Origin of the sequence: Mycobacterium sp. 852002-30065_SCH5024008, from assembly GCF_001665645.1 — a bacterium.
Classification (GTDB): Bacteria; Actinomycetota; Actinomycetes; order Mycobacteriales; family Mycobacteriaceae; genus Mycobacterium; species Mycobacterium paraffinicum.
The window spans coordinates 1-44117 of record NZ_LZSZ01000141.1 but is presented as its reverse complement, the minus strand read 5'-3'; the positions used below and the strand labels follow the sequence as shown (position 1 = coordinate 44117).

43 protein-coding genes and 1 tRNA gene are annotated in these 44117 nt (G+C 67.9%); 17 read left to right on the top strand and 27 right to left on the bottom strand.

Translation table 11 applies throughout. The annotated features are described in order from the left end of the window. The first annotated feature begins 615 nt into the window (after positions 1–615). Positions 616–2103: an NAD(P)/FAD-dependent oxidoreductase gene (locus A5781_RS18220; protein ID WP_067209395.1), complete on the top strand. Its 1488-nt coding sequence runs from the start codon at positions 616–618 to the stop codon at positions 2101–2103. Positions 2104–2590: 487 nt separating this feature from the next. On the opposite strand, the gene A5781_RS18215 is transcribed toward A5781_RS18220, so the two are convergent. From A5781_RS18215 to A5781_RS18185, 7 genes are all read right to left on the bottom strand, one after another. Beyond that, complete coding sequence (locus A5781_RS18215) at positions 2591–3175, bottom strand: fasciclin domain-containing protein (protein ID WP_067209410.1); 585 nt, start codon at positions 3173–3175, stop codon at positions 2591–2593. An 84-nt stretch (positions 3176–3259) separates the two neighbouring features. Further along, positions 3260–5011: a cytochrome c biogenesis protein CcdA gene (locus A5781_RS18210; RefSeq protein WP_067209391.1), complete on the bottom strand. Its 1752-nt coding sequence runs from the start codon at positions 5009–5011 to the stop codon at positions 3260–3262. Between the two features lie 98 nt (positions 5012–5109). Beyond that, complete coding sequence (locus tag A5781_RS18205) at positions 5110–5667, bottom strand: fasciclin domain-containing protein (RefSeq protein ID WP_369817753.1); 558 nt, start codon at positions 5665–5667, stop codon at positions 5110–5112. A gap of 219 nt (positions 5668–5886) precedes the next feature. Continuing rightward, on the bottom strand, positions 5887–6585 hold the full coding sequence (locus A5781_RS18200; RefSeq protein WP_067209384.1) for an anti-sigma factor: 699 nt from the start codon (positions 6583–6585) through the stop codon (positions 5887–5889). Further along, positions 6582–7145, bottom strand: coding sequence for a sigma-70 family RNA polymerase sigma factor (locus tag A5781_RS18195; protein WP_067209381.1), 564 nt, complete (start codon positions 7143–7145; stop codon positions 6582–6584). Before A5781_RS18195 ends, A5781_RS18200 begins: the two co-directional genes overlap by 4 nt. Before the next feature lie 96 nt (positions 7146–7241). After that, the gene (locus tag A5781_RS18190) at positions 7242–7562 is read right to left on the bottom strand and encodes a DUF202 domain-containing protein (protein WP_067209377.1); all 321 of its coding nucleotides are present in this window, start codon (positions 7560–7562) and stop codon (positions 7242–7244) included. Beyond that, positions 7559–7915 carry a YidH family protein gene (locus A5781_RS18185; RefSeq protein WP_231990747.1) on the bottom strand — a complete coding sequence of 119 codons (357 nt, stop codon included), beginning with the start codon at positions 7913–7915 and terminating at the stop codon, positions 7559–7561. The genes A5781_RS18190 and A5781_RS18185 overlap by 4 nt, the downstream gene beginning before the upstream one ends. A gap of 35 nt (positions 7916–7950) precedes the next feature. Between A5781_RS18185 and A5781_RS18180 the strand changes: the two genes are divergently transcribed. Then, the gene (locus A5781_RS18180; protein ID WP_067209371.1) at positions 7951–8649 is read left to right on the top strand and encodes a haloacid dehalogenase type II; all 699 of its coding nucleotides are present in this window, start codon (positions 7951–7953) and stop codon (positions 8647–8649) included. On the opposite strand, the gene A5781_RS18175 is transcribed toward A5781_RS18180, so the two are convergent. The 4 genes from A5781_RS18175 to A5781_RS18160 are packed head-to-tail and all read right to left on the bottom strand — an operon-like array spanning position 8650 to position 11323. Further along, positions 8650–9054, bottom strand: a complete 405-nt coding sequence (locus A5781_RS18175; RefSeq protein ID WP_231990748.1) for a hypothetical protein — start codon at positions 9052–9054, stop codon at positions 8650–8652. 52 nt (positions 9055–9106) lie between these two features. After that, complete coding sequence (locus A5781_RS18170; RefSeq protein ID WP_067209364.1) at positions 9107–9655, bottom strand: ester cyclase; 549 nt, start codon at positions 9653–9655, stop codon at positions 9107–9109. A gap of 6 nt (positions 9656–9661) precedes the next feature. After that, positions 9662–10960 (bottom strand): cytochrome P450, encoded by a 1299-nt coding sequence (locus A5781_RS18165; RefSeq protein ID WP_067209360.1) that lies wholly within the window; start codon positions 10958–10960, stop codon positions 9662–9664. Between the two features lie 21 nt (positions 10961–10981). Beyond that, positions 10982–11323: an MmpS family transport accessory protein gene (locus A5781_RS18160; protein WP_197503900.1), complete on the bottom strand. Its 342-nt coding sequence runs from the start codon at positions 11321–11323 to the stop codon at positions 10982–10984. Positions 11324–11424: 101 nt separating this feature from the next. On the opposite strand from A5781_RS18160, the gene A5781_RS18155 reads away from it, so the two are divergent. Then, positions 11425–12510 carry a dihydrodipicolinate reductase gene (locus A5781_RS18155; RefSeq protein WP_067209353.1) on the top strand — a complete coding sequence of 362 codons (1086 nt, stop codon included), beginning with the start codon at positions 11425–11427 and terminating at the stop codon, positions 12508–12510. A 106-nt stretch (positions 12511–12616) separates the two neighbouring features. Further along, complete coding sequence (locus A5781_RS18150) at positions 12617–14374, top strand: Hsp70 family protein (protein ID WP_067209348.1); 1758 nt, start codon at positions 12617–12619, stop codon at positions 14372–14374. Between the two features lies 1 nt (position 14375). Here the strand turns inward: A5781_RS18150 and A5781_RS18145 are convergent, their stop codons facing one another. The 3 genes from A5781_RS18145 to A5781_RS18135 all read right to left on the bottom strand — a co-directional run bounded on the left by A5781_RS18145 (position 14376) and on the right by A5781_RS18135 (position 16936). Further along, on the bottom strand, positions 14376–14795 hold the full coding sequence (locus A5781_RS18145) for a hypothetical protein (RefSeq protein ID WP_067209344.1): 420 nt from the start codon (positions 14793–14795) through the stop codon (positions 14376–14378). 70 nt (positions 14796–14865) lie between these two features. Next, positions 14866–15963 (bottom strand): SAM-dependent methyltransferase, encoded by a 1098-nt coding sequence (locus A5781_RS18140; RefSeq protein WP_067209340.1) that lies wholly within the window; start codon positions 15961–15963, stop codon positions 14866–14868. A gap of 16 nt (positions 15964–15979) precedes the next feature. After that, on the bottom strand, positions 15980–16936 hold the full coding sequence (locus A5781_RS18135; protein WP_067209336.1) for an SDR family oxidoreductase: 957 nt from the start codon (positions 16934–16936) through the stop codon (positions 15980–15982). Between the two features lie 86 nt (positions 16937–17022). Between A5781_RS18135 and lnt the strand changes: the two genes are divergently transcribed. Both lnt and A5781_RS18125 read left to right on the top strand, forming a co-directional pair. After that, positions 17023–18468, top strand: a complete 1446-nt coding sequence (gene lnt, locus A5781_RS18130) for an apolipoprotein N-acyltransferase (protein ID WP_067209405.1) — start codon at positions 17023–17025, stop codon at positions 18466–18468. Continuing rightward, complete coding sequence (locus tag A5781_RS18125) at positions 18465–19037, top strand: hypothetical protein (protein WP_067209333.1); 573 nt, start codon at positions 18465–18467, stop codon at positions 19035–19037. Before lnt ends, A5781_RS18125 begins: the two co-directional genes overlap by 4 nt. 100 nt (positions 19038–19137) lie before the next feature. Here A5781_RS18125 and A5781_RS18120 read toward each other — a convergent pair whose 3' ends face one another. Together A5781_RS18120 and A5781_RS18115 are read right to left on the bottom strand one after the other, a co-directional pair. Further along, on the bottom strand, positions 19138–19761 hold the full coding sequence (locus tag A5781_RS18120) for an MBL fold metallo-hydrolase (RefSeq protein ID WP_067209330.1): 624 nt from the start codon (positions 19759–19761) through the stop codon (positions 19138–19140). Then, a complete protein-coding gene (locus A5781_RS18115) occupies positions 19761–20846 on the bottom strand; it encodes an S-(hydroxymethyl)mycothiol dehydrogenase (RefSeq protein ID WP_067209326.1) in 1086 nt (361 codons plus the stop codon). Before A5781_RS18115 ends, A5781_RS18120 begins: the two co-directional genes overlap by 1 nt. 32 nt (positions 20847–20878) lie before the next feature. Between A5781_RS18115 and A5781_RS18110 the strand changes: the two genes are divergently transcribed. The 3 genes from A5781_RS18110 to A5781_RS18100 all read left to right on the top strand — a co-directional run bounded on the left by A5781_RS18110 (position 20879) and on the right by A5781_RS18100 (position 23420). Next, positions 20879–21949, top strand: coding sequence for a class I SAM-dependent methyltransferase (locus A5781_RS18110; RefSeq protein ID WP_067209321.1), 1071 nt, complete (start codon positions 20879–20881; stop codon positions 21947–21949). Next, positions 21949–22767, top strand: a complete 819-nt coding sequence (locus A5781_RS18105) for a serine hydrolase (protein ID WP_067209317.1) — start codon at positions 21949–21951, stop codon at positions 22765–22767. The genes A5781_RS18110 and A5781_RS18105 overlap by 1 nt, the downstream gene beginning before the upstream one ends. Before the next feature lie 140 nt (positions 22768–22907). Beyond that, positions 22908–23420: a DUF3145 domain-containing protein gene (locus tag A5781_RS18100; RefSeq protein ID WP_067209402.1), complete on the top strand. Its 513-nt coding sequence runs from the start codon at positions 22908–22910 to the stop codon at positions 23418–23420. Positions 23421–23423: 3 nt separating this feature from the next. Here A5781_RS18100 and A5781_RS18095 read toward each other — a convergent pair whose 3' ends face one another. Next, a complete protein-coding gene (locus A5781_RS18095) occupies positions 23424–24341 on the bottom strand; it encodes a diacylglycerol kinase (RefSeq protein ID WP_067209314.1) in 918 nt (305 codons plus the stop codon). Further along, positions 24338–25918: an FAD-binding oxidoreductase gene (locus A5781_RS18090; protein WP_369817754.1), complete on the bottom strand. Its 1581-nt coding sequence runs from the start codon at positions 25916–25918 to the stop codon at positions 24338–24340. The genes A5781_RS18095 and A5781_RS18090 overlap by 4 nt, the downstream gene beginning before the upstream one ends. Positions 25919–25965: 47 nt before the next feature. Between A5781_RS18090 and A5781_RS18085 the strand changes: the two genes are divergently transcribed. Together A5781_RS18085 and A5781_RS18080 are read left to right on the top strand one after the other, a co-directional pair. Continuing rightward, positions 25966–26541: a TetR/AcrR family transcriptional regulator gene (locus tag A5781_RS18085; protein ID WP_067209306.1), complete on the top strand. Its 576-nt coding sequence runs from the start codon at positions 25966–25968 to the stop codon at positions 26539–26541. Further along, positions 26541–28082: a glycerol-3-phosphate dehydrogenase/oxidase gene (locus A5781_RS18080; RefSeq protein WP_156624774.1), complete on the top strand. Its 1542-nt coding sequence runs from the start codon at positions 26541–26543 to the stop codon at positions 28080–28082. The genes A5781_RS18085 and A5781_RS18080 overlap by 1 nt, the downstream gene beginning before the upstream one ends. Here A5781_RS18080 and A5781_RS18075 read toward each other — a convergent pair. Continuing rightward, positions 28079–28510 carry a nucleoside deaminase gene (locus tag A5781_RS18075; protein ID WP_067209398.1) on the bottom strand — a complete coding sequence of 144 codons (432 nt, stop codon included), beginning with the start codon at positions 28508–28510 and terminating at the stop codon, positions 28079–28081. The two genes, A5781_RS18080 and A5781_RS18075, sit on opposite strands and share 4 nt — an antisense overlap. A gap of 95 nt (positions 28511–28605) precedes the next feature. On the opposite strand from A5781_RS18075, the gene A5781_RS18070 reads away from it, so the two are divergent. After that, complete coding sequence (locus tag A5781_RS18070; protein WP_067209299.1) at positions 28606–30162, top strand: FAD-dependent monooxygenase; 1557 nt, start codon at positions 28606–28608, stop codon at positions 30160–30162. Positions 30163–30240: 78 nt separating this feature from the next. On the opposite strand, the gene A5781_RS18065 is transcribed toward A5781_RS18070, so the two are convergent. From A5781_RS18065 to aceE, 7 genes are all read right to left on the bottom strand, one after another. Then, positions 30241–31662 carry an acyl-CoA carboxylase subunit beta gene (locus A5781_RS18065; protein WP_067209296.1) on the bottom strand — a complete coding sequence of 474 codons (1422 nt, stop codon included), beginning with the start codon at positions 31660–31662 and terminating at the stop codon, positions 30241–30243. A 47-nt stretch (positions 31663–31709) separates the two neighbouring features. Then, positions 31710–32963, bottom strand: a complete 1254-nt coding sequence (gene kasB / locus A5781_RS18060; RefSeq protein WP_067209293.1) for a 3-oxoacyl-ACP synthase KasB — start codon at positions 32961–32963, stop codon at positions 31710–31712. A gap of 81 nt (positions 32964–33044) precedes the next feature. Next, positions 33045–34295, bottom strand: coding sequence for a 3-oxoacyl-ACP synthase KasA (gene kasA / locus A5781_RS18055; protein ID WP_067209290.1), 1251 nt, complete (start codon positions 34293–34295; stop codon positions 33045–33047). Further along, entirely contained in the window at positions 34292–34636 is a 345-nt protein-coding gene (acpM, locus tag A5781_RS18050; protein WP_066949723.1) for a meromycolate extension acyl carrier protein AcpM, read from the bottom strand. Before acpM ends, kasA begins: the two co-directional genes overlap by 4 nt. A gap of 81 nt (positions 34637–34717) precedes the next feature. Then, a complete protein-coding gene (locus A5781_RS18045) occupies positions 34718–35638 on the bottom strand; it encodes an ACP S-malonyltransferase (protein ID WP_067209285.1) in 921 nt (306 codons plus the stop codon). Between the two features lie 140 nt (positions 35639–35778). Then, positions 35779–37104 carry a CdaR family transcriptional regulator gene (locus A5781_RS18040; protein ID WP_067209281.1) on the bottom strand — a complete coding sequence of 442 codons (1326 nt, stop codon included), beginning with the start codon at positions 37102–37104 and terminating at the stop codon, positions 35779–35781. 107 nt (positions 37105–37211) lie between these two features. Further along, positions 37212–40001, bottom strand: coding sequence for a pyruvate dehydrogenase (acetyl-transferring), homodimeric type (gene aceE, locus A5781_RS18035; RefSeq protein ID WP_067209276.1), 2790 nt, complete (start codon positions 39999–40001; stop codon positions 37212–37214). Between the two features lie 184 nt (positions 40002–40185). Between aceE and A5781_RS18030 the strand changes: the two genes are divergently transcribed. The 4 genes from A5781_RS18030 to A5781_RS18015 all read left to right on the top strand — a co-directional run bounded on the left by A5781_RS18030 (position 40186) and on the right by A5781_RS18015 (position 41864). After that, complete coding sequence (locus A5781_RS18030; RefSeq protein WP_067209273.1) at positions 40186–40767, top strand: hypothetical protein; 582 nt, start codon at positions 40186–40188, stop codon at positions 40765–40767. A gap of 92 nt (positions 40768–40859) precedes the next feature. After that, positions 40860–41282 carry a DUF3052 domain-containing protein gene (locus tag A5781_RS18025; protein WP_066951594.1) on the top strand — a complete coding sequence of 141 codons (423 nt, stop codon included), beginning with the start codon at positions 40860–40862 and terminating at the stop codon, positions 41280–41282. Continuing rightward, entirely contained in the window at positions 41282–41743 is a 462-nt protein-coding gene (locus A5781_RS18020; protein WP_067209269.1) for a peroxiredoxin, read from the top strand. The genes A5781_RS18025 and A5781_RS18020 overlap by 1 nt, the downstream gene beginning before the upstream one ends. 46 nt (positions 41744–41789) lie before the next feature. Further along, positions 41790–41864: transfer RNA gene (locus A5781_RS18015), tRNA-Val, on the top strand. Positions 41865–41889: 25 nt separating this feature from the next. On the opposite strand, the gene A5781_RS18010 is transcribed toward A5781_RS18015, so the two are convergent. After that, the gene (locus A5781_RS18010) at positions 41890–43170 is read right to left on the bottom strand and encodes an NRAMP family divalent metal transporter (RefSeq protein WP_197503898.1); all 1281 of its coding nucleotides are present in this window, start codon (positions 43168–43170) and stop codon (positions 41890–41892) included. A gap of 88 nt (positions 43171–43258) precedes the next feature. Between A5781_RS18010 and A5781_RS18005 the strand changes: the two genes are divergently transcribed. Next, the coding region (locus tag A5781_RS18005) for an epoxide hydrolase family protein (protein WP_067209257.1) at positions 43259–44117 on the top strand (859 nt) is incomplete at its 3' end.

The following is a 44117-nucleotide window of genomic DNA, read 5'->3' as shown; positions in this document are numbered from 1 at the left end:
GGCCGACGCGCCGAGGCCGGAAGCCGCAACCACTGCGGGAGCAAGGGAACGGATGAATTGACGTGCGATCATGCCGCGGCGACTGATGCCCATAGGAGTGCCTCCCCAACTGTCATTCGGTCAAAGACCCGCCATCGTTTCCTGTATAACGCGGCGCGTCGACAAGCGCCGGATGAGGGCCGCGTGTCGATGCACCGAAATGGCATCCATCCGAACGGCCGGGAGCCACGTAGCGGAAAAGCTTGAGCCGTCGTTTGGGTGCCGTTGACAAGGGTAACCGGACCGGCGACCGCTTGAAATCGCAACATCGCAGACGCGGGAAGGTGACGACATGGCCACGGGTGAAACAGGTTTCAAAGAGGTGACTTTCGCCCCGGCCGGTGCCCGGGCACGCCCAGCCCGGCAGCCGTCGGCGTGCACGTCAGCGATGGTTAACCGCATGCGTGTGACCAGCACTGGGGGGCAACCGCGAAGGAACGGGTCGTTTGCCAGTTGCGCGCGACGGTGTCAGTAAGGTCACACGGTGTGCGTGTCGCGCCACGCTTTATTAGAATTCCGTAAGATTAGTCAAAGTTCTTTGGGTATAAGCGGAGCTAGTAAGCACGGAGCAGGGTTGTGGACACGAACCGTTTCGACGCAGTCATCGTGGGCGCGGGCTTCGGCGGCATCGGTGCCGCGATCCAGCTCAAGCGCCTGGGCTATGACAACTTCGTCATCCTCGACCGAGAGGATGACCTCGGCGGCACCTGGCATGTCAACCATTACCCGGGCATCGCCGTAGACATCCCGTCGACCACGTACTCGTACTGGTTCGAGCCCAAGCCGGATTGGTCGCGGCTGTTCGCGCCGGGCCGCGAGGTCAAGCAGTACGCCGCGGACGTCGCCGACAAGTACGACGTGCGCCGCCACATGCGGTTCAACTCGACGGTGGAAGGCGCCCAGTGGGATGAGGACGCCGAAGTTTGGCGGGTAGCGCTGGCCGGTGGCGAAACGTTGGCGACCCGCTTCCTGATCACCGCGACGGGCTTCCTGTCGCAGCCGCGCATGCCGGACATCCCGGGGATCGCGAGCTTCGAGGGCAAGGTGGTCCACACGACCGCCTGGGACCACGACTTCCGGTACCGGGGCCGCCGGATCGCGGTCATCGGGACCGGGGCGTCCGCGGTACAGGTCATTCCGGAGTTGGCCGAACGGGCTGCGGAACTGACCGTGTACCAACGCACCGCGACCCATGTGATGCCCAAGTTCGACTTCGGGTTTCCCCCCGCGGTGCGGCGCCTGTTTGCGCGGGTGCCGGCGGCGCAGCGCGCGCTGCGGTGGGTGACCGACGTCATCCTCGAGATCATCATGGTGGTCTGCGCGCTGCACGTCCGGGAGTTCCGCGGGCGGGGGAACATCTCCGCCGCCGACCTGGCCAAGATCAACCGATTCCGGTGGATCCGGGACCAGGAACTGCGCGCCAGGTTGACGCCGGACTACGACCTCGGCTGCAAGCGGCCAACCTTTTCCAACGAGTTCTACCGCGCGTTCACCAAGCCGCACGTGCATCTGGAGACCAACTCGATCGCACGGATCGAGGCCGACGGCATCGTCACCGTCGACGGGCGTAAGACCGTCATCGACACCCTGGTGTTGGCGACCGGCTTTGACCTGTGGGAGGCCAACTTCCCGGCCATCGAGGTGGTCGGCCGCAAGGGCCGCAACCTCGGAAAGTGGTGGCGGGAGACCAGGTTCCAGGCTTATCAGGGCGTCACCATGCCGTACTTCCCCAATTACCTAAGCCTGGCCAGCCCGTTCGCCTTTTCCGGACTGTCCTTCTTCCACACCATCGAATACCAGATGCGGCACATGGGCCGCCTGCTCGGCGAGGTCAAGCGCCGCGGTGCGACCACCTTCGAGGTGACCGAAGAGGCCATGGACCAGTTCATGAAGCGGATGACCAAACGGCTGGACAGCTCGGTTTTCTACTCCGGCAACTGCGCCACGTCTCGCTCGTACTACTTCAGCCCCGGCGGTGAGGCATCACTGCTGCGGCCGACGTCGACCTTGAACTCGGTGCGGGAAGCCGAGAGGTTCCCGCTCAGCGATTACGTGATGGCCTAGCGTCACATCTGCCATAGCAGCCCCGGCCCGGGAAGCGGTCGGCTGTTTGCCCGCCTCTGAGCGACAACGCGGGCGCTTGTCATCTTGTCGCTGTGAGGCGGGCAAAGAGGGCATCGCCTGCTTCCAGCGACGGATGTGGCGGATGGGACTCGTGGCGATTCTTGCGAACTCACACCGTGCTGTTTACTCGCGCAGGAGCGGGGTAACCGGGTCGTTAGCAGAAAACGCGGACTGCGTCCGCAACCGATGCGAAAGGCGAAGTGGCCCAATGGAAACACTGTGCCGTGGATGCGCTTGCCTGGCGATCACATTTGCCTTCGTGCTGGGGGACCTCGGCGCCCCCGCGCGTTCGGTCGCCGACTTGGCCGCACACCAGTCGCTGCCCAGCGCTGTGCACAATCCGCCACACCAGCCTCGACCCGGGATCTGATCGGCATACGTCACTGCTCGGCGAGACTGGTGTGGCGAATGGTGAGCCATTACGTGCTCACGCCGGCGGCATCAGCACCGTGTCGATCATGTACACCGTCGCGTTGGCGGTGGGCACGCCACCACAGACCAGACCCGCGTTGTTGACCTTGAGGCCGTTGCCCTGTCCGGTGACGGTGACGTTCGCGCCCTGAACGGTCTTGTGAGAGCCGGCGACCCTGGCCGGACTCAGCTGGCCCGGCACCACGTGATAGGTCAGGATGCTGGTCAGCAACCTGGAATCCGTCTTCAGCTCGTCGATCGTCTGTGCCGGCAGCTTGCCGAATGCGGCGTCGGTCGGCGCGAAGACCGTGTACTGGCCGTTGTTCAGCGTGTCAACCAGATTGACATTCGGGTTCAGCTTGCCCGACAGCGCCGAGGTCAGGGTGCTCAGCGCCGGATTGTTGGACGCCGCTACGGTCACCGGAACCTGCGACATTCCGTCCACTGATGCCGGGCCGCTGGGGTTGGCCGCCGCGTAATCAGAGCAGCCGGGGCCCACCAGGTCGGCCGCCGCCGCCGTTGGAGCGGTCACCACACCCAGACCGAGCACCGCCGCTACCGCGAATCCTTTCGCTGCAACCGACGTCCTGTGTGATTTCATCGCCTTTGACTCCTTTGGTTTGTCGGACATTTGATGAGTCATTCGGAGCCCGGACGCCTTCGGATTGGTGCGGGGTTAAAAGTTTCAGCCGTACGTGAACGAATACACCTGCAGCCCTTGGACGGGGCGAACCTCAAGAGTCCCCGATTGCGGCTGCTCGCCGGAGACGATCTGGTGCGACGTCGGCGGCCCGCTGATCGGAATCGCGACGGATCGTCCGTCACGGGTGACCGTGAGGGATCCCGTGCCACCGACGACGATGTAGACGTTCTTGGCGTGGTAATTCAACCTGATGCTGGACTGGTTGCCGGCTGCGGTAGCGCCTTGGTAATCCAGCGACCACGGACCTTTCAGAGCGAAGCTATCGGCGGCCAGAGTGAGCGGATAATCGAAAGTGGTTGTGCCTTCGTCGTATACCCCGCCGCCGCCGTAGTTGACGACCTTCCCGACGCCAAAGTAGGTCTCGGGCGTGGTCTTGTCCTGTGGGGTCGAGCTGCTCGCATCTGAGGGGGGCGGCAGCTTGAGCCCGGGATGCGCCGCCACGAGCAGCTGCCTGATCAGATTCTCGGTGACGTTGTAGTCGCCTTCGCCGAACTTGATGTGGCGCACCTGGCCGGTGGCGTCGATCAGATACTCCGCGGGCCAGTAGCGGTTGCGGTAGTTCGTCCACGTGGAGTAGCCGTTGTCCAAGGCGATCGGGTACGTGACATTCAGGTCGGCGGCGCCTTTGGCCACGTTGCCGGGCACCTGTTCGAACGCGTACTCCGGGGTGTGGATCCCGATGACCTCGAAACGGTCGCCCTGGTAGGCGTTGTACCAGTTGACGACGTGCTGGATGGCGCGTTGGCAGTTGATGCAGGAGTACGCCCAGAAATCGATGAGCACGACCTTGCCGCGCAGGGACGCGAGGCTGATCGGTTGGTTGCCGGGCGTGTTCAGCCAACCGGCGATGCCCTTGAGATCGGGTGCCGGGCCGCAGCTTTCGAGCTCCCGACCGCCGTCGCTGCAATTGGACAACTGCGCGTTCTGGTCGTTGACGATGCCGCCAAGGTTGAGCTTCTCTTGGACCCCGCGGTCCGTGGCCAACTTTTGCTGCATCCCGCTGGTGTAGTCGGGAACGGCCCGTTGCAGAGCCGCGGGAACATTGAACACCAGTCCGACCGCGAGCGCGATCATCACGATCCCGGCCGCGACCCGGATCTGCCGCTGCCGGCGTCGAAACGCTCCCACCCGTTGAGCCACCCGATGGCCCGCCAACGCGAAGACCAACAACGGCAGCGCGGCGCCCAGCGCGAAGGTGCTAGTCAGCACCACGGTGCGCAGGCCGAGGGGAGCCGTGGCGCCGGCCACCACGATCGCGGCGAGAATGGGCCCGGCGCACGGGACATACAGCACGCCCAGCGCCAGACCGAGACTGAACCCGCCGCCACCAAACCCCAACTGCTTTTGCGGGATACGCGCAAACGGACGCTCCAACAATTGCTCGACCCGCGGGAAGATCAGGCCGAGACCGATGGCAACCAAGGCGACCAGGGCGACCCAGCGGATAGCGTCCTGCGGCAGGTGCACCAGCGACAGCAGTGTCGAGCCGGCCAACGTGACCGCGGTGAAGCTGAGCACCAGACCGCCGATGACGAGGTAGGGGCGCGCACTGCGCGACGTGCGCTCCGGCCTGACCGCGACATTTACGCCTGCGCCGGAAACCGGTTGTGGGGCAGGGTCATCGGCGCGACCCTGCGCGCCGGCGAAGAAGATCACCGGCAGTACCGGCAGGATGCACGGCGATACGCCGGTGATGAGACCTCCGACGAAGCCGATCAGCGCAATGGTGAGCATGAGAGTCATTCGCTGCCAGGGGCGCCGCGGATTGGTTCCGCCGCAGAGAAAAACAGCCCGGCCGAAGCCGGGCTGTTCATCCCTGATTCGCAGGCGAGCTACTGGCCTGGCGGCATCAGCACCGTGTCGATCATGTACACCGTCGCGTTGGCGGTGTGCACCCCGCCGCACACCAACTCGGCGTTGTTGACCTTGAGGTCGTTGCCCCGACCTGTCACGGTCAGCTTGGCGCCCTGCAGGGTCGTGTGGTCACCGTCGACCTTCATCGGGCTTGCCTGACCCTGCACCACGTGGTAAGTCAAGATGCTCTTGAGCAGCTGCGAGTCAGTCTTGAGCTTGTCGATGGTGGCCGCCGGCAGCTTGTCGAACGCGGCGTTGGTCGGCGCGAAAACCGTGTACTGGCCGTTGTTCAACGTGTCGACCAGGTTGACGTTCGGGTTCAGCTTGCCCGACAGCGCCGACGTCAGCGTGGTCAGCATGGGGTTGTTGGAAGCCGCCGTGGCGACCGGGTCCTGAGCCATCCCGGCGACCGACCCGGGGCCGCTGGGGTTCTGCTTGGCGTAGTCGCCGCAGCCCGCACCGATGAGGTCGGCCGCCGGATCGGCCGCGGCCGACGTCGTCGCCGGAGCCGCCATGCTGCTGGTGACTGTGGCCATGCTGCTGCCGGTCATCGGCTCAGACGCCGACTTGTTGTTCGAACACCCCGAGAAACCGACTACCGCAATCGTCGCGAGCCCTGCCGCGGCGATTGTCCTGCCCCGAACGCTGATCATCGCGTTTCTACTCCTTCTCCATAAGCGGCTCCTAGCGCCGCCTTTCGACCGGACAGGAGTGATTCGGAGACGACGAGGCCGCGGACGGGTCAGAGTTGAGATTCAGCCGAGGGGCAACGCGGCCAGTATCGTTCCGGTCGGCCGCGGCGACCCGGTACCGGGTTCGACGGTGAACGCCAGGGTGGTAGACGATCCGAGGTTGGTGAGCGTCGCGGTGGTCGACGGCGCCACCGCCGCGGTGCCCATCGTCCCGGCCGACGTCGGGCCCTTGTCGCTCAGCAACCACATCTGGTAGACGGTCCCCGGCTTCGGCGGTGGAACGTTGTTCATCACCAGCACACCGGCGTTGCGGTCGTGGGAAAAGACAACGGTGGCAGTGCCATTGCCGAGCGGGCCGGAGACGGTGCGCACGTCCGGGGCCGCAAAAACCTGCTCGGCGATGGTCGACGGCGGGTGCGGGCGCATCAGGATCCCGACGCCAAATGCGGCGGCACCGACCACCACCGCTGCCGCCGCGGACGCCAAAACTGCGGTGCGCCAACCGTACTTGCGCTCATCGCGTGCAGGTATCGCCGCCAGCGTCGCGGCCCGCAGGCGCGCCGGCGGTTCGACGGCCGTCGTCGCCGAGACGACCGCCATCGTCTCGCGGACGGCACGGACTTCATCGTCGAAGGCCGCCGCCACCGATCGTGGCGCGGCCGCCACCCGTCGCTCGATTTCGGCGCGTTCCTCATCCGACACGGCATCCAACGCGTATGGCGTTGCGAGCTCGAGCAATTCGAATTCGTTCGGTTCGGTCATGGCACTTCCAGGCAGTTACGCAAGGCGCGCAGCGCGTCGCGCATGCGTGACTTGATCGTCGACAGATTCGCGGCCAGGCGATCCGACACCTGGCTGTAGGTGAGCCCGTCGTAATAAGCCAACTGAATACACTCCCGCTGCGTGTCGGTCAACGCGCCCAGGCATTCGACGACGCGGCGGCGCTCGTCGCCGGCGATCGCCGAATCGGCGACGATGTCACTGGCGGGGTCGGCGCTAGCCGCGGCGTAGCGCGTATCCCGCCTTCCGGACGCCTCCTCGGTCCGCACCCGGTCGACCGCCCGTCGGTGCGCGATGGTCAGCAGCCACGACAGAGCCGAGCCTCTGCTGGCGTCGTAGCCTGGCGCCGTCCGCCACACCTCGCAGTAGACCTCCTGGGTGGTCTCCTCGCTGTAGCCGGAATCGCGCAGGACCCGCATGACCATTCCGTACACCCGACTCTTTGTGAGGTCGTAAACCGCGGCGAACGCGTCGCGGTCCCCGCGCGCGACCTTCTGCAGCAGCGCGTCCAGGTCCTTGCTGGGCGTGGGCGGTCCCGTCATCGATCGGTAGCCTAGCGCCAGGCAGCTGTTCACTCCCGTGATTCGTAGCCCAAGACCGCGCGGACGCTTCGGTCCGCTGTGCGGGCGAACACCCGGCTAGATGAGTTGCGCGAGCGTGGTCACCACGATGAGGGCCAGCACGGCCATTCCGATGACGTGCACCTGGCGCCGGGGTGTGAGTCGCTTCGGCAGGGGCTGCCGCTGCAGCGTGCGTTGCCGGCGCACGGCGATCACGAACGTCGCGAGGGCCACGGCGCCGGCCAAAGCGGCGGGGATGAATGCGTTTGGCCCGACCGAACCGTGCAGGTTCTTGATCATCAGCAGGGCGCCGTTACCCAGGAAGGCGAAGGACGTCCGTGTCCAGGCCAGCGTCGTCCGTTCGGCCTGGCTGCCGCGATCGGCCGTCGAGCCGCTCAACCCATGACCGCCTTGGCGATCACCAACGCGAGCGCGATCAGCCCCACCACGGTCAGACCCACGGCGAGGTAGGTCGGTGAGGGATGACGGGGCAAGGGGGCGCCGCGGCGCATGGCGCGATCCGCCTGCTGCCAGCGCAGCAGCCCCATCCCGCTGGTGAGAATGGCCAGCAGCGCAAGACCCGCGCCGAGCGCGCGGCGCGCGCCGGGCACCCCCAACTCCGGGACCAGCTGGACGACGGCGACGGCCGCGGCGAGCAGGCCCAGCGCGGTGCGCTGCCAGGCCAGGAACGTCCGCTCGTTGGCGAAGGTGAGCCGGTAGTCGGGCTCGTGCTCGTCGGCGGAGTCGGCCACCAGGACATCGTAGATTCATCAGCGCCCGAGGTTGCATGATTGCGCGTGTGGTCAAGGCGCTGCTGTTCGACGTGCAAGGCACGGCGACGGACTTTCACTCGACCGTCTGCGACGAGGCGCGGCGGATCAGCGCGGGCCGCCACCCCGACGTCGACTGGCCCGACGTGGTGCGGCGTTGGCGCGCAGGCTACTTCAACGCGCTGGAGGACGCCCACGGTCGGCAGACCGGATGGGTGTCGGTGCACTCGGTGTACCGGCGGGCGCTGGACGATTGCGGCGTCCCGTTTTCGGACGCCGAACGCGACGAACTCACCTTGGCCTGGCGGCGGCTGAAGCCCTGGCCGGACGTGATCCCTGGGCTGACACGGCTTCGAACCGCCTACACGCTGGCCACCCTGTCCAACGCCGACGTGTCGACGGTCATCGAGATCTCCAAGCGCGCCGGCCTGCCCTGGGACGCGGTCTTTGCCGCGGAGATGGCCGGGGTGTTCAAGCCCGACCCGGCGATCTACCGGATGGCCGCCACCTACCTGGGCCTGAGCCCCGACGAGATCATGATGGTCGCCAGCCACAAGTACGACATCCGCGCCGCGGGCCGGCTGGGCTTCCGGACCGCCTTCGTCGCGCGGCCGCTGGAGTTCGGTGTCGACGGCGAGGCCGACGTTGTCTATTCCGACGAGTTCGACATCAACGCGTCCGACTTCCTCGACCTCGCACGGCAACTCGGCTGCTGATCAGCGGTGCGCCGACCCCGTCAGCGGCTGCCCGTTGGCCGACTGCAGCAGGCAGATGACGGTGCTGGGCGTGGGATTGGCCCCGGTGCGATCCTGATTCGAGTCGATCAGGTAGGTGATCGAAAACGGACTGCCGTCAACGGGCCGGCCGGTATACGGGGCGAACCCGGCGGCGCAATCCCGGTTCGCGACGCTGGCGACCGCGGTGTCCACGGCCATCGGCGCGCGCAGGTAGATCTCGGCCAAATGTGCTGTCGCACAGTCGACTACGGTGACGGTCACACGGCTCAGGTCGGACGGTGGGAGGTCGGCCACGCACTGGCCGGTCTGCAGGTCGATCCACTTCTCGGTGTGCGAGCCCGGCGGCGACGGCGCGGCGGTGGCCGTCGCGCACAAACCCAACATCGCCGCGGCGGTCAGGCCGCAGGCCGGGTAAAGGGCCCGCATGCAGTGCAGTTTAGGCACTCACCAGCGCGGGGTCGGGCTTTTCCGAGGACATCGAGAGGAATCCGCGCGCGCAGCGCGCGGCCAGCAGCCAGTTCGCCGGCCTCTTCATGTCGAGGCCGCCGAGCAGCTGTTTGATCATGGTCAGTGTGTCGAAGTAAATGCGTTCGCAGACAAGCGTTTCGGTGTCTTGAAAGTTACTGAAGACGAAGTAGGCGGTCATGCGGACCCGGAACCGGCTGCCGGTGGGCGGAACCTTGCCCAGGTAACCCAGATGCGTGCCCATCAACCAGAACTCGACGATCACCGCGTCGGCGCTGTGCCGCAGCGCGATGATCTCGTGGTCCTGATCGGGAAACGCGGTCCGCGTGTAGGCGTAGTAGTCGCGCACCGCGGTGTCGCCGTCGTGCACGATCATCTGCGGGATCAGCTCGTAGCGCGGATGCGGGAAGGTCGACAACACGTCGTCCCACGCCTGGCGGACCTCGTCGTGAAAATGGTCGAGCACGAGCTTCTCGCGGGCGGCCAGCACCTCCGCGGGCGGGAACGCGGGAATGGTCATGAACGGCTAACCGCGCGGCGGGGTCCAGGCGACCGGCAGGGCCTTGATGCCGTGGATGAATTGCGACAGCAGGCGCGCGGGTTCGTCGATCGCGACGATGTCGGGAATCTCGCGGCGCAACTCGTCGAATATCACCCGAATCTCGCGGCGGGCGAGGTTGGCGCCCAGGCAGAAATGCGCCCCGCCGCCGCCGAAGCCGAAATGCGGGTTGGGTGTGCGCGCCACGTCGAACAGCCAGGGGTTGGGGAACGTCGACTCGTCGCGGTTGGCCGAGTTGTACCACAGCACGGCCTTGTCGCCCTCCGCCAGCTTGGTGCCGCTCAGCTTGAAGTCGCGGGTCAGGGTCCGTCGCATGTAGACCACCGGCGAGGCCCACCGCACGATCTCCTCGACCGCCGTCGGCGCCAGCCGGTCGAAGTTGGCCCACCACTTGTCGCGCTCGTCGGGGTAGCGGGACAGCGCCAGCACGCCGTGGCTGATCGCGTTGCGCGTCGTCTCGTTGCCGGCCACCACCAGCAGGATGAAGAACGACGCGATCTCCGCCGACGACAGCCGTTCGCCGTCCACCTCGGCTTCGACCAGGCTGGTGGTCAGGTCGTCGTGGTGGTTGACGCGGCGGTCCTCGGCGAGCGCGGTGGCGTACGCCCCGATGTCCATCGAGATCTTCAGGAATTCGTCGAAGTCGGTCGTCAGGTCGGGGTCGCCGAACCCGAGAATCACGTTGGTCCAGTGGAAGATTCGCTGATGGTCTTCCTCGGGGATCCCCATCATGTCGCAGATGATCTGCAGCGGCAGCGGCCCGGCGAGCTCGGTGACCAGATCGGCTTCCCCGTTGGGGTGGTTGGTGATCAGCGACGAAACCAGCCGGCGGGCCCGCTCGCGCACCGACGCCTCGATACGGGCCACCACCTTCGGGGTGAATGCCCGGCTGACGATCGAGCGCAGCCGCTGGTGCCGCGGATCGTCGAGCACGATCATCGAGCCGAAGTATTCGGCGATCTCCGGTGCGTTGTCGTTGACCGTGATGTTCGGCGTGCTGCTGAAGATCTCCGGATGACGGCTGGCGAAGTGAACGTCGTCGTGCTTGGTGAGCGACCAATAGCCCTCGCCCGCCTCGAATCCCTCCATCTCGATCGCGGGCCAGAACGACAGCGGGGCCTCCCGGCGCAGGGTCGCGAAGGCGCCGTCGCGGAAGTCGTCGTCGAGCCCCCAGAAGTCCAGCGAATCGAGGTGAATCTCGGAGAGGGGCACCTCGGGCGGTGGCGCCCCGTTGGTTCGCGTCGCGATACCCGTCTTGAGACTCACCGATTACCTCCTAGGAAACCGCTAGTGCGCACAGACGGTCCTGCCGCCGGCCGATTGCGCATCGGCGACCACGTTGCCGTCGAGCAGGATGCGGCAGCGGATGGGGCCCACCCCCTGCGCGCTGATCACGAACACCTGGCCCCCGAATGAAGTGAATTCGGTCGACCAGGGCAGCGGCGCGTTGACCTGGTGGAGTTGACCGGCGTCCGTTTGATACACGAGGTACTGCGCGACGCCGGCGCCGGTCACCTCGTAACGGGCGTGGGGCATCTCGGGGATCGCGTGGGCCACGCCGGGGACCGTCCCTGCGCAACCGACGCCCACGGCGAACAGGATCGAAAGCCCGCGCACATGCTTCGTCATGATTTGCATCGTGTCACCACGCGCGGTGCTACGGAAGCTTTCCGCCCTAACGAAAGCCGTTCTAGTGTGAGTCCCACGGGGGCTGCTACGGAAAGGTGAGTATGTCGGAACACGGCTCAAAGCGTGTGGTGGTCTGGGGCACCGGCTTCGTCGGCAAGATGGTGATCGCCGAAATCGTCAAGCATCCGCTGTTCGAGTTGGTGGGGGTCGGCGTCAGCAATCCCGACAAGGTCGGGCGCGACGTCGGCGACATCTGCGGGCTGCCCGGGCCGACGGGCATCATCGCCACCGACGACATCGACGCCCTGATCGCGCTTAAGCCCGACGCGCTGGTGCACTACGGCCCGACCGCGATGCACGCCAAGGAGAACATCGCGCTGATCACCCGCTTCCTGCGCGCGGGCATCGACGTGTGCTCGACGGCGATGACCCCGTGGGTGTGGCCGACCATGCACCTCAACCCGCCGCAGTGGATCGCGCCCATCACCGAGGCGTGCGAGCTGGGGGAGTCGTCCTGCTTCACCACCGGCATCGACCCCGGATTCGCCAACGACCTGTTCCCCATGACGCTGATGGGCCTGTGCTCGGAGGTGCGCCGGGTGCGGGCCTCCGAACTGCTGGACTACACCAATTACGAGGGCGATTACGAAGTCGAGATGGGCATCGGCCGCGAGCCCGAATACAGCCCGTTGCTCGAGGATTCCAACATGCTGATCTTCGCGTGGGGCGCGACGGTCCCGATGATCGCCCACGCGGCCGGCATCATGCTCGACGAGATCACCACCACGTGGGACAAATGGGTGACCCCCACCGAGCGCAACACCGTCAAGGGCGTCATCAAACCCGGGCACGTCGCGGCCGTTCGGTTCACGATCAACGGAATCTATAAGGGCGAGACCAGGATTCAGCTCGAACACGTCAACCGGATCGGCCTCGACGCCGCCCCCGACTGGCCCTCCGGCCACGACAACGACGTCTACCGGGTGGAGATCGAGGGCACGCCGAGCGTCTTCCAGGAAACGGCGTTCCGGTTCACCGACGGCTCGGGCCGCGACGCGGCCACGGCCGGCTGCCTGGCGACCGGGATGCGGGCCCTCAACGCCGTGCCGGCCGTCAACGAGCTGCGACCGGGCTGGATCACGCCGCTTGACCTGCCCCTGATCGCCGGGGCGGGCAACATCCGGTGACCGGCGCACAGCGTGCACATAGGTGCCGCAGAGACCCGGTACAGGTTTCGGCGGCACACTAACGGCTAGCCTGGTTTGCGAGTTGCTGAAGTTGGGGTTGGGACATATGGCCAATGGAGCTGGGACCGCGCTGGGCCTGTCGATCGGGACTACCAACCTGGCGGCGGTCGCCGCCGAGAAGGCCATCACCCGCAAGCCCGTCCTGACGCTCTATCCGGAACGCGCGCCGGAGGTCGGCATCCCCGCGGAAAACCCGCGGCTCAACCACCCCGGCCTGGTGATCACCGGGTTCGTCAATCGCATCTCCGACCCCCGCGGCGTGGTGGCGGCCGACGGGTCGGTACACCGCAGCGAGGAATTGATCGCCGACGCCATGCGGGCGCTGGCCTACAGCGTGACCGGCGGGCGCACCCTGCCCGAGAGCGTCGCCGTCACCTATCCCGCCCACTGGCCGTCGCCGGCGGTCGACGCGGTGGGCACCGCGCTGAGCTCGGTGGCCGAATGGTCCAACCGGGCGCGGCCGCTGATGCTGATTCCCGACGCCGCGGCGACGCTGCTGGCCGTGCGAACCGCCCCCGGCATACCGGCCCACGGGACGGTGGCGGTGTGCGACTTCGGCGGCAGCGGCACCAGCGTCACGTTCATGCGCGCCGACGGTGACTATCAGGCGCTGGCCCCGACCGTGCGGCTGCACGATTTCTCGGGCGACCTGATCGACCAGGCCCTGCTGAGCGCCGTCATCTCCAACATGCCGAGCACCGCCGCCTTCGACCCGGCGGGCACCGTGGCGATCGGCTCGCTGAGCCGGCTGCGCACCGCGTGCCGAAGCGCCAAGGAGGAGCTGTCCTCGACCACGGCGGCCACGCTGAGCGACGGGCTGACCGGCGAAGTCCGCGTCACCCGCGACGAGCTTGACGAGGCGATCCGCACCCCGCTGGACAGGTTCGTGGCCGTGTTGGAAAACGCGTTGGCGCGCAATGGGATTCAGGACCTGGTAGCGGTGGTGTCCACCGGCGGTGGAGCGAACATCCCCGCGATAACCACCACGCTGTCGCAGTACTTCCGCGTCCCAGTCATCACCACGCCGCGCCCGCAGCTGACGGCGGCCACCGGCGCCGCGTTGCGGGCGGCGCATGGGCCCGGTGAGAGCGCCGCGACGGCGTCGGCCCCGGCCGCGCCCGCCACGGCGACCGCGCGGGCGGTCCCTAGCACCCGGCCGCCCGAAGCGACCGCGACGACGCGGGGGACGCCCGCCTGGCCGACAGCCGGCGCCGCGCCCGTGCAAGCGTGGTCGCAGACCGGCAACCAACCCCAAGCGGCGACCGCCGCGCAGGTGAAACCCGCCGCCGATGAACCCGCTGCCGATTCCGCGAGCGAGAAGCGCAAGCGCCGCCTGTTTCGCCTGCCGGTGCTGGCGGCAATAGTGGGTGCGGCCGCGGGGGTGGCGCTCGTCGGGACCGCAGTCACGATCGGCCTGACCTCGGCGAACAAATCGGCGACGACCCCAGCGCCGGGCGTGACCAGCAGTCCGGTCCCCGCGCCGCCGGCCAACACCGCGACCGCTCAGGCGCCCCCGCCCAGCGAAGAGGCACCCGCGCCGTCGACGACGGATACCAATCCGCCCGCTCAGACCGAGACGCCGTCGACCAGCGTCCCGTCAGCGAAACCGCAGCATGCGCCGCCGCTCGCGGCCGCGCCCGTGCGTCCGGCTATTCCGCAGGTACCGCCCATCCCGGCGGTGCCCGGCCTGAACGAATCCATCCCGGGGCTAGACCGGATCAATCAACTCATTCAAGGGATCGGGGGCGACTTGGGCATCAGCGGCATCCCGCAATTGGGCCCTCAGCCGGGAACGACCCGCTAGGTCAATCCTTTTCGCCCTTGTTCTCCGCTTTGGCGGCCTCTTTGAGTTTCTCGTTCAGGGCCTTGTCCTTCTCGATCTGGTCCTTCAGAGCTTGCTCGTCGCGACCCTCGTCGGCTTCGGCTTGGCCTTCGTCGGCCTTGGCCTGGTCACCGGAACCGGCGTTGTCGGGGACTTCGTGCCTGGGATGGCCGTCCTCGTCCAACCAGTCGTTGACCGCGGTGCCCGAAACGCTGCCGCCGGTGCCGGGCAGCACGATGGTGGGCTTCTCTTTGTAGGCCTCCATCATTTCGGAGGCCTTCTTTTTGTCGTCCTCGTCCGGCTCCGGCTTTTCCGTCAGCTTCTGGTCGGTGTCCTGATCGGTGTCTTGATCGGGTTCCTGATCGGTGTGCTGGTCGGCCGATTTATCATCCTGCACGCTCATGCGTCTACCCCCTCGCCATCGCAGGTCGCGATTTGCAGGGGTTACCCGTTGCGGCGTTGTGTCGAAACTCTCACGAGAGGGATCGTTCGCGCTTGACCAACTCGACCAGCGCCAGAGGAATCCGCATCGGCTCGGGTGCGCTTGACAGTTGCGCCGCGACCGCACCCTGAAGCTGGTCGACGAATTCGCCAGCCCGCGCATCGCGCACCCCGTCATCCAGCCCGCGCACCAGCGCGGGGAACAGCGCCGCCCGGGCGAAGGCCGCCCACTGCGCGCCGAAGGCCTCGGCGTCGCGGTCCGCCTGGAACCGAACCCAGAACCGATCCTCGGCGTTGAACATCTCGAGATGGTCGATGGTCAGGCTTTCAAAGCGTCCGCTGGGCGCAAACGGGGCGCGAAAGTCCTTCTCGCTGCGGGCGAATGTGGGAATGGTCATCCGGCGCAGCTCCTCCTGGCGCAGCAGGCCGTCGCGGACCTGTGCATGCAGCGCCTCGATCATCGCGTCGAGCAGCGTCGGGAAGCCGGATGTGCCGTCCTCGTCGAGGGCGATCGTCATCACCACCAGCCGCCCGTCGGGGGCCAGTTCGCGGCCGCGGAACGCCACGAAGTTGTGCCAGTCCAGGGCCGCCCGCTCGGCGTACGCCGCGCGTGCCGCGTCGTCGCGGCTGTAGGAGATGTGCAAGTGATCGTGCACCTCGGCGGGCATCGTGCTCAGCCACTGCGCCGCCCACGACGACCAGCCCAGGTTGACGGTCTTGGACGGCACGATCTGGTCGTAGAACGACCGGCCGATCGACGATGCGAACGTCGCCGCGTCCAGGTGCAGGTAGCTCTCCGGGTCGTCGGACAGGGTGTGAAACAGCGCCGAGAAGTCGTTGTCGGGAATGTCGGTGTGCGCCACCAGGATTGCGTGGTCGTGCCGGGTGCGCCGACGCAGGATCGCGATCGCCGCCGACATCGGCTTGAGCGAATTGTGCCCGTTGGCGGCGCCGTAGTCGGCGATGACGATGGGTTGCGGTGGCTTGGGCAGCGGCACCTGCTCGGCGGCCCGCTCGAACAACGCGATGGCCGGGCCTAACCCGGCGGCCTGCAGCCGCGACGACTGGGTGTAGACGGGCTCCGGCCGAACCACAATGCTCGATTCGGGCATCCGAGGCTCAGGCCGCATGTCCCAACGATAGTCGTCAGGTCGGCTTCGGGTAGCTGACGCCGGTGAGCTGCTCGGAGAGCTCCCAAAGCCGTTGACAGTCAGCCTCGTTGCGGGCTGGCGCGGGCACCTTGGCCGGCCGTACCCCGCCGCCGGCGGCCTCGTAGAAGCCCTGGGGCCCGTAGAACGCGCCGCCCTGGGCGTGCGGCGCGGCGGCCGCGTAGAGCGCCGGGAGGATGCCCTCGTCGATCTCCTGCCACAAAAACGGGGTGAAGCGCCAGGACGCCTTGTACAGCCGTTCCATCAGCGCGGGCTTTTCGCGCCCGTGCGAGGGTCCGGCGATCTGCAGGTTGGTCTTGGTCAGGCCGGGATGCGCGGCGTTGGACATGATGCCCCAGCCGGCCGCCCGGCTGCGCCGGTCCAGCTCGAGGGCGAACATCAGCACCGCCAGCTTCGACTGGCCGTAGGCCGACATGGCCGCGTAGGACTTCTCGAATTGCGGGTCGTCGAAGTGGATCTTGCCGCTTTGGCGGGCGGCGAGGCTGCTCAGCGAGACGACGCGCGCCTTGCCCGCCGCGCGCAGCAGCGGCAGCACGTGCCCCGTCAGGGCGAAATGCCCGAGATGGTTGCTGCCGAACTGCAATTCGAAACCGTCGGCGGTGGTGTCGCGTTCCGGCGGGGTCATGACGCCGGCGTTGTTGATCAGGATGTCGATGGGGCGGCCCTCGGCGTTGAGTTGTTCACCCAACGCGGCGACCGAGGCCAGCGACGACAGGTCCAGCGACTTGATGGTCAGCTTGGCGTCGGGGACGGTGTCGCGGATCTCCGCGATCGCCTTTTCCCCTTTGCCGCGGTTGCGGATCGCCATGACGACGTCGGCACCGGCGGCCGCGAGCCGCCTAGCCAGTCCGAACCCCAGGCCGCTGTTGGCGCCGGTGACGATTGCCAGCTTGCCCGACAGGTCGGGCACCGTGGCGACAAGGTCGTTGGCCATACGTATCGCTCCCTTCGTGTGCGCCCCGTCATAGTGTGCTCTTTGTGTCGGCTCGTCGACAGCGCATCCGTGGCTGGGCGGCCGCGTTGGTCGTGGGCGCGCTGCCCGCGCTCGCCTTTCCCGCGCCGTCGTGGTGGTGGCTGGCCTGGTTCGGCCTGGTGCCGTTGCTCCTGTTGGTGCGGGCCGCTTCAACGCCGGTTCAGGCTTGCGTGCGGGCCTGGCTCGGCGTCGCCGGATTCGTGCTGGCCACCCAGTACTGGCTGCTGACGTTCGTAGGCCCGTTGCTCGCGGTGATGGCCGTCGGTTTCGGTGCGCTCTGGCTGCCGTGGGGGTGGTTGGCGCATCGATTGCTGTCCGCGCCCGTTGGCCCGGGGCGGACGGTCGCCGCGGTGGTGGTGTTGCCCAGCGCGTGGGTGGCGGCCGAGGCCGTGCGGTCGTGGCCGCCTCTGGGTGGCCTGTGGGCGTCGCTGGGCGCGTCGCAGTCCGCTCAGCCCGTCACGCTGGCCTCGGCGTCGTTGGGCGGGGTGTGGTTGACGAGTTTCCTTGTGATGGCGGTCAATACGGCTCTAGTGGGCGTGGTGGTGCACCGCGCGATATCCGGCCGGCTCGTCGCGCTGGGGTGCGCGGCGGCCTGCGCGGCCCTTGGTCCGGCCTGGTACCTGCTGGGCCCGTCGCCCGCGGGCGGCGCCGCGGTGCGGGTGGCGCTGGTGCAACCGGGCGACATCGCCGACTCGGGCGCGCGCCAGGCCCTCGCCGAGGAGCTCACCGCTTCGGTTGCGGCTCAGCGTCCGGACTTGGTGGTCTGGGGTGAAAGCAGCGTGGGCTTCGATCTCGCCGGTCACCCGGAGGTTTCGGCGCGGCTTGCCGAGTTGTCGCGGCGGGTGGGGGCGGACCTGCTGGTCAACGTCGACGCGCCCGCGCCCGGCGGCGGGATCTACAAGTCGGCGGTGCTCATCGGGCCGGGCGGATCGTTGGGCACGTACCGGAAGACCCGGCTGGTGCCGTTCGGCGAATACGTGCCGCTGCGACCGCTTTTCGGCTGGATCACCCGCCACAGCAGGGCCGCAGCCGAGGATCGGCAACGTGGGACCGGGCCCGTCGTGTTGCACGCCGGCGCACTGGGGATCGGCCCGTTGGTCAGCTACGAGACCCTGTTCTCCGACCTAGCCCGCCAGGAGGCGCGACTCGGTGCGGAGCTGCTGGTGTATCAGAGCTCCACGTCGTCGTACCAGGGGACTTGGGCGCAGCCGCAGCTGGCCGCCCAGGTGGCGGTGCGCGCTGTCGAGGCGGGCCGCCCGGCCGCGCACGCCGGATTGTCCGGCGACAGTTCGGCCTTCGACGCGCGAGGCCACCGGCTGGCGTGGTGCCCGTCGGACTTCCGGGGCGTGACCGTGGTGAGCGTGCCGTTGGGATCGCGCGTCACGCCCTACCAACGGCTGGGGGACTGGGTACCGATGCTGGCCTTCGTCGTCCTCGGCGTTGCGCTCGTACGCTGGCAGCGCCCGGCCCGCGGTGCCACACTGCTCGGATGAACAGCAGGCGGCTCGCCAAGATCTCGCTGGCCGCCGCCGTCACGCTGATGGTCGTGTCGGTGGGCGGCTTCATCGTCGCCCTGGTGCTCAACGCGTTCTTCCTGGACAAGTACAACGCCTACGGCGAGGTGCCGGTCCCGGGCTCCGGCAGCCTCTACCTGCCCGCCGGTGACGTCACCATCAGCCTGCACACCGTCGTCATCAGCAGTCCCGACCGCGGGCTGCCCGTGCCGCCGCTGGGGGTCACCCTCGCGCCACCCGACGGTGTGGCGCAGCCCGTGGTGACCGAAAGCATCGGCAGCACAACGACGGTCAACAACGATGCGCACGTGCGGGTGTGGGTGGCTCGGATTGCGGCCGGCGGCACCTACAACATCACGACCGACGGGCAGGTCAACGGCTATATCAACCCGCGACTGGCCTTCGGGCACAAGAGTTCCGTGGACTTTCTGGTCTGGCTGTTCGTCGGGCTGTTCGTGGTGGGGCTGGCCGATTCGATCATGTCCGGTTTGTGGTTGGGCCGTACCCGGCGCCGCGCGGTGGTGGCCGCCAATCTGCCGCGACAGTGACGCACGCGTCCGTTTCCGGCCGATCGACGACGCTCGACCGCATGGTGGTGCCGAACTGGTGCTGGTGTGACGGCCGTGGCCCTACGGCGCGGGCGCGGGCTCAGTGGCCGCGGGCCACCCACTCCTCGTAGTGGACGATCTCGTCGCCGATGGTGGTGCTGTCGCCGTGGCCGGTGTGCACCACCGTCTCGCCGGGCAGCTTGCCCAGCCGCTCGGAGATGGACTGCAGGATCGTCGGGAAATCCGAATACGAGCGGCCGGTCGCGCCCGGGCCGCCGGAGAACAGGGTGTCCCCACTGAACACGACGCCCAGGTCATGGGAATACCAACACACCGAACCCGGGGAATGGCCCGGGGTGTGCATTGCCCGCAGCTCGGTCCCTCCGATGCTCAGCGTCTCGCCGTCGCATAGCGAGCGGAAGTCGTTGTCCGGATGCGTCATTCGCCAGAGCACCTCGTCGGCCGGATGCAGTAGAACCGGCGCGTCGAGGGTCTTGCCCAGTTCCGGCGCGACCGTCACGTGGTCGTTGTGACCGTGGGTGCACACCACCGCGACCACGTGGCGGCCATCCACGGCCTCGACGATCGGCGCCGCGTCGTGGGCGGCGTCGAACACCACCACGTTGGAGTTGTCGCCGATCAGCCAGATGTTGTTGTCGACTTCCCAACTGCCGCCGTCGAGTTCGAAGGTGCCGTGGGTCACCACCCGCTCGATGTTCACCATCAGAGCACCACCACCGAACGCAACACCTTGCCGCCATGCATCTTGTGAAAAGCCTCCTCGACGTCGTCTAGCCCGATTCGCTCGGAGACAAACTTCTCCAGGGGCAGCCGGCCCTGCATGTAGAGGTCGATCAGGGTGGGGAAGTCGCGTTCGGGCAGGCAATCGCCGTACCACGACGACTTCAGCGACCCGCCGTGCGAGAAGAAGTCGATCAGCGGCATCTCGAGCTTCATGTCGGGCGTCGGAACACCCACCAGCACAACGGTTCCCGCGAGGTCGCGGGCATAGAAGGCCTGCTTCCAGGTTTCGGGCCGGCCGACGGCGTCGATGGCGACGTTGACCCCGAAACCATCGGTGAGGTCCTGGATCGCCTCCACGACGTCGGCATGGCGGGCGTTGATGGTGTGGGTGGCGCCGAACTCGCGGGCCCAGTCCAGCTTGGTGTCGTCGGTGTCGACGGCGATGATGCGCCGGGCCCCGACCAGCGCGGCACCGGCGATCGCGGCATCGCCGACGCCGCCGCAGCCGATCACCGCCACGGTGTCGTCGCGGGTGACGCCGCCGGTGTTGATCGCCGCGCCGATACCGGCCATCAGCCCGCAGCCGAGCAGGCCGGCGACGGCGGGGTCGGCGGCGGGATCGACCTTGGTGCACTGGCCGGCGTGCACCAGGGTCTTGTCGGCGAACGCCCCGATGCCCAGCGCGGGGGTCAGCTCCGTGCCGTCGGTCAGCGTCATCTTCTGCGCGGCATTGAAGGTGTCGAAGCACAGGTGGGGGCGGCCGCGCTTGCAGGCCCGGCACTGGCCGCAGACGGCCCGCCAGTTCAGGATCACGAAGTCACCGGGCTCGACCGCGGTCACGCCGGGGCCGACCGCCTCGACCCGGCCGGCGGCCTCGTGGCCGAGCAGAAAGGGGTACTCGTCGTTGATGCCGCCCTCGCGGTAGGTCAGGTCGGTGTGGCACACCCCGCAGGCAATGATGTCGACCAGGGCCTCGCCGGGCCCGGGGTCCGGGACGACGATGTCCACCAATTCGACGGGCTCGCCCTTCTTTCGTGAAATCACGCCGCGCACTGTCTGACTCATGGCCATCAACCTACGGTGTACCGTCGCTGACCATGACGGCACCCGAGATCGCCTCGGAATCCAGTGACGAGTTCAGCGGACGAATCGCCGCGGCCATCGACGGCGCCGGCCTGACGCTACTGCTGAGCATCGGGCACCAGACCGGGCTGCTCGACACGATGGCGGGACTGGCTTCCGCCACTAGCGCGCAGATCGCCGAAGCGGCCGGCCTCAACGAGCGCTACGTGCGCGAGTGGCTGGCCGGCATGACGACCGGGCGCGTCGTCGAATACGACCCCGACTCCACCACCTACTCGCTGCCGGCGCACCGCGCCGGCGTGCTGACCCGGGCGGCCGGGCCGGACAACCTGGCCCTGGTGGCCCTGTTCGTTCCGCAGCTCGCCGAAGTCGAACAGAAAATCATCGGCTGCTTCCGCGAGGGCGGCGGCTTGCACTACAGCGAGTTCCCCCGGTTCCACGCGCTGATGGCCGAGCAGAGCGGCGTGGTGTACGACAACGCTTTGGTCGATGTGGTGCTGCCGCTGGTCGACGGTCTCGTCGAACGCCTGCGCTCGGGGGCCGACGTGGCGGACTTCGGCTGCGGTAGCGGCCACGCGGTCAACGTGATGGCGCGGGCGTTCCCGGCCAGCCGCTTCACCGGCATCGACTTCTCCGACGAGGCGATCGCCGTCGGCGCCCGCGAGGCGGCCGACCTCGGTCTGGCGAACGCGACCTTCGAACGCCACAACCTGGCGGAGCTGGGCAAGCGGGACGCCTATGACGTCATCACCGTGTTCGACGCCATCCACGACCAGGCCCACCCGGCGCAGGTGTTGGAGAACATCCACCGCGCCCTGCGTCCCGGCGGCGTCCTGCTGATGGCCGACATCAAGGCGTCGAGCCGGCTCGAGGACAACGTCGGCATCCCGATGAGCACCTACCTGTACACCACTTCGCTGATGCACTGCATGACGGTGTCGCTGGCGCTGGACGGCGCCGGGCTGGGCACCGCCTGGGGGACACAGCTGGCCACCGAGATGCTCCGCGATGCGGGGTTCGACGACGTGCGGGTGGCAGAGATCGAGTCCGACCCGATCAACAACTACTACATCGCTCGGAAGTGATGGCGGCCCTCGACGCGCTAGCTGATTGGCCGGTCGAGGTCGCCGCCGCGGCGGTGATTGGACCCGACGGGGTGCTGGCCAGCCACGGCGACACCGAGCGGGTGTTCGCGCTGGCTTCGGTGACCAAGCCGCTGGTCGCCCGCGCCGTGCACGTAGCCGTCGAAGAGGGTGTGGTCGACGTGGACACCGCTGCCGGCCCGCCGGGCGCCACGATCCGCCACCTGCTGGCGCACGCGTCGGGCCTGGCCCTGCAGAACGATCACGTGCTGGCCGCCCCCGGGGCGCGGCGCATCTACTCCAACCACGGCTTCACCGTGTTGGGCCAGGTCGTGGAGCGCGAATCCGGCATCGAGTTCGGCCGCTATCTGGCCGAAGCGGTCTGCGAACCCCTGGGCATGGCCGCCACCCGGTTGGACGGTGGCGCGCCGGCTGCCGGGTTCGGGGCGACGTCCACGGTGGCGGACCTGGCGGCTTTCGCCGTGGACCTGCTGCGCCCGTCGACCGTCTCGCCCGAACTGCACGCCGAGGCGACCACGGTGCAATTTCCGGGCCTGGACGGGGTGTTGCCCGGCTACGGCGTGCAGCGGCCCAACGACTGGGGGCTGGGTTTCGAGATCAGGGACGCCAAATCGCCGCACTGGACCGGCGCGCGCAACTCGCCGCGAACGTACGGCCATTTCGGCCAGGCGGGCGGCTTCATCTGGGCAGATCCCGAACGTGACCTGGCGCTGGTGGCCCTCACGAACCGCGATTTCGGGGAGTGGGCGCTGCGGCCCTGGCCTGCGCTTTCCGATGCCGTGATAGCCGAATACGGCTAATGGAAAATGCACACTAGCGCAACACGGGCATCACAAGGCACAATAGACACGCACGACACACAAATAGTTAGCAGATCCTGCCTACAGGTCCCACCAGGTCGTTGGGGAAGACGTCCCTCGTGGAACCGAAGGAGCAGGATATGCGTGCGTCGAATCAATTCGCCGACGTGACGACTGGCGTGGTGTACGTGCACGCCTCGCCGGCGGCGGTATGCCCGCATGTCGAGTGGGCGTTGTCGTCGACCCTTGGGGCGAGGGCGAACCTCACCTGGACGCCGCAGCCGGCCATGCCCGGGCAACTGCGCGCGGTCACCAACTGGGTCGGGCCGGTCGGCACCGGCGCCAGGCTGGCCAACGCCTTGCGCTCCTGGTCGGTGCTGCGGTTCGAGGTCACCGAGGACCCCAGCCCCGGAGTGGACGGCCAGCGATTCAGCCACACCCCGCAGCTCGGCCTCTGGAGCGGGGCGATGAGCGCCAACGGTGACGTCATGGTCGGGGAGATGCGGCTGCGGGCGCTGATGGCGCAGGGCGCCGACACCCTGGCCGCCGAGCTGGACACGGTCCTTGGAACGGCGTGGGACGACGCCCTCGAGGCGTACCGCGACGGCGGCGAGGTCGGCGAGGTGACCTGGCTCAGCCGGGGAGTCGGCTAGCCGCTATCGGTCCTCGGCTCGGCGCAGGATCCGCAGCGCGCCCGGAACAGCGCTGATCTCGGCGGGTAGCGGGCAGGCGAAGTCGCCGTCGGCGTAGACGTTGATGCCCGGGCACTCGACGTGAACGGATTGGGCCCGAGTCGTGCTCACCTCGTCGAGGTTGACGTGGGTGCCCTTCATCACGGTGGGGAAGAGGCGGACCAGCTTCGTCCGCGACGCCGAGTGCACCATGGTGATGTCGAGCAGACCGTCGGTGTGATCGGCGTGGGGACAGATCAGCATGCCGCCCCCGTAGCTGCGAGTATTGCCGAAGGCCGCCAGCGTGATGTCGGCATCGATCTCTCGGGTCCCGTCGAGGACCATGCGAAACGGCAACAGCCGCAACTGCGATAGCTCGGCGAGCATCGCGATGTAATACCGCAACCGCCCGTCCGGCCAGGTCATCCGGTTGGCCCGATCGGTCACCAGGGAGTCGAATCCGGTGGCCGCCACCGTGCCGAACCACTTGATGGCCCCGTTCTCGTCGCGAATCCGGCCCAGGTCGATGGTTTCCGTGCAGCCGTCGACGATGATGTCCGCGGCGGCTTCCGGATCCTTTGTGGGAAGCCCGAATTCGCGGGCGTGGTCGTTACCCGTCCCCGCCGCCACGATGCCGATCGGAACGTCGGTGCCCGCGAGCACTTGCAGCGCGTTGGAGACGACGCCGTCACCGCCGGTCACCATCACCGCGTCGGCGCCCTTCTCCAGTGCCGCGCTCACCAGGTAGCGCGCGTCTTGCGCGTCGTCGCCGATGATCTCGACGACCTCGACACCGTGGTGGTGCAGCCGCGCGATCGCACGCTCCGCCGCCCGGATCGCGGCGCCGTGCCCGGAGACCGGATTGGTCAGCGCGATCACTTTCGCGATCTCGCGCCGATTCATGGAATCAGCTTGCCGGGGTTGAGGATTCCGGCGGGGTCCAGGGTCGCCCTGACCGCGCGTAAGACCTGCACCCCCAGCTCGCCCACCTCGTCGGCCATCCAGGGCCGGTGGTCGGCACCGACCGCGTGGTGGTGGGTGATCGTGCCGCCGGTGGCCATGATCGCGTCGCAAGCGGCCTTTTTCGCGGCCTTCCATTGCTCGATGGGATTGCCGCGCTGGCCGGCGACGACGGTGAAGTACAGCGACGCCCCGGTGGGGTAGACGTGCGAGATGTGGCACATCACCAGCGCCGGCGTGCCGGTCTCGGCCAGCGCATCGGTAAGCGCTCGCGCCACAGCGGCTTTGAGTGCGGGAATGTTGGACCAGTCGGTGGCGGTCTCGAGCGTCTCGCAGAGTGCGCCGGCCGACAGCAGCGAGTCGCGCAGATACGGTGCGCCGAACCGTCCGTGCTCCCAGGCCCGCGCAGGCGCTTCGCCCAGCGACGTTCCGCCCTGCGCCGCCAGCAGGGCGCTGGTTTCGGCGTGGCGGCTCTCGACGTGTTCCCTGCTGCCCTCGAACACCGTGATCGCCAGGCAGCCGCCGGTGATCTGGCTTTCGCCGATCGACTCGGTGGTGGCCAGGTTGACTCCCGTCTCGGCCTCGTCGGAAAGCCGGATGACGGTGGGACCGGTGGCCGTTTGCGTGACGGCGCGCAGGGCCGCGGCCCCGGTCTGGAAGTCGGGGAAGGACCACGCCTCGTAGCGGACGGCTTCCGGGGTGCGGTGCACCCGCAGCCGCACCCGGGTGATGACCCCGAAGACGCCCTCCGAGCCGATCATCAGCTGACGCAGGTCGGGCCCGGCGGCGGACTCGGGCGCGCGGCCCAGGTCCAGGGTGCCCACCGGGGTGACCACGTGCAGGCCGCGCACCATGTCGTTGAATCGGCCGTAGCCCGCCGAGTCCTGCCCGGACGAGCGCGTCGCGGCGAAGCCGCCGATCGTCGCGTATTCGAAGCTCTGCGGGAAATGCCCGAGTGAAAAGCCTTGAGCGCCAAGCAAGCGTTCCGCCTCCGGGCCGGTGACGCCGGCCCCGAACACGGCCTGGCCCGAGACCTCGTCGAGCGAGATCAGTTGGTCCAGGCGGCGCAGGTCGAGGGACACGACGGCTTGGAACTCGCCGCGAATGGGATCCAAACCGCCGACCACGCTGGTGCCGCCGCCGAACGGAACGACGGCGATGCGGTGGTGGGAGCAGTAGCGCAGGACCGTGGCGACGGCGTCTTCGTCGCCGGGCAGCAGGATGGCGTCGGGCGCGTCCTGTACCCCCGCGTCCTTGCGGCGCAGCAGGTCGATCGTGGACTTGCCGCCGGCGCGCAGCAGCCGATCCCGGTCGTCGGTGCGGCAGTACGCGGCACCGACGATCTCGCCCAGCCCGTCGCGGTGCGCCTGCGCCAACGCCGACGGGCGGAGCCGCACCTGGTCGGGCGCCAGCTCGGCGGCCCCGGAGTCCTCCACGCCCACAGCCTGTTTCAACAGCGTCCGGATCCCCTCGGAGAGCGGCTTGGCCGCGGCGGGGTCGCCCCAAGCGTTCCACTTCATCGGGGGGAGGAGGCCCTCGGGTTGCGTCATGCGTTACAGTATTACACATGCTGTCAATCAGTAACGCTCGCTCTCAGGTCGACACTGGAGAGCGCATCCTCGCGGCAGCAGCCAGCTGTGTGGTCGATTTCGGGGTGGACCGGGTGACCCTGGCCGAGATCGCTCGACGCGCGGGCGTCAGCAGGCCCACGGTGTACCGGCGCTGGCCGGACACTCAGTCGATCGTGGCGGCGCTGTTGACCCGGCACGTCACCGAGGTGATGCGTGACGCGCCCCTGCTCGGTGATGACCGGGAATCGCTTGTCCGACAGATCGTTACGGTGGCCGATCTGCTGCGTCGGGACCGCCTCGTGATGTCCGTGCTGCATTCCGAGCTCGCGCCGATTTACATCACCGAGCGCCTCGGGACCAGCCAGCACATGCTGATCGACGCACTCGCCGGCCGGCTGCGAGTCGCCCAGCGCAATGGCAGCGTACGCGCCGGTGACCCGGTCCAGATGGCGACCATGGTGTTGCTGATCGCCCAGTCGACCATTCAGTCGGCGCAGATCGTCGAGCCGCTCCTGGACGCCGAAACGCTGGCCGGCGAACTCGCCTACTCGCTGAACGGATACCTGTCGTGATGCCCGACCCCACCGCGCTCAACGCCGCCCGCCGCGCGGCCGACCTGACGGCGCTGGCCGACGGCGAACCGCTGGACGTCGTCGTGATCGGCGGCGGCATCACCGGCGCCGGCATCGCTTTGGACGCCGCGTCGCGGGGGTTGCGGGTTGCGCTGGTGGAAAAGCACGACCTGGCCTTCGGCACCAGCCGCTGGAGTTCCAAGCTGGTACACGGCGGCCTGCGCTACCTGGCGACCGGCAATGTGGGGATCGCCCGGCGCAGCGCCATCGAACGCGGAATCCTGATGAGCCGCAACGCCCCTCATCTCGTCCACGCGATGCCGCAACTGGTTCCGCTGCTGCCGTCCATGGGCCGGGGCAAACGCGCGTTGGTGCGCGCGGGATTCCTGGCGGGGGATGCGCTGCGGATGCTTGCGGGCACGTCGTCGGCGACGCTGCCGCGGTCGCGCCGAATCGGGCCCGAGCGCGTCGTGCAGATGGCGCCCACCGTTCGGCGTGACGGCCTGGACGGGGGCCTGCTGGCCTACGACGGGCAGTTGATCGACGATGCCCGCCTGGTCACCGCGGTCGCGCGCACCGCAGCGCAGCACGGCGCGCGGATCCTGACCTACGTGGCGGCGTCGAAGGCCACCGGCACCTCGGTGCGGCTGAGCGACCAGCGCACGGGGCAGTCGTTCGATGTCTCGGCCGGGGCCGTCATCAACGCGGCCGGGGTGTGGGCGGCCGAGATTGACGGCCTGTTGCGGCTGCGACCCAGCCGCGGCACCCATCTGGTGTTCGACGCCAAAGCCTTCGGCAATCCCACTGCGGCGCTGACGATTCCGATACCCGGCGAGCTCAACCGGTTCGCGTTCGCCATGCCCGAGCAGCTGGGCCGGGTCTACCTGGGGCTGACCGACGAAGCCGCTCCCGGCCCGATCCCGGACGTGCCGACGCCGTCGGCGGACGAGGTCACGTTCCTGTTGGAGACGGTCAACACCGCGTTGGGGGTCGCGCTCGGCCCCGCCGACGTCATCGGTGCGTACGCGGGCCTGCGGCCGCTGATCGACACCGGGGAGGGCCGCACCGCCGACGTCTCGCGCGAGCATGCCGTCGTGGAGTCGGGGTCCGGGATCATCAGCGTGATCGGCGGCAAGCTGACCGAATACCGCTACATGGCACAGGATGTGCTGGATCGCGCGATCAGCTTGCGGCACCTGCGCGCCGCGAAGTGCCGGACCCACAACTTGCCGCTGATCGGCGCGCCCGCCAACCCGGGGTCGGTCGGCCCGGGTTCGGTTGCCGGATTGCCGGCGTCGCTGGTGCAGCGCTACGGCGCCGAGGCGGCCAAGGTCGCCGCCGCCGCCAGCTGCAAGCGCCCGGGCGAGCCGGTCGCCGAGGGCATCGACGTCACCCGTGCGGAATTCGAGTACGCGATCACCCATGAGGGCGCGCTGGATGTCTCCGACATCCTGGATCGGCGGACGCGCATCGGATTGGTCGAATCCGATCGCGAGCGGACGGTGGCCGTTGCGGAGGAGTTCGTGGCGCAATTCGGCTAGGGCGCCAGGCCGATGTCCTCGTGCCACAGGTCGGGGTGCCCGGCGATGAACGCCGACATCATCGCCACGCAGCGGTCGTCGTCGAGCACCGTGACCTCAACCCCGTTGTCGGCCAGCCAGTCGTGTCCGCCGCTGAACGTCCGGCATTCGCCGACCAGCAACGAGCCGATGTTGAACTGCCGCACCAGCCCACTGCAGTACCAGCAGGGCGAGAGCGTCGTCACCATGACCGTGGAGCGATAGTCGCGCTGCCGGCCAGCCGCGCGAAACGCGTCGAACTCGGCGTGCAGCGACGGATCGCCTTGTTGCACACGGCGATTGCGGCCGCGCCCCAGCAGCACGCCGTCGGCGGTGAACAGCGCGGCACCGATCGGGATGCCGCCCTCCGCCAGCCCGGCCCGCGCCTCGTCGAACGCGACGTCCATCATCGCCGCCGGGAGAGTCACGTCCTCATTTTCCACGACACGCCGAGGCGGAGCGATCTGACTGTAAATATCGAATGACAGCGACTATCATTTTGTAGGTGACGACCATCCGCGTTCCCGTGCTCATCGTCGGTGCCGGCGCCGCCGGTCTGGCCACCTCCGCGTTGCTGGCCAAACACGGGATCCATTCGCTGCTGGTGGAGAAGCGGCGCGAGACCTTCATCTATCCGAAGGCCCGCAATCTGAGCTTCCGCAGCCTGGAAATCCTGCGCGGTCTGGGGCTCGGCGACGAGGTACATGCGGTCGCCGACCATGTTTCGGCCCTGACGGTCAGGCCCACGCTCAACAGCGCCGAGGAACGACTGGCCATCGACGTCAACGCGATCTTCGCGGGACTCGACGCGCTCAGCCCGGAGCCCGCCGCGCAGTATTGCCCGCAGAGCAGGCTGGAGCCGATTCTGCTCGGCGAAACGCGGCGGCGGGGAAGCGAGGTGCGGTACGGGACGGAAGTCGTGTCGCTCGAGCAGGACGGGGCCGGCGTCACCGCGGTGGTCCGCGACCGGGACACCGGGAAGTCCGAGACTGTCCGCGCCGACTACCTCGTCGGCGCCGACGGCGTGCACAGCCCGGTCCGGAACTGGTTGGGCATCACCACGTCTGGTTATGGCGCGTTACCGATCTTCGTCGTGTTCATCTACTTCCGGGCCCCCTGGACGAAGTTCGTCTCGCACTTGGCCGATGGGGATGCCGTGCAGGTCAAGAACGCTGACGTGGACGGCATCTTTCTGCTGGTCGACGGCGACCTGGGGATGTTCATCACCATGTACTTCCCCCGCAAGGGTGAGTCGGCGGAGCAGTTCACGCCGCAACGCTGCCGGGATGTGCTCACCAGCGCGATCGGCGAGCGGATCGAGATCGACGTCATCGAGGTCGCGGCCTGGCAGCCCTATGAGCAGGTGGCCGACCAATTCCGATGTGGCCGAGCCTTTCTCGTCGGCGATTCGGCGCACACCATGCCGCCGTTCAAGGCCGGGGGAGCCAATACCGCGATCCAGAGTGCGCACAACCTGGCCTGGAAGCTGGCGGCCGTTTTGGACGGGACCGCCGAACCGGCGCTGCTGGATACCTACCAGGCCGAGCGGCACCCGGTGGGGCGGTTCGCCGCCCGGCAGTCGCTAACCGGCCCGACGCTCGCCGTGCTGCCCTTGAGCGAGGACGGACCGCGATTGCCGGCCGACGAGGAGTGCTCGATGTTCGAACTGCTCATCGGTTACCAATACCGCTCGGCGGCGGTGGTGAGCCGCGACGGGCCTGCGACGGTTTCGGACGGCGTGCAGCTCGTGGGGGAGTTGCGTGCTCAGCCCGGCACCCGGGTTCCCCACGTGTGGGTGCGCGAGGGTGTGTCGACGCTCGACCTGCTCGGGCCCGGATTCACCGTGCTCACCGGCGACGAACGCTGGTGTGCCGCTGCGGCTTCGGTATCGGTCGCCGCGCATCGCATCCACAGCGAGGAGTGGTCGGCAGTCACCGGACTCGCTCCCGAAGGTGCGCTGTTGATCCGTCCGGACGATTTCGTCGGCTGGCGTGCCGATACGCTGCCTGAGGACCCCGAAGGCGAACTGCGCCAGGCGCTTACCACGATCCTGGGTCGCTAGCTTTCGCGCGCAGACACAAAATCGCACTGCGCGGGCACCGCGCGTGCGATTTTGTGTCTGCTCGGCCTAGAAGGTGGCTTACAGCGGAATGTTCTTGTGCCGGCCGCGGCGAGCCGGCGCCTGCGCCAGCGCCTCGGTGAGCTTGCTGCGGGTGTGCGAGGGGTCGATCTTCTCGTCGACCACACCGATCTCGATGGCGCTGTCCACACCACCGGCGATCTTCTCGTGCTCGGCGGCCAGCTGGTCGTGCAGCGCTTCGCGCTCGTGATCGGCCGCGGCGGCCAGCTTCTTCTTGTGCAGAATGCCGACGGCGGCCTTGGCCCCCATCACGGCCACCTCGGCGTCGGGCCAGGCGTACACCTTGGTCGCGTTGAGCGACCGGGAGTTCATCGCAATGTAGGCCCCGCCGTAAGTCTTTCGGGTGACCAGCGTGACGCGCGGAACCGTGCACTCGCCGAACGCGTGCAGCAGCTTCGCGCCGCGGCGCACCACGCCGCCCCACTCCTGGTCGACGCCGGGCAGGTAGCCGGGCACGTCGACGACGACGATCAGCGGGATGCCGAACGCGTCGCAGAGACGCACGAATCGTGCTGCCTTCTCGGCGCTTTCGGAGTTGAGGCAGCCACCCAGTCGCAACGGGTTGTTCGCCAGGACGCCCACCGAGCGGCCGGACAGCCGGCCCAGCCCGATCACCATCGACGGCGCCCAGTTGGCCTGGAACTCGTCGAACGGCGTCTCGTCGTCCAGGATCGCGGTCACGATCGGACGCACGTCGTAGGCCCGCCGAGCCGATTCGGGCAGCAGCGCGTGGATATCGGTGTCGCCGGCCTCGGCCCTGCTGCGGTCGAAATGACCCTGCTGGCAGAACAATCCGACCAGCCGGCGGCCACGCTCGTAGGCGTCGAGCTCGTCGTCGGCGACGATGTGGCACACGCCGGACTTCTTGTGGTGGGTCTCCGGGCCGCCGAGGGACGCCATGTCCACGTCCTCCCCGGTGACGCTGCGCACCACGTCGGGCCCGGTGACGAACACCCGGCTTTCCGGCGCCATCACGATGACGTCGGTCAGCGCGGGGCCGTAGGCGGCGCCCCCGGCGGCGAAACCGACGACCACCGAGATCTGCGGGACATATCCGGACGCGCGAATCATCGCCTCGAACACCGTCCCGACCGCGTGCAACGCCTTCACACCCTCGGCCAGGCGCGCCCCGCCGGAGTGCCAGATGCCCACGATCGGGCTCTGCTCCTCGATGGCGGTGTCATAGGCGTTGACGATGTGGGCACACCCCTCGACGCCCATGGCACCGCCCATCACGGTTCCGTCGGTGCAGAAGGCGATGGTGCGCAAACCGTTCACGGTGCCCGACGCCGAAAGCACACCCGAGCGGTCACGCTCGTGCAGCAGCTCGACGCTGCCCTCGTCGAAGAAGTTGCTCAGACGCAGCAACGGGTCCCTGGGGTCGAGCGACTCGCCGACCGACGCGGGGGCCATGATTGTCATCGCAGGTCTCCTTGTTCCGGGTGTGCTCTCTGGTGAGGAAGCGGTGATCAGTACCGCCCGAAGGCGATAGCGACGTTGTGCCCGCCGAATCCGAACGAGTTGTTGACGGCGTACTCGTAGTTGCCCGGACGCGGCTTACCCGCCACCACGTCCAGATCGACCTCGGGGTCGAGGTTTTCCAGGTTCAGCGTCGGCGGAACCACCTGGTCCCGCAGGGCGAGCACCGTCAGGATCGACTCGACCGCGCCCACCGCGCCGACCGAGTGACCGAGAGCGGACTTGGGCGCATAGACCGCCGGCTTGTGGCTGCCCAGGGCGTTGTTGATGGCTTTGGCCTCGGCCACGTCGCCGACCTGGGTACCGGTGGCGTGGGCGTTGACGTGGTCGACATCGCTCGGAGTGATGCCCGCGAGCTGGATCGCCCGCGAGATCGCATGGCCGGCGCGTTCGCCATCGGGATCCGGCGCCACCATGTGGAAGCCGTCCGATGTGATGCTGGCTCCCATCACCCGAGCCAGGATGTTGGCGCCACGGGCCTTCGCATGTTCCTCGGTCTCGATCACCATCAGTGCGCCGGCCTCGCCGAATACGAATCCGTTGCGGTCCCTGTCGAACGGGCGGCAGGCGCCGGCCGGGTCGTCGTTCGTCGTGGACAACACAATCCGCATGGCGGCGAACGCCGCGATCGGCACTGCCTCGATCTTGGTTTCCACGCCACCGCAGATCGCGATGTCGGCCTCGCCGAACACGATGTGCCGCCAGGCCTGGGCGATACCTTCGGCGCCCGACGCACACGCCGAAACCGGGGCGCATACCCCGGCCTTGGCATGCCGCTCCAGGCCGACCGTCGCGGCCGCCCCGTTGGGCATGTATTTCTGCACGCCCAGCGGGTTGAACGCCTTCGTACCGCGCTCGCGCAGCGAGTCATAACCCCAGATGAGCTCCTCGGTCGAGCCCATCCCGGTGCCGATGCACACCATCAACCGGTTGGTGTCCACCTCGGGCGACCCGGCGTTCTCCCATACTCGCCGGCCCAGCACGGTGGACATCTTTTGCAGATATGACAGACGACGCAACTCGATGCGCGTCAGGTGGCTGTCGAACTCCTCGACGAGGTGCCCGCCGATGCGGACCGGCAGGTCGAACTCCTCGATGAACGGGTCCTCTAGGGTGCGGATTCCACTTTGGCCGTCAAGCAACAACTTCCACGTGTTCTCCGCGTCGGGTGCGACTGCGGTCGTCATGGCCACGCCCGTGACGACCACGTTCGGGAGCGCTTTCCCGGTAACCAGCTCTGTCATGGTTCTTGCGAAGGTTCCTTCCGTACTTGTCCCGCTTCTCCTCGGGCCGCTCGCGGCCCGCATCGTCGCCGGACGCCGTGCTCAGTACCGCCCGAAGGCGAGCGCCACATTGTGGCCACCGAAGCCGAACGAGTTGTTGATCGCGTAACGGAAGTCGCCGTAGCGAGGTTCGCCCGCGACCACATCAAGGTCGATCTCCGGATCTGGCGTTTCGTAATTCAGTGTTGGCGGTATCACGCCGTCCCGAAGGCTCAATACCGTGAGGACAGATTCCAGCGCGCCGACCGCGCCGATGGAGTGGCCCAGCGCCGACTTCGGCGCGTACACCGCTGCTCGCTCGCAGCCGGCGACCCGGATGGCGTTGGCCTCGGCCGTGTCGCCGATCGGCGTCGCCGTCCCGTGAGCGTTGACGTGGTCGATGTCCTTGGGGGACAACCCCGCCAACTCGAGCGACCGTTGCATAGCCCGGCCGGCGCGCACGCCGTCCGCCGCCGGCGCGACCATGTGGAACGCGTCCGACGTGATACCGGCACCCATCAACCGGGCCAGCGGCTTGGCACCGCGGGCCTTGGCGTGCTCCTCGGTCTCGATGATCATCATGGCCCCGGCCTCGCCGAACACGAAGCCGTCGCGGTCCTTATCGAAGGGCCTCGACGCACGTTCGGGCTCATCGTTACGAGTGGACATGGCCCGCATCATGGAGAACGCCGCGATGGGCAGCGCCTCGATGGGACCCTCGACACCGCCGCAGACGGCGAAGTCGGCGTCACCCATGACGATCTGCCGCCAGGCGTGGGCGATCGCTTCCGAGCCCGACGAACAGGCCGACACCGGGGTGATCACCCCGGCGCGGGCACCGAGTTGCAGGCCCACCACCGCCGCGGCGCCGTTGGGCATGATCATCTGAACGGCGAGCGGCGACACCTTGCGGGGGCCGCCTTCGTTCATCAGGTCGTAGGTCTCCACGATCCTTTCGGCGCCACCGAGCCCGGTGCCGACCACGACCGAGAACCGGTCGGGGTCGACCTCCGGACTGCCAGCCGACTCCCAAAGCTGAGTGCCGAGCAACTTGGCCAACCGTTGGACGTAGGACATACGCCGCATGTCGAGCCTGCTCATGTGCTCGTCGATGGGCTCCTTGAGGTGACCGCCGATCTTGACGGGCAGGTCCCACTTCGTGACGAACTCGTCTTCGAGGACGCGGATGCCGCTTTCGCCGGCCAACAAACCCTTCCACGTGCTCTCGATGTCCGGCGCGATCGATGTCGTCGCCGTGACGGCGGTCACCACAACGTTGGGGTAACCGCCATTAGCAGTGGAAGGCTTGCTCACTTGTCCGCTTCCAGCCTCGCCTTGACGTTGGCAACGGCGTCAGGGTTCTCCGACTCCAGCTTGGCGCGCAGCGCTGCGGCGGCCTCGGGGTCTTCTTCCTCGAGCTTCTGGATGTAGGCGACGACGTCACCGACGGTGCGCAGACCGGCGAGGTCCTCGTCCGGGATCTTCACGCCGTACTTGTCCTCGGTCTGCACCGCGATCTCAACCATCGACAGCGAGTCGATGTCCAGGTCGTCGACGAACGACTTCTCCGGGGTGACCTCGGACGGCTCGATACCGGTGACCTCTTCGATGATCTCCGCGATACCGGCAATGATTTCTTCTTGAGTGACGGCCACAGCGTCTTCCCTTCGTAATGTGTTGTGTTAGTCGAGCAGAACGTTCTTTAGAGCGGTATGTGGTTGTACTGGATGCGGCTTCTAGAGTTCGGTCAGTGCGTCCAGGTCTGCGGGTGCCTTGACGGCGCGGGTCGTAACCCCCCGAAGTTCGCGTTTGGCGATGCCGGTGAGAGTGCCCGCAGGGGGGAACTCCACGGCCGCCGTGATTTCCCTGTCACGCATGGTTGCCGTGCACAGGTCCCAGCGCACCGGCTGGGTGAGCTGGGCGACCAGCGCGTCCATCGCCGCCGCCGCCGAGGCGACGGGCTGCCCGTCGCGGTTGGACAGCAGCGTGGCGGTGGGCTCGGCGGTCGCGACGGCGGCCGCCGCGGCGGCGTAGCGGTCGAGGGCCGGAGCCATGTACTTGGTGTGGAACGCCCCGGCCACCCCGAGGGCGCGGATCCGGGCCTTGGCCGGCGGGTCCTCGGCCAGCTTCTCCAGCGCCGTCAGCGGGCCGGCGGCGACGATCTGGCCGGCGGCGTTGCGGTTGGCGGGGAACAGGTCGAGCTGCTCGAGACGGGCCAGCACCTCGGCCTCGTCGCCGCCGAGCACCGCGGACATGCCGGTCGGCTCGATGGCGCAGGCCTTGGCCATTTCGGCGCCGCGGGTGGCGGCCAGCGCGACGGCGTCATCGGCGGCCATCACACCGGCGATCGCGTAGGCCGCGATCTCGCCGACGGAGTGGCCCGCCACGATGAGTTCCGCATTCTTGGTTTCGGAGGACAACAGGCCGCGCTTGGTGAGCTCCTGGTGGGCCAGCAGGGTGGCGGCGACGACCAGGGGCTGGGTGACCGCGGTGTCGGTGATCTCCTCGGTCGACGCGGTGGTGCCCAGCCGGACCAGGTCGAGGCCGCTGGCCTTCGACCACAAGTCGAGCTGGTCCGCGGCACCCGGCAGGTCGAGCCACGGCGAGAGCATCCCCTCGGTCTGTGAACCCTGTCCGGGCGCAAGCAATGCAATCACGTGTTTAAGAGAACACTGTGGAAACGGTTTTGGCGGGTGTAACAGATTATGAACCTCGTCTTAGGTTTTTGTGTAGTCCCCACAAAATAGCTCCGTAAGCTACATGTTCGATACCGCGCCGCGACCTGTGGCCTGGGTCACTACGCCTCGGATTGACCCCCGATAGCCGCCCTGACCGGCAGCGGAACCGGAGGCATCGCGTTGGTGCCGACGCTAGCGGGAGCTGTCGGGTAGTTGAGCTGGCCGACCGTCGCCGCCACTCGCAGCACATATGCGTCGCGGGGCTGCGTGGGATCGCGTCCGGTGAAGTCGGTGATCCGCTTGAGCCGGTAGCGGACCGTGTTTGGATGAACGAACAACTTTCTGGCGCAAGCTTCAATCGCGCCGCCACAATCTAAGTAAGCGTCAAGAGTCTCGATGAGCGTGGGGCCCGCCGCGGCCAACGGCCCCATGACGTCGGTGTGCAACGCCACGATCGCCGAGGCGTCCCCCATCAGGGCGCGCTCGGGCAGGAGTTCCCGCGCCGGCACGGGCCGGGGTGCCCCCCGCCAGCCGCCGACGGCGTTCATCCCGGAGATCGCCTCGCTGGCACTGTGGTACGCCGCGGTCAGCATGGGCGCCGTCGGCCCGACGACCACCGGGCCGTCGGAGAACGCGTCCAGCAAGTCGCCGAGAAACTTGTCGGTGGGCGACAGTTGGCCCGACACGACAGCGACCAGCCAGGTGCCGTGCACATCGGTGAGGGCGGCGCGGCCGTGCCGGGCGGCGATGTCGCGGACGTGCTGACTGGCCCGCTGGTCGTCGCCGGGTCCGGTCGACCCGCCGGGGCCCGGCGCGGGGACTCCGACCACGACCGTCGCGGGGGCGGTGGTGTCCCAGTTGAGCGCCGCGGCCCGGGACAACAGCTCGGGGCCGGTGTCGCCGCGGACCACCGCGTCGACGACGCTGGCCTCCATCCGGCTGTCCCAGGAGCCGCGCGCCTCGGCCGCGTTCGCGTAGGCCGAGGCGGAGGTGAAGGCGAGGTCGCGGCTGTACTTCAGGACGCCCACGGTCAGAGCGGCCAACTGCTCCTCGGAGCGGGCCACCAGCGGCAGCACCTCTTCGAAGAACTCCATGGTGACGCGCACCATGTCCACGCTGTGCCGCAACGCGATCCGGCGGGCCAGGTCCTGGGGCACCAGCTCGAAGGCCTGTGCGGTGTAGCTGACGTTGCTGTGGGGGTCCTGCATCCACTCGACGAAGTTGTTGATGGCCGTCTGCACCACCAGGGCCACGCTGGCCCGCTGGGAGGCTTCCAGGTCGGCGAAGAACGGCAACCGGTCCTGCATGACCGAGACCGCTTCGGTGGCCAGCCGGCCGGAGTGCTGCTTCAACCGGCGCAGGACGGAATCCGGCACGGTGTCCAGCAGTTCGAGCGGCGACCGGGGCTGCTTGGCGAAGGGGCCGGCGAACGGGTTGTCATTCACCCCTAAAACCTACGCCATATTTTGGACCTATCCGCCAAAGAGACGGGCGGTTTCGCGCCTTGCCTGGCGTTGCGGCGGCGAGAGACGCTGGCGGGGCATGCCCCGCTCTAGGCCACCCCGGGGTCAGACGTCTGCTCGGGCGCGGCCTGGACGTCGTCGATCTTGTACTGGCGGGCGGCCGCGACCGGCACCGACGGGTCGATTTCACCGTCGCGCGCCAACGCCTCCAGCACGGCGACCACCTGCGACTCGGCGTCGGTGTTGAAGTAGCGCCGCGCGGCGGGCCGGGTGTCCGAGAAACCGAAGCCGTCGGTGCCCAGGGTGACGAAGGTGCCGGGCACCCACGGCCGGATCTGCTCGGGCACGGCACGCATCCAGTCCGACACGGCGATCACCGGGCCGCCGGCGCCCGACAGCGCCTGGGTCACGTAGGCGGTCCCGGCCGGCCGGTCGGGGTGGCGCAGCTTCGCCTTTTCGACGGCCACGCCGTCGCGGTTGAGTTCGCCCCAGCTGGTCACCGACCAGACGTCGGCGGCGACGTCCCACTCGGCCGCCAGCATCTCGGCCGCCTGCAGCGCCGACGGCATCGCCACCCCGGAGGCCAGGATCTGGGCGGTGTTCGCGCGCTGTTCGGTCGCGGCGCGGTAGCGGTAGATGCCCCGCAGCACGCCCTCGGGATCGAAGTTCTCCGGCTCCGGCGGCTGCACGTACGGCTCGTTGTAGATGGTGATGTAGAAGTACACGTCCTCGGGGTTGTCCCCGAACATCCGCGCCAGCCCGCTTTCCACGATGTAGGCGATCTCGTAGGCGAACGCGGGATCGTAGGCGACCGCCGCCGGGTTGGTGCTGGCCAGCAACAGCGAGTGGCCGTCGGCGTGCTGCAGGCCCTCGCCGGTCAGCGTGGTGCGCCCCGCGGTGGCCCCGAGCAGGAAGCCGCGGGCCATCTGGTCGGCAGCGGCCCACAGCCCGTCACCGGTGCGCTGGAACCCGAACATCGAATAGAAGATGTAGATCGGGATCATCGGCTCGTTGTGCGTCGCATACGACGTGCCGGCCGCGATGAACGAGCCCACCGAGCCCGCCTCGTTGATGCCCTCGTGCAGGATATGCCCGACTTCGCTTTCCTTATAGGCCAGCATCAGCTCGGCGTCGACGGCGGTGTACAGCTGGCCGAGGCGGTTGTAGATCTTCAGCGACGGGAACCACGAGTCCATGCCGAACGTGCGCGCCTCGTCGGGAATGATCGGCACGATTCGCGGGCCAACCTCCTTGTCCCGCAACACTTCCTTGAAGGTGCGCACGGTCGCCATGGTGGTGGCGACCTCCTGGGTGCCCGATCCCTTCTTCAGCGCGGAGTAGATGTCTCGGCCGGGCAGCTTGAGCGCCTTGGCCTTGGTGCGGCGCTCGGGCAGAAAGCCGCCCAGGGTGCGGCGACGGTCGAGCATGTAGCGGATCTCCGGGGCGTCCGGGCCGGGGTGGTAGTAGGGCGGCAGGTAGGGGTCCTCGTCCAGCTGCGCGTCGCTGATCGGGATCCGCATGGAGTCCCGGAACCACTTAAGGTCTTCCAGCGCAAGCTTTTTCATCTGGTGCGTGGCGTTGCGGCCCTGGAAGTGCGCACCCAGCGAGTAGCCCTTGATGGTCTTGGCCAGGATCACCGTCGGCTGGCCCTTGTGGTCGACGGCGGCGCGGTAGGCCGCGTACACCTTGCGGTAGTCGTGGCCGCCGCGCTTGAGATTCCAGATCTCCGAATCGGTCATGTTCTCGACGAGCGCCTTGGTGCGCGGGTCGCGGCCGAAGAAGTGGTCGCGCACGTAGGCGCCGTCGTTGGCCTTGTACGTCTGATAGTCGCCGTCGCAGGTGGTGTTCATCAGATTCACCAGCGCGCCGTCGCGGTCGGCGTACAGCAGGGCGTCCCACTCGCGGCCCCAGACCACCTTGATGACGTTCCATCCCGCCCCGCGGAAGAACGACTCCAATTCCTGGATGATCTTGCCGTTCCCACGCACCGGGCCGTCGAGGCGCTGCAGGTTGCAGTTGATGACGAACGTCAGGTTGTCCAGGCCCTCGAGCGCCCCCACGTGCGCCAGCCCGCGGCTCTCCGGCTCGTCCATCTCGCCGTCGCCCAAGAAGCACCACACGTGCTGGTCGGAGGTGTCCTTGATGCCCCGGTCATGCAGGTAGTGGTTGAACCGCGCCTGGTAGATGGCGTTGAGCGGGCCCAGGCCCATGGACACGGTGGGGAACTCCCAGAAGTCGGGCATCAGCCGCGGGTGCGGGTAGGACGGCAGCCCGCCGCCGGCATGGCTGTGTTCCTGGCGGAAGCCGTCGAGCCGATCCTCGCTGAGCCGGCCTTCGAGGAACGCGCGCGCATAAATCCCCGGGGACGCGTGGCCCTGGATGAAAATCTGGTCGCCGCCGCCGGGATGCGATTTGCCCCGGAAGAAGTGGTTGAAGCCGACCTCATACAGCGCGGCCGAGGACGCGTAGGTCGAAATGTGGCCGCCCACGCCGACTCCCGGGCGCTGGGCGCGGTGCACCATGATGGCGGCGTTCCACCGGATCCACGCCCGGAAGCGCCGTTCGACGTCCTCGTCGCCGGGGAACCACGGTTCCAGTTCCGTCGGGATCGTGTTGACGTAATCGGTTGACGTGAGCGACGGGATGGCGACACGCTGCTCGCCGGCCCGTTCGAGCAGCCGCAGCATCAGGTAGCGCGCCCGCGCCGGCCCGGAGCGCTCCAGCAGTTCGTCGAACGACTCCAGCCACTCCGAGGTCTCTTCGGGGTCGATGTCGGGCAGGTACGACGCGACACCTTCGCGAATCACCCGAACGCGGTCGGGTTCGCTTGCGCTGCTAGGGGTTTTGGCCAGATCGTGGCGTGCGAACTCGGTTGTCAACGCACTGCTCCTGTAGTTGTCGGGGCTTGTGCCCTCGGGGTGCTGTGCACCGTCTCCCTCTATCGTGCCGCACCAGCGTTCGGCGGGGCTAGCCGACGTCGGTAGCCGGCGCGGGTTCACCCGGCGGACACGAACTCGTGCGTAGCGGGACGATCGGCAAAGCCAACCGGTAACGTCAGGAGCCGTGCTCATCGGATGGCGTGCCGTTCTTGCGGGGAGCTCTCCCAGGCGAGGCGCTCTGGCGCTCGGGTGTATTGCGGCGACGCTGATGGGGATTGTGGGGTGTACCACCGTCACCAACGGCACGGCCGCACCCGACACCCAGGTGGCCCCGGCCTACCGGCAGTCGGTGTCCGCGTCGGTGTCCGCGTCGTCGGCGACGTCGCGGGTCCGCGAGTCCCAGCGCCAGCAGTCGCTGACCACCCGGGCGGTGCGCACCTCGTGCGACACGCTGGCCACCACGAGCAAGGACGCGATCGACAAGGTGAACATCTTCGTCGGCGCGTTCAACGCCGGCCGCGGCACCGGTCCCACTGAGGGCCCCGCCATCGACGCGCTGAACAACAGCGCTGACACGGTGACCAACAGCTTCAACGATGCGCTGTCCCAGGAGCTAAAGGACGCGTTCAACTCGTATATCGACGCGGCTCGCGGGGTGGCCAACGCGATCGGCACCCACGCGCCGACGGGGGAGTTCAACAGGCGGGTGGACCGGCTCAACGACGCCAAGACGAAGGCACTGAAACTTTGCCTGGCGTCCTTCTGAGGCGCCTCGTGAGGCGCGAGTGTCGACGCGGTTGCGGCTGTGCGACGATAATGCCCATCGCACGGCGCTGGACGTTTTAAGGAGGCTTTACGGTGGTCGCGGCGGATAACGCCTCGAGCTACGCTCGCAAACTGGGCATCCAACGAGACCAAGTTGTCCAGGAATGGGGCTGGGACGAGGACGCCGACGACGAAATCCGCGCTGACGTCGAGGAAGCGTGCGGCGCCGAGTTGCTCGACGAGGACACCGACGAGGTGGTCGACGTCGTACTGCTGTGGTGGCGCGACGGGGACGGCGACCTCGTGGACACCCTGATGGACGCGATCGGCCCGCTGGCCGAGGACGGCGTGATCTGGGTGCTGACCCCCAAGACCGGCAAGCCCGGCCACGTGCTGCCCGCCGAGATCGCCGAGGCCGCCCCCACCGCCGGCCTGATGCCGACCTCCTCGGTCAACCTGGGCGACTGGAGCGCCAGCCGACTGGTGCAGCCGAAGTCGCGAGCCGGGAAGCGTTGATGCTGCCCGTTGGCGCCACCGCCCCGGACTTCATACTGCGCGACCAGAACCAACAGCGTGTCAGCCTGAGCGCCTACCGCGGCGCCAAGAACGTCCTGTTGGTGTTCTTCCCGCTGGCCTTCACCGGCATCTGCCAGGGAGAGCTGGATCAGCTGCGCGATCACCTGCCCGACTTCGAGAACGACGACAGCGCGGCGCTGGCCATCTCGGTGGGACCGCCGCCCACGCACCGGATCTGGTCGCTGGAGAGCGGGTTCACATTCCCGGTGCTGTCCGACTTCTGGCCGCACGGCGAAGTCAGTCAGGCCTACGGCGTGTTCAACGACGAGGCCGGCTACCCCAATCGCGGCACCTTCGTCATCGACCGCTCCGGCGTGATCCGGTTCGCGGAGATGAAACAACCCGGCGAATCCCGCAACCAGCGGCTCTGGACCGACGCGCTGGCGGCTTTGCGGGGCTGAGAGTTTTGGGTACTCGGGCGTTGTGCGTGTAGCCTGCCTCGGGCACGGGCGCGTAGCTCAGTGGTAGAGCTCTGGTTTTACACACCAGCGGTCGGCGGTTCGATACCGTCCGCGCCCACCATCGAACCCGTCGGCTTTCTATTCGCTCAAGGCCCGAGGATCAGCGACGCGATCAGGGCCAGGGCGCACACGCCCATGATCGCGACGATTGCCCATCCCATGACGTTGGCGAACCAGTTGTTGGTGTGCCGGCCCATGATTGCCCGGTTGTTGCCGACCAGCGTGATCATCGCCATCAAGGGTGGGGCAAGCACGCCATTGACCGCGGCGGCGTAGTAGAGCATCCGGAACGGGGGAATCCCGATGAAGTTCAGCGCCACTCCCACGAGCGTCGCCATGGCGATCACCAAGTAAAAGGCGCGCGCCTCGCGGAATCTGTAGCCCAGGCCCGCTTTCCAGCCCAGCGCTTCCGATAACGCGTAGGAGGCCGAGCCGCTCAGCGTGGGCACGGCCAGGAAGCCGACGCCGATGATCCCGGCCGCGAACAGCAGGTAGGTCAGATCGCCGGCCAGCGGCCGCAGAGCCAGTGCCGCCTGCTCGGGGGTGTCGACCGATAGCACGCCCGCCGGGTGCAGTACGGACGCGCACGTCAGGATGATGAAGAACTGCACGATGTTGGAGAAGCCCATCCCGACGGCAGTGTCGGCCCGCATTTCGCGGATGTCGCTTCCGAGCACGACCGGCACGCCCTTGCCGTAGAACTGCATCCGGCCGCGGGCGAAATCCTCCTCTGCCTCCTGGTCGGCCTCCCAGAAAAAGCAGTAAGGCGTGATCGTGGTCCCCAGCACTGCCACGATGTTGAGCGCATAGTCGCGCGACCATTCGACATGCGGGGTGAACGCGCTGAGCGCCACCGTGGGCCACCACGGATGGTGGACGACGAACGCTGCCACCACGTAGGCCAACAGGCTCAGGCACGCATACTTGAGGAACCGCGCGTACGCCGGGTAGGGCACCGAAATCTGCAGCGCCAGCGAAATCCCGACGATCACCGCCAACCACGCCAACAGCGGGGCGTGAACGAGCAACTGACCGGTCGCCGCCATCGCGCCGAGGTCAGCCCCGACATTGACGGTGTTGGCGATCAGCAACAGCGACACGGCCACGTAGAGGACGCGGCGCGAATAGTGCTCGCGCAGGACCGCCGCCAGGCCGCGGCCGGTGACCATGCCGATCCGTCCGCAAATCTCTTGGATCGCGCCCATGAACGGGTAGGTCCAGGCGGCGACCCACAGCTGGGCATAGCCGAACTGGGCACCGGTTTGGCTATAGGTCTGGATGCCCGATGGGTCATCGTCAGACGATCCGGTGACGAACCCCGGCCCGAGGATGTGCCAGGCGGCCGCGGCGCGGGCACGAAGGGACACGCCCGAATGATGGCACATGGCTGGGTTGATGACGGACTTCTGTGGCCCGCGGCGGTGTGGCAGCCTCAGGGGCGTGGCTGGTGAACCCGTGGAACCGTTTCGCATCGATATCCCCGACGACGTCCTGGAAGACCTGCAATCGCGGCTGGCCCGCACCCGCTGGCCGGAAGCCGAGTGTGTGGACGACTGGAGCCAGGGCATGCCGCTGGCCTACACCCGCGACCTGGCCGGCTATTGGGCGGACGAATACGACTGGCGGTCCCGCGAGGCGGCGCTGAACCGCTTCGACCAGTTCATCACCCAGGTCGACGGGCTCGACATCCATTTCATCCACCAGCGGTCGCCGCACGACGACGCGTTCCCGCTGTTGATCACCCATGGCTGGCCCGGCTCGATCGTGGAGTTCCACAAGGTGATCGAGCCGCTGACGAACCCGGCGTCCGGGCGCGCCGAGGACGCCTTCCACGTGGTCTGCCCGTCGCTGCCGGGCTACGGGTTCTCCGGCAAACCGACGCGCACGGGCTGGGGCGTGGAGAAGATCGCCGAGGCCTGGGAGACGCTGATGCTGCGTCTGGGCTACGACCGCTACGGCGCGCAGGGCGGCGACTGGGGCGCCGCCGTGACCACACAGATCGGCCGAAACGGCGGCCACTGCGCGGGCATTCACCTCAACATGCCGATCGGGCGGCCCACGCCGGAGTCCCTGAAGAACCCGACGGAAGAGGAACAACGGGCACTTGCAGCGCTCGCCGAGCACCGGAAGTGGGGCACCGGCTATTCCAAGCAGCAGTCCACCCGGCCGCAGACGCTGGGTTACGGGCTGGCCGATTCGCCGGTGGGGCAGTTGGCGTGGATTGTCGAAAAGTTCTGGGCGTGGGCCGATTGCGACGGTCATCCGGAGAATGTGTTCACCCGCGATGAGCTGCTGGACAACGTGATGGTCTATT

Bases quoted from the DNA above. Each gene is read 5' to 3' on its own strand.
- A5781_RS18065 (WP_067209296.1), bottom strand. From the start codon at position 31,662: ATGACAATCATGGCCCCCGCGTCGGTCGGCGAGTCGCTCGACCCCAGG.
- A5781_RS18145 (WP_067209344.1), bottom strand. From the start codon at position 14,795: ATGAGCGTGCAGGATGATAAATCGGCCGACCAGCACACCGATCAGGAA.
- A5781_RS18210 (WP_067209391.1), bottom strand. From the start codon at position 5,011: ATGCTCACCATTGCGCTGATCGGCTTCGTCGGAGGTCTCATCACCGGC.
- A5781_RS18175 (WP_231990748.1), bottom strand. From the start codon at position 9,054: ATGTTGGGTTTGTGCGCGACGGCCACCGCCGCGCCGTCGCCGCCGGGC.
- A5781_RS18075 (WP_067209398.1), bottom strand. From the start codon at position 28,510: ATGATGGACGTCGCGTTCGACGAGGCGCGGGCCGGGCTGGCGGAGGGC.
- A5781_RS18155 (WP_067209353.1), top strand. From the start codon at position 11,425: ATGTCGGAACACGGCTCAAAGCGTGTGGTGGTCTGGGGCACCGGCTTC.
- A5781_RS18110 (WP_067209321.1), top strand. From the start codon at position 20,879: ATGACGGCACCCGAGATCGCCTCGGAATCCAGTGACGAGTTCAGCGGA.
- A5781_RS18090 (WP_369817754.1), bottom strand. From the start codon at position 25,918: ATGAAGTGGAACGCTTGGGGCGACCCCGCCGCGGCCAAGCCGCTCTCC.
- A5781_RS18150 (WP_067209348.1), top strand. From the start codon at position 12,617: ATGGCCAATGGAGCTGGGACCGCGCTGGGCCTGTCGATCGGGACTACC.
- A5781_RS18120 (WP_067209330.1), bottom strand. From the start codon at position 19,761: ATGGTGAACATCGAGCGGGTGGTGACCCACGGCACCTTCGAACTCGAC.
- A5781_RS18195 (WP_067209381.1), bottom strand. From the start codon at position 7,145: ATGACGGGACCGCCCACGCCCAGCAAGGACCTGGACGCGCTGCTGCAG.
- A5781_RS18095 (WP_067209314.1), bottom strand. From the start codon at position 24,341: ATGAATCGGCGCGAGATCGCGAAAGTGATCGCGCTGACCAATCCGGTC.
- A5781_RS18105 (WP_067209317.1), top strand. From the start codon at position 21,949: ATGGCGGCCCTCGACGCGCTAGCTGATTGGCCGGTCGAGGTCGCCGCC.
- A5781_RS18160 (WP_197503900.1), bottom strand. From the start codon at position 11,323: ATGACGAAGCATGTGCGCGGGCTTTCGATCCTGTTCGCCGTGGGCGTC.
- A5781_RS18170 (WP_067209364.1), bottom strand. From the start codon at position 9,655: ATGACCATTCCCGCGTTCCCGCCCGCGGAGGTGCTGGCCGCCCGCGAG.
- A5781_RS18135 (WP_067209336.1), bottom strand. From the start codon at position 16,936: ATGGCCAACGACCTTGTCGCCACGGTGCCCGACCTGTCGGGCAAGCTG.
- A5781_RS18080 (WP_156624774.1), top strand. From the start codon at position 26,541: ATGCCCGACCCCACCGCGCTCAACGCCGCCCGCCGCGCGGCCGACCTG.
- A5781_RS18085 (WP_067209306.1), top strand. From the start codon at position 25,966: ATGCTGTCAATCAGTAACGCTCGCTCTCAGGTCGACACTGGAGAGCGC.
- A5781_RS18020 (WP_067209269.1), top strand. From the start codon at position 41,282: ATGCTGCCCGTTGGCGCCACCGCCCCGGACTTCATACTGCGCGACCAG.
- A5781_RS18180 (WP_067209371.1), top strand. From the start codon at position 7,951: ATGATTGCGCGTGTGGTCAAGGCGCTGCTGTTCGACGTGCAAGGCACG.
- A5781_RS18140 (WP_067209340.1), bottom strand. From the start codon at position 15,963: ATGCGGCCTGAGCCTCGGATGCCCGAATCGAGCATTGTGGTTCGGCCG.
- A5781_RS18200 (WP_067209384.1), bottom strand. From the start codon at position 6,585: ATGACCGAACCGAACGAATTCGAATTGCTCGAGCTCGCAACGCCATAC.
- A5781_RS18115 (WP_067209326.1), bottom strand. From the start codon at position 20,846: ATGAGTCAGACAGTGCGCGGCGTGATTTCACGAAAGAAGGGCGAGCCC.
- A5781_RS18205 (WP_369817753.1), bottom strand. From the start codon at position 5,667: ATGGCCACAGTCACCAGCAGCATGGCGGCTCCGGCGACGACGTCGGCC.
- A5781_RS18215 (WP_067209410.1), bottom strand. From the start codon at position 3,175: ATGAAATCACACAGGACGTCGGTTGCAGCGAAAGGATTCGCGGTAGCG.
- A5781_RS18125 (WP_067209333.1), top strand. From the start codon at position 18,465: ATGAACAGCAGGCGGCTCGCCAAGATCTCGCTGGCCGCCGCCGTCACG.
- A5781_RS18100 (WP_067209402.1), top strand. From the start codon at position 22,908: ATGCGTGCGTCGAATCAATTCGCCGACGTGACGACTGGCGTGGTGTAC.
- kasB (WP_067209293.1), bottom strand. From the start codon at position 32,963: ATGACAGAGCTGGTTACCGGGAAAGCGCTCCCGAACGTGGTCGTCACG.